Here is a 46,066-nt window from a genome sequence, read left to right as displayed (position 1 = left end):
GGGTAATGAGGTATGCGTGACAAGCACCAAAACATTGAGGAGCCGTGTGAAAAGAAATTTTCACGCACGGTTTTGAAGACCAGCGGGGTTGGTGACAGTCTCGCTGAGTTTAATTCTATTGGGTGGGCGTATGTCAATTCTGAAGGGAATCTCAAAGCCAAAGGTCAGATTCCATTGCAGATGGGATTGCCCTGGGGAAAGCAACAAGCCCAAATTGTTGATGCCTGTCTGCAACTAGCAATAGTGTCCCAGGAATTTGAATGTCCCGTAGTTTGTGAGGAACTTGATTTCTGGGCAAAAAAGCAGTCACTGGGAGAAAAGAGTAGAAAGTATGCTCGGATGCTATCGGGATGGGCATACAGCGAGTTCTACAAGCAACTGAGTTCTATTTTGTCGAATCGTGGCATTGAGTTAATTACAGTCAATCCAGCTTATTCAAGTATTATTGGCTTGGTAAAATACTTAAGAATCTATGGCTTAGCCAGCGACGAATCGGCTGCACTGGTAATTGCTCGTCGGGCTATGAATAAGAGTGAAAAAATACCTCGCTCCTTAACCGCCTATTTTGAAGTGAATTCTCAAAAGCACGTTTGGAGCGAGTGGAACCAACTGAATAAAAAGATCGAACGTTCCGCTGTAATATCGCGTCGTTGTGATTATTATAGCGTTTCTAACTGGAGTTTCTTGGTCAACCTCGACATCGAGGAAGCGCAAGCGCTAAGAAAGAACGCTTAAAGCTTATACCGTAGAGCTTACCTAGGTTTACCTAGGTTTTTATAAGCGGTGTTATCCCGAGGATAAAAATAAAGTACAACTCGCCGCCCTCGAAAATCTGCGAGGCCCACAAGTTGGCCGGCAGCGTCGGGCAGGCTGAAGACAGGGGCTACGTCACCAGGATTTAGTGTCATTTGTGGTATTTGTCAAGAGTTTTTAGAATATGTTCGCAAATAAAAAACATTGCGTCCCGATCGCGCGCGGATCAAGATCGACTTAAGAAACTCTCAGTCGAGGGACTGTTCTTGTCGATCGGTAATAGTGCCGGGTGTGATATAATCGTCATCGGTCTAAAATTGAGTATAACTAGACAACGTAAAAACTCGCACTCCTTTAGTTGAGTTCGCAGTCACACCGATCGGTGTTGCGGTTTAGGAAAGCTAAATTTGAACAAAACCTAACTACATTAAAGAGAATCGATCGAGTACGGTAGGATATACCGGAATTCACGATTGGGAGAAGACACCTCTAAAGCGACTGGAGCAATCCTGTCGTAAACAAGTGACTTTGCCCAAGCAAGAATCTCAGTAACAAACAAGTGCTGAGAATTTCAACCCGAAGAATCCCCGAGCCGAAAGCTTGGGGAATGTCAATGTTTATTAGTGAGGTCAGAATGGCTAAGCGCCGCAATCTCAAGAAAGAGAAGGCACAACGAAATCAAGCATACGCTCGCAAATTTCGCAAGCGGAGAAATCAAGATATGTTCTCCAACAAGAGAAGGCGATTTGACGGCGGCAACGGCGGCGGGATGGGCGCCATGAGCGGCGGCGGACGGGACAAAGATATGGCTGCTGCTGAAGAGTAATATAGTCAGGCTATCTGCCCAACTTAGAACCGAGAGTGCAAAACACGATCGTTCTAAGGAGAGATAGCCATCATGAATTTGCCCAAGAATTCAACGAGGATAGTTTAGGCGATCCGATCGCGCGCAGCAATCAGTGATTTTCTCACTTGTTCAAATCCGGTGCCACCGTAACTATTGCGAGCAGCAACCACTTGAGTCGGTGCGATCGCGCTATAAATGTCTGTATCAAAAGCTGGGTGCAAGTCTTTCCACTCCTCAAGTGTCAAATCTTTGAGGAGTTTGCCCCCCGACAGACAAGTTTTAACAACTTTGCCCACGAGGTTGTAAGATTCCCGGAAGGGAACGCCCTTAGCAGCCAAATAATCTGCTACGTCTGTAGCGTTAGAAAAGTCTTCTGTAACGGCAGCAGCAAGGCGATTGCTGTTAAACGCGATTCCTTCCCGCAGCAAAATCGTCATTGCTTCCAAGCAACCTTGTACAGTTTTGACGGTATCAAACAAAGCTTCTTTATCTTCTTGCAAATCTTTGTTGTAGGCCAAAGGCAATCCCTTCACTACTACAAGCAAGGCTTGCAAATGACCGAAAACCCGCCCCGCCTTGCCCCGCACCAACTCCGGCACGTCGGGATTTTTTTTCTGGGGCATGATGCTAGAGCCCGTAGCGCAGCTATCTTTGAGCGTAATAAATCCAAATTCGTGAGAAGACCACAAAATCATTTCTTCTGACAAGCGGCTCAGGTGTACCATAATCAAGCTGGCGGCTGCGAGAAATTCGATCGCAAAATCTCGATCGCTCACTCCATCTAAGCTATTAGCATAAACCTGGTCAAACTCCAAGAGTTCTGCGCTATAGTGTCGGTCTATCGGGAAAGTCGTCCCCGCCAGCGCGCCGCAACCCAAAGGCGAAATATTCACCCGCTTCGAGACATCGCCGAGGCGTTCCCAATCGCGATCGGACATTTCAAAATAAGCTAACAAGTAATGAGCCAAACTGATTGGCTGAGCGCGCTGCAAGTGCGTGTAACCGGGGATTAATGTTTCGACGTTAAGTTCTGCAATTTCGAGCAAAACCCCTTGAAATTCCCGCAATTGCTCGCGAATTTCTGCAATGCGATCGCGCAAATACAAACGAGTATCGGTGCCGGCTTGGTCATTTCGCGATCGGGCCGTGTGCAGCTTTTTGCCCGCATCCCCGACTATATCCGTCAGGCGCTTTTCTACAGCGAAGTGAACGTCTTCTGCATCAACTCCCGGCACAAAAAGACCTTGGCGGTATTCGCGGCGGATTTGTTCCAAACCATTGACTAGCTGTTCCCCTTCTGATGCGGAAATAATTCCAGTTTTGGCGAGCATTTTAGCATGGGCGATAGAACCCGTCAAGTCATACTCAATCAGTTCTATATCGAAACCAATACTAGCATTAAATCGGGCGATCGCTGGGTGCAGCGCCGACTCAAATCTTTGACTCCAAGTTTTCGGTTGTGTGGTCATTGCTGAATGTAAAACTCAATTATATCTCTCTTGCAGAACTCTCTAAAAACTGGTTCTTAGGAAGGAATGCAAGTCTTCCGGTTCCTAGGAAAGAATGTCAGTCCTCTGGTTCGCACTCAAGAATGCAAATTCTTCCTCCCAAATTTGGCCAGAAAAGACTAAGGTAATTACTACCAACTTTTTATACCTGTACAGAAACTAAAAAACTGAATTCTAGACTACAAAATTAGTGAACGAACCTGACTGTCAACGGAGTACCGTTAGACCACAGGCTTCTATTTCCCTTTGTGCAAGGGCTTTTTTGAGTGACGAAGCTCCCCCGCCACTTTGATGAATTAGACCAATCTTTTTGATCAGCTTAGCTGAGTTTTCATCTCGTTCCAAAGACTCGCCACATTGACAAGAATGACATCGTTCCGACAATTCTTTCGACACTTTATTGAGGCAATTCCAGCAATACTGAGAAGTTCCCTTTGGGTTAACCAATAAAACGTTTTTACCCAGCTTCCAAGCAACATACTTGAGAACGCTAGCGAATTGACCGTGAGCAGCATCAAGCATTGATTTGTTCAAGCCACTTTTAGCTGATTGACCGTTTGGCAAATAAACCAAATTACCATTGTTATCAATATCGGTTTTAGCTTTGGCACGTCTTGTCAAATTCTTGACACTCAGATCTTCAACCACCAAAACATCGCATTTACGAAACAGCTCGTGCGCTGTTTTGAATTGAAAATCAAGTCTTGCTCTAGCCACAAATTGATGCAGTCTAGAAATCTTACTCTTGATAACTTGCCAAGGCTTAGAGCCTTTGACTCTACTAGCTAGTTTCGCCTGAAGCCTTGCTAATTTCTCAGCGTATCTCCTCAAGAACCTAGGGTTTTCGACTCTTTCACCATTAGAAAGGTAAACGTAATTAGTAATTCCCAAGTCAATGCCAAGAGTGTTTTCGTCAGTCGGCTGAATTTCTGCAACCGTCACGGGAACCGCTTTGTCTTCTAGCGTCAGGGCAATATACCACCTATCTGCTTCTCTGATAACTGTCCCCGTCTTAACCGTGAATCCTGTTGGTATTGGGCGATGGAATACCATCGGTACTTGACCTATTTTGGCAAGGTTAACACAAATTATATTTTGCTCATCCTTGATGATATCTAAATTATCTAATTGAGGATAAGTAAAAGATTTGTAGTAGTCAAATCCTTTAAACTTGGGCTTGCCTCTACGATTGCCATTTTTGTCAGGCGTGGTGAAATTTGAAAAGGAAGTTTCCACTCTGTTAACCACATCCTGTAAAACCTGAGAATTCAAAGCTTTGTAATCAGGAAATAGCTTCTTAGTATTTTTCAGGTCAGCTAGTTGTATTGCCTGCCACTGTACATATCCGCCTTCAACATTCGAGAAAACGTCACCTTTCCTAGTCAAAGGATTGCCTGACTCATCCTTCTTTCTGCCATCCCTAGTTTGCACCCTGGTCAAAGGAATATTTTGATAAATCTCCTCAACGGAAACTATGGATGCAGTTAAGGGGCAGGCGTTAACAGGCGTTCTAGTGGACTCCCACCATCTAAATCTTTCACTCAATCGGTAGTTGTACTGACGGCGACAGAGTTCTAGATGAGCCACGATTGTTCCCAATTGGGCTTTTGTGGGTTTGAGGCGGTATTTGTACGTGAGTTGCATGGGAAACTTCCTTTTTTTTCGACCTTCCCACACCACAGTATAGTTAGTGTATCCCTGAAACGCAACACTTACCTTGAAAAAACATGAGAAACGACTTCGTGTCAAACGCCCGCTCAGTTTCAGACCTCAAAGCTCATGTGAATGAGTTTTACCGCAAAGATGTTTTGTGGAGCAGTTCATATTTCATTGCTTCCTGCGGAGGTGTTACTGTTTCTACACTTAGGAAGTATATTGAGAATCAGGATGGGTCCCGAAGATTGAGCTGTGGTAGTTGAGTTTAATTGTCGGGCTCCGTGCCTCCGACCGACGAGCCTTTCATCCCTGCGATAATTTATTCGGGGTACTTCGCGCAGCGCTCAGATACAATCCCCTCTAAATATACTGAGGTACTTCCCGGCTGCTAGTTAAAATCATGCTGCATCAGAAAGGAATAAAGTTCTGACTCCGAACCTTTGCAATCCCTTCCTGATGATTTGTTAGGAAATAACTCTAAGGAATAATCCCTTTAATGAACCAGCCAATGAAAATACCTATAAAAAAAGCTCCTATTTGACCTGTCGAGACAAAATTGTTCCAAGCTTTCTGGAAATTCGTAAATATCTCGTAGCTTTGACCCAATATCACAGGCGAACTCAAATGAGATTTCACAACTAACAAATGAACGGCGTCATGCCAATGAATCGAGCTGGTCAATCCAGCAATAATTTCCGGCATTAAATTAACTATCATGGTGATTTTCTCCTGTGGTCGGTGTTACCCTAAGTACAACCAGTGTCATGTCATCTTCATTGCGGTTGCCGATGCCGATAAACTGGTGAACGCGATCGAACAAATAATCCAGAATTTCCTCAGACTGCTGATAATTTTGACAAGCCCACTGAAAAGCCGCTGTCAAGTTATCCTCATCAAAGCGATCGCCTCTTTGATTAGCAGCATCAGTAAATCCGTCTGTGTAATAAATAATAGTATCACCAGGCTGCAATTGCACGTGGGCTTCTTGGTAGCGCGAATCAGCATCCAAGCCAATCAACATTCCCTCCAAAGTATCGAGCCGAACAATCGAATTAGTTGCAGCTTGCCACAGCAAAGGCGGGTGGTGAGCAGCATTACTGTAAGACAGAATGCGAGTTTTCGGATCGTACTCCGAATAAAACAGAGTCACAAAACGGTGAGAATTCTCCAAATCCGCGTGCATTACCCGGTTTAAATGTTGCAAAATTCTCGCAGGCGAATGGCGGTTCAAAACCTCCGCCCGCAGCATACCCCGCGTCATCGTCATCAACAGGCCAGCCGGTACCCCTTTGCCCATTACGTCGCCGATGACAATGCTCCAGCGACCCTTGTCGATTTTGGACTTGAGATTTTTAATCAGGGATGGGGGGTGTTCCCCCTCATTCTCCTTGCCGATCGGGTCATAGTCAGCGGGAATAAAATCATAATAATCACCGCCGACTCTGCTAGCAGTTTGGCAGCGGGCGGCCACATCAAGACCGGGAATTGTGGGACAACTGCGGGGTTGCAGCCGCAATTGAATTTCTGCCCCAATTTCTAACTCTCTGTCCAGGCGTTCTTTTTCGGCCAACTTCACCGTCAGTTCGTCTTTGCAAATTGCCACGGCGGTTTGATCCGCCACCAAACGAACTAATTTCTGCCTGCCGGGAGTCCAAATATATTGTGGGTCACTGCTAAAAACAAACAGCCGTCCGCGTTCCAAATTCTTGACTAAAATTGGCGCCCCAAACAAATGAACATCCGGGCCCAAATAACGGCCGACTTGCAAATCGAGACTAGAAGTTTGCCCGCTTGTTTGAGAAAAAGATTCACCAGCCGCGCCCGCACCTGCTGTAGCTTGCCTGGTGGCTATTTCCAGCGCTTTCCGCATATCTTGGCACTGCCGTCCTTCCTGACAGTGCAACTGCTGGAACCTGACTTGACCGTTGGGTTTGAACAGCACTAGGGCTCCCCCGTCGGCGTCGGTAACGCGAGTTGCCACCAAAGGCACCAACTCCAAAAATTGGTTGAGATTGTTAAAACTACGCAGGGCAAATCCCAGCGAGCCCAACATATCTTGAACGTTGTGCTGGTATCGGTGCAAGCGCGCTACCAGTTCTTTGAGGGCAAATACTGGCGTCGCGTCGGTGGAATTGCGACCCGTAGGGCGGTCAGCAGGTTGAGGTGAGGGGCGAGGCAAGGGCACAGCAGTCATTTTATATTGGTGATTTTCGATCTTAAAAGGAGATTGAGTGAGTGAGGAATTACGTACCACACGAACAGAAATCCGGTTATTTTTCGAGCAAGTAGTTTTGGCAGTATGCCATTGGTGCGAATTTAAGCCTGAAATCGTCAAGAAATCTCGTTTATAGCTGAGTCTAAATCCCCCTTAATAAGGGAGACTTTGAGCCCTTCTGAAACTACTTAATCAAGGTATGTAGTTGGGCTTTAGCCCTCTTTATCCATAGGCCTAAAGAGGGCTAAAGCCCAACTACGTACCTAATTTCGATGAGGATAATAAAACCACACTGTTTTTTAAGGGGGGCGCCCGGTGGCCGTCGGCGCAAGTCCTGCGATCGTAGTTTGAGGTTAAGGATTTGATATGTTGAAGCTCTGTATTCGCTTTCCCAAATCGGGACGGCTAGAGATACCTCATCAATCTAAAATCTAAAATCTAAAATCGAGTAGGGCTTCCACAAATTCGTAACTAGAAAACGGGCGCAAATCTTCGATGCTTTCCCCCACTCCAATAAACCGGATTGGCAGACCTAGCTGCTGCACTACTGCTAGGGCAACACCACCTTTAGCAGAACCGTCAAGTTTTGTCAATACTACTCCGCTTAATTTTGCCGATTCAGCGAATACTTCTGCCTGTCGCAAACCATTTTGACCTAGGGTGGCATCCAAGACCAGTAGAGATTCTACGGTAGCGCCGGGGGCTTTTTTGTCTACAATGCGACGGATTTTACTTAATTCGTCCATCAGATTTTTTTTGTTTTGCAGGCGGCCTGCGGTGTCTACGATCAACAATTCTGTGCCTCGGGCGCTGGCGGCGGCGATCGCATCAAACACTACAGCAGCAGGATCGGTATTTTTCCCCTCGTTGGCAATAATTTCGACACCGCTGCGGGATCCCCAAACTTTGACTTGTTCGACGGCGGCGGCGCGGAAAGTGTCGGCGGCGGCAATCAGGGTTTTGTAGCCTGATATTTGGGCGATGTGGGCAAGTTTGCCGATCGTCGTAGTTTTGCCCGCACCGTTAACTCCTACAATCAACCAAATGTTGAAAGTGTCTTTTTCCGGGGCAAAAGTCAGGCTGTAGGCGGGATTGCCGGCGGCGGTTTCGGCTGTCGGAGCGTCGAGAATGTCGCGCAGGATGCTTTTGAGAAAGGCTAGAGCCTGTTCTGGCGGCAAGACTTCTTTTGTAAGTCTTTCTTGGAGGCGGCTAATAATGATGTCGGTAGCGGCGACTCCGACATCGGCTTGTAGGAGCAAAGTCTCAATTTCGGCTACCGCGTCTTGATTGAGCGGGCCTTGACCGACGATCGCCTTTAGTCGATTAATTAAGCTGCGGCGGGTTCTTTCCAAACCTTTCCGCAGTTTTTGCAACCAACTGATTTCCTCGACGGATACTTGATCTGGCCGGCGCCCTTGACTGGCTAGGATTTCAGATGACCAGAGGAAGCCTTCGTCAAAGGCAAAACCGGGAATTTCTTCGATTATTGCGGCTCTTTCGGCGGCGGCTGCGATGACTTCTGGTTCCTCAAGGGCGGTTTCCTTGAGGCGCTCGATGCGATCCATGCGATCGGCTTGAGCTCGGGCCCAAAACGGCAGGGCTTCGGCTGTAGAGTCCTCAGGTGCGATCGATTCTGTGTCTGCGAGCTCAGTTGCAGGTTGGGCAATTGCTATATTTTCTGCTGTAACTTCTAATTTTTGAGTAACAGGTTGAGGCGCGATCGACTCGGGCAATGGTAGCAAAGGTTCGGGAATCTCTACTGAGCTAACTGCATCTGGTTTTAGACCATCCGTAGTTTCATTCTGCGGAGGTGGTGCAATTTCTGCAACTTCTGCAACAGTTGGTGCAACTTCTGCAACTTCTACAGCTTCTGTTTCGGCTGCTGGAACTTCCGCCGGTGCTGTCTCAGTAACTTCTGTTTCAGGTTTTTGCTGTTTTTGAATATTTTTGTAAGCAGCTTTGGCCCAATTGAGATAATCCTCAGCTACAGCGGGGGAAGTTTCCTCAACTGCTGCATCTGTTTGAGGCTCAACCGGTGCGGATTTTGCCGCCTCATCTTGGGGCTTTTCGGGGGGAGTTTCTGGTTCAGAAGATCCGCTTTCGCTGTACTGGCGACGAAACCAATTAAATACCATAGAAGTAAATGGGGAAATAGAGAATAGTTATCAGTCATTTAGCCATCAGTCCTTAGTTTAGAGCGGATTGTGGATTGTGGATTGCCGATCGCTAATGACTAATGACTGCTGACTAATGACTACTGACTTACAACTTCTGCATTGATTTTATCGACGACTCGGCGGAGGACTCCGTTGATGAACCGATGTCCTTCATCACCGCTGTAGCGTTTTGCGAGTTGGACGGCTTCGCTGACGCTGACTTGTTCAGCTAAGCCGAGATAGAGGATTTCGGCGATCGCGATTCTCATGATATCTCGATCGATCCTGGGCAGGCGATCGATTTGCCAGTCTACCAGGGCTTCCGAGAGCAACTCGTCAATTTGAACGCGGTTGGCACTGACTTTTGTCAGGATTTGCAAAGCATAGGTACGGACATCTTGCTGGTTAGCTAGCTGGATCAGTTCCGGAAACTCCATTGCTGAACCCAGACGGTTGATGGCGGTTTGGGTGAGTTCGAGTGCTTCCCGCACCATTGCTCTAGCACTTTGTATATCAGCGGCACGGATTTCGCTAGCCAGCAGTTTGTCGCTACCTCGCTGCACTTCGGAGGCTGCTGCTTCTAGGGATTCTTGAACTTCTGTAGTCAGGGTGCGGATGGCGGCGAGGAGAACATCTTGCAGTTTCTTAGCTTCTAAGAGTTCTGGATTCACCGGTAGTTGGCTGATGCCAAGGAGTGCGAGTTCGCGTGAGGTTTCGCGTGCTTTTTTCATATGTTTTAGATAGCAATTGGGAATTTAGGAATTTCAGAATTGTTGAGATTGCTAAGCGCTGGTTCAGAGCATAGACTTGGACTTTAGCAGAAAAACTCGCAAAAAAACCTGCCCTCAGTAACGATTGTTTCTGGGCAGGTTTTGGAAAAATATTATTTGCGATGGGGAAAGTTTACGCGTGATGAAAATGTAGACAAAGCGAACCAAAGGCTGTCGTCTAAGCTCTACAGGATGTCAATTGTATATTTCGCTGAGCATTATTAAAAATCCTCTCCCTCTCTCCCCCTCTCCCCCTCTCCCCTTCCAACACCCCACACAATCTATATTCAAAAAACCTTTGTCTAATCTTCTTCCACTGGTACAGGCTGGTATCTTGATTCGGACAGCAAGGGTTCGAGTGTTTTGCCGGGGGGGTTGTCGGCGGTGACTGCAACTGAGTTGCTGGGGTTGACGATGCCACCGGAGATCACCACTTTAAAGGCATCTTCGATCGACATTGACAAATTAACGACATCTGCTTCCGGGACTATAGCGTACCATCCGGTGGTGGGGTTGGGAGTGGTGGGGATGAAAATGCCGATCGGGCTTTCGCCGGAAAGATGAGACGGAATGTCGTTACTCTCGATCGTACCGGTCACAAATGCTAAAGTCCAGATTCCCCGCCGGGGATACTCTACCAACACCACCCGGCGAAATTTGTCATTAGATTTGAGGATAGTTCCCAGCAGTTGTTTCAAGGTTTTGTAAACCGAACCCGCTAGGGGAATGGCCTGTAACAGGCGTTCGCCAAAGTCTAGCAGCCACTTCCCGAAGATGTTGCGGGCCATCAAACCAATGACTAAAATGCTCAGCAGGGGTACAGCCAACCCTACTAAGAGATTTAGCAGGTTGACCAAAATCGGGTGGAGTCCGTCAAAAGGATTAATCTGCTTGGGAATTTTGGTAAGAAAATTGATCACCCAACTGGCGACGGTAATTGTCAGCCAGATGGTGGTAGCTAAGGGTATCACTACCAGCAGACCTGCGATCAGGTCATTTTTTAAGTCTTGTTTGATGCGTTGGAGCACGGCGGGTCAAATCTCCTCGTAACTGGCTGCAATCACCTGATTGACATCCACCCCGGCGTAAACGCGCGGGGATTTCCAAACCTCACGATTTAGGTTTCTGCTTCTGTCCCTTGCGGGGTTTCGCACCAGCCCGAACAGATTTACTCTGTTCAGGTCTTACAGTCGCTCCACAGACTGAAACGGCAAGCCCTGCCGCCAAAATGTTTTTTGCTGCATTGATATCTCGATCGTGGTGTGTCCCACAATTACGACAATCCCATGAACGGACATTCAATGGCATCTTTTGAGCAATATGTCCGCACTCAAAACACCGTTTTGAACTCGGAAACCATCGGTCAATCTTGACCAAGGTACGACCGTACCAATCGCACTTGTACTCAAGTTGCCTGACCAGTTCGCCCCAACTAGCGTCACTAATAGCAAGGGCAAGTTTCCGGTTTTTAACCATGTTTTTCACAGCCAAATCTTCTACGGCGATGGCTTGATTTTCACGCACCAACCTAGTTGTTAACTTGTGAAGATTATCTTTTCTTGTGTCAGCAATTTCTTGATGCACTCTTGCTACTTTACGCCGTGCTTTGTGCCGATTATTCGACCCTTTTTGTTTTCTACTTAAAGCTTTCTGCGCTCTTTTTAACTTGCGATATTTTGCCTGAAATCCTTTGGGATTGACAATCTTTTCGCCGTTGCTCAGTGCCACCAAGCTTGTAATTCCTAAGTCAATGCCAACTTGACTATTTGTTTTAACCAGTGCTTCAATTTCAACATCCACCAATAGGGAGATTGACCACCGACCAGACGGTGCAAGTTTCACCGTAATAGTTGATGGTCTTGCACCCTCTGGTAATGTTCGACTCCAGCGAATCGACAACGGTTGGGTACATTTTGCCAGAGTTACTTGTCCGTCTTTGAACTTAAATGCCGATTTGGTAAATTGTGCGCTACCACCGTTTCGTTTCTTCTTGAAGTTAGGATACTTTGCCTGCCCGTCAAAAAAGTTGGTGTAAGCAGTTTGCAAATGTCGCAAGCATTGCTGCAATGGTACTGAAGAAACAGCATTGAGAAAATCTAATTCTTCAGTTTTTTTCCACTCGGTTAACATTGAAGAAGTTTCAGCGTATCCTACCCGTTTTTGTTCTGTGTACCAAGCTTCGGTTCTTGCAGCTAAAGCACGGTTGTAGACCAAACGAGTACAACCTATAGTGCGTCGCAACAAAATTTCTTGTTCCGGCGTTGGGTAGAATCGATAGCTGAAGGCTTTTAGTGTCATGCTTACAGTGTAATACCTAAATTGTAAGATGTGCGTAATTTCTTGTCAAGTTTTGTAAAGCCGTCGAGCGAAGGACGGGTTTTAGACCCAAATTTTTGATAAAGCAACTGCACGGGCTGTACTGAAAGTTACTGTGGACGATCGTCTTCTCTGCTGCCAAACCCTACGCTTGCCGAGCGCGGAAGAGTTAGGGATCGGCGGTGCTATATCTATATTTTAAATAATTATTGCAGGCAAAGCGCCTGATTTTAATATATGCGGGCTGTGCAACACCCGAGCATATTGTATATTTTAAGACAATTTGCCTCGTAATTCAAAAATAGGCTCATATTGTTAAGGCTGCCGGAGTCGGGGTGTTTCCTGTAGAGGGCTTTTGGGCTGCTTCCACAATTGATAAATTTTTAGGATGGGGCGGGCTAGAACAATGCCAGTGGTGATTGTATCGCGATCGCGCCCGCTTCCATCGGACAATCTATTTTTTGAGAACTTGACAGAAGTGCGATCGAGAAAGGTGAGAGATTTTAGATTAAATGTTTCTCAAATGCCAGCTACTTCTTAAACTATTTGACTCCGTTAAAAAATGGATGCCGTGCCACGTAGACTCCTGATTGGAAGGTTAAAAAAATTACACCAAAGTTCCTAATCCCAAATTCAATTCTGCAAGTAAATCTTCAATCTAAAATCTCAAATCGATTGACTATTCTTTGAAAAACCGTAAAATATAGTCAAATTTATACCCGATCGCGGGAATCTCGCCAATAATAGCTTATGTTGAATACAGCCAGACTGTTTGAAGCAAAACCTCTTCAGGGAAATATTGCGGGTGTTTCAGCAGAAATACCAGACTTATTTGGCAGTAAGTTCGTTAGCGAAGCCCTCGTAGAGGATCGCCTAAATCGATTGACCCAAATTGCGATCGGGGATACGAATGTTTTATTTGATACCAGCTATGGTTTGACTCAAACATCCGATTTGGTTGCCGGTGCGACTGGTAGTGCGATCCTCTACGAGGGCTTCGCTAACGACCTTTTTGACCAAATCACCGACTTCCGGCTCCCGCACTCACCAGACGACAATCTTAAATGCGATCGCACTCTAACATCCCAGACCGATATCTCCACTCAACTTCAGAGAGACGAACTTACAGGGATGGATTTTGCTGTGGGTGATGCTGGTAGCGATCCAGAGCGATCGCAATCCCGAACTGCTGCGCTATTACCTTCAGAAAAATGGGCTTTCAATTTCCCAGATTATACCATCGACCACCAAGGTTTAAACAGCCTCAATATCAAAATTGGTTACGGCTTAAAACCCGGAATCACCAAAAATGAATATCCCGATTTTGTGCCAATCTACAAAAGTATTGATAACTTCCTACTTAACTACCCCAATGAAACGGACACCTGGGAAAATATTAACAAAAATCTGAGTCAAAAAGTGCTAGAGGAAAATCCGGCACTGACCGATGTTACCATCCAACTCGAAGTTTTGCCAACAAATAGATTGCCCTACGAACGAGCAACTACAGTTTTCCGAAGTCGTGTCGGTCAACTCAAAGAAAATGGCAACTTTTCCTTGAAAGACTACGCAATTAATCACCAAGGATTGAACAAGATCGATCTGGATGTTGATTATCAGTACAAACCGGGGATTTCCCCCAACGAATATCCCGATTCCGTGTCAATTATCAAGAGCATTGATAACTTTTTAAGCAAGTATCCCAACGAGACAGATTTCTGGGAAATTGTCAATAAAAGATTGACTCAAAACATCCTCAACGAATATTCTGGCTTAGCAGCAATTAAGATCGATTTGAACGTTTTGCCAAGCCAAACATTACCCTATAACCGCACCAGCAAAGTTACTCGCACTCAACCCAGCAATCCTCAAGGAACTTTCCTCGTTGGCAATACAAAAGGCAATAATGTGCTGCGGTTTGACGGCAATACGGGCAATCTTCTAGGCGAATTTATCCCATCGGGCAGCGGCGGTTTATTTAGTCCAGATACAATTCTTTTTGGCCCAGATGGCAACGGCGACGGTAAGCCGGACATTTACATTGCCAGTGGCGACAAGCCAGGAAATTCCGGACAACCGACAGCATCTGCCGTATTGCGATATGACGGAGTTAGTGGCGGATTTATTGACAAATTTGTCGGCGACAATCCGAACACTACTGCTGATGAAACTGGCGGATTGTCTCGGCCTTATGGTTTAGCTTTTGGTGCCGACGGTAATTTTTATGTCAGCAGTTTTTTGACCGATCAAATTCTTAGATACAACGGCAAAACAGGACAATTTATAGATGTATTTGCAACGGGCAAACAGCAAGCGGGAGGATTGAATGGGCCGAACAATTTACTGTTTGCTCCTGACGGCAATTTGTACGTGACAACGCAGGGGAGTGTTGCTCGTGATGGCAAAGCTGATTTTAGTGCAGGTTTCGCCAGCCAGGTGCTGCTTTACAACCCGCAAACTGGGCAGTCAAGTATCTTTGCTTCCCCCGATCCTTCGCCTCGGAGTCAGGGATTTGTGAGTCTTTTGGGCATGGCAATCGGGCCCGCTGACGGCGACCTTTACGTGAGCGATTTTGCTAACGATATCAGGCGCTACAATTTAAAAAGTGGGGATTTGGTCAAGGTTTTATCTACCAATTATACTGATACTTCCCCCAGTAGCAATTATGTAGGTGGTTTGGCATTTTCGCCGATCGGCAATTTGTTTGCAGTTGGCTTTGACAACCGCGCCAATGCTAACAATGTTGGTGCAGTTTTGCGGTACAATGGCAAAACTGGGGAACCGCTGCCAATATCGAGCAATCCTTTGTCTAGTAACAGTTCGATTTTTGTCCCTCCCGACAGCAAGTTACAGCGTCCGGTAGGAATTGCTTTCTTTCCTTCGGATGCTAAGCTGACCGAGAAGTGGAATTTTACAGCGGCAAATTACCCAATTAACCATCAAGGGTTAAACAACCTAAATCTTGATGTAAACTATCAGTACAAAGAGGGCATTCAAAATTATCAGTATCCCGATTTTGTGCCGATTTACAAGAGCGTTGATGATTTTTTAGTTAACTATTCTAACGAAACTGATTTTTGGGAAATTGTTAACAAAAATTTGACCGAAAAAGTGCTTGCCGAAAATCCAGCAATTTCTTCGGTGACGGTTGATTTGAATGTTTTGCCAACGAACCAATTGCCTTACGATCGCAGCAGTACCGTTACTCGCACTACAAATGGTAAATTAGGGGAAGCCTGGGATTTCAAGATTCCTAATTATTCGATCGCTCACCAGGGTTTGAATAACCTGAACATTGATGTCAAGTATCAGTACAAGCCAGGAATTACGCAGGCTGAATATCCCGACTTTGTGCCGATTTACAAAAGCATAGACAATTTTTTGGTTGATTATCCAAATGAAACGGATTTATGGGAGATTTTGAATAAGAATTTGACGCAAAAGCTGCTAGCACAAAATCCGGCTTTGGATTCGCTGGAAGTTAGTATCGAGGTTTTGCCGACTAACAGATTGCCTTACGAACGAGCTAGTATTGTGTCGCTGGCTTAGCGTCTAATTCAATACGGTTAACTTAACGATTTTTGACGAATTTCACTTCGCGATTTTCTAGGCAATACAGGCATTATTTGCCAGTTAGATTGTTCTTAAGTTAAGCGTATTGGCTTCAAATTGTTTTTTTTGTGGACAATTATTGACAGGGAATACATTCCTTGCTAAGGTGTGTGTAATTCAATAGGTTGCGTAGAAACGGAGTTTTTGTGCATCCAGAACGAACGCATTTAAATTGTCTGTTGTGGTCAAAAAACATTTTTTTGAAGAAACTGGGTTTATGAATTAAAGCGAGTTTGCAAAGATCTATCTTGGGATAGATGGGTCTGTTTCAGGCAATTGCTATAAAGCAGTCCAGGCTTTAGGTGGGTTAAAAACCCGGTTTCTGGGTTAAGATAGATCGCTCAAAGGATTTGAAATTTGAGATTTGAGATGGGTAATGACTTATTCTGTATGGGTTTGCAGTTTGCCTAAAGTTGCATTATTTTGTGAAACGGGTATCACAGATTTTGCGTAGAAATCGGGTTGTTCTGTGTTTGGAACTAAGAAAGATAGTTGTTTTGCGATCGAAAATCTGGATGCAGTCGCTTTCCTGGCGCAGAGGTTCCAGCAGTAAGCTGAGTATTTTTTATCTTTTCTTTAGAATGACGATGGAAATTAGGTAAATAATGGAACTATTCAAGGATTTTTGATTGCATTTTTCTGTAAATATATCAAGGAATTTTTGTGAAAACGCTCAATATCCTCTTAGTAGAGGACAGTCCCCTAGATGCCGAGCTGATTGAGGCATATCTCATGGATGGCGGTCTAGACTTTTGTTTGCTGTGCGTGGAAACTCGGGAAGATTTTGCCGTAGCGCTGGAAAAACACTGTGTTGATATTATTTTGGCAGATTATATGCTGCCTTGTTTTAACGGGATAGCAGCGCTGGAAATGGCCCGCACTACTTGTCCGGGAGTGCCGTTTATTTTTGTGTCGGCTACTTTGGGCGAGGAAGTGGCAATTGAGACTTTGAAAAGCGGGGCTACAGACTACGTTCTCAAACGGCGTTTGACGCGGTTGGTTCCGTCGATCGAGCGGGCCCTGCGGGAAGTTAAAGAACGGCTCGATCGCAAAGCAGCTCAAGCACAGCGTCAAGAAAGCGAAGCCAGGTTTCGGATGATGGCAGATACCGCGCCGGTGATGATTTGGATGTCGGATATCGATCGACTTGGCGATTACTTTAACAAAGTTTGGTTGGAGTTTACTGGTAAAACTTTGGCGCAAGAAATCGGCCTGGGTTGGATGGAAAGCTTGCACCCTGACGACTTGCCAAAATATATGGATGTTTACCGGAGAGCCTTCGACGCCCGCAGCGAGTACCGGATCGAGTACCGCTTGAGGCGCTATGACGGGGAGTACCGCTGGGTTGTGAGTACGGGGGTACCCCTGTACAGACCCGATCGCACTTTTGCCGGTTACATCGGTTCTTGTATCGATATTAGCGATCGCCAACAGGCAGAACAAGAACGCGTTATGGCTTTGTCCCGGGAACAAGCAGCTCGCAAGCAAGCAGAAGAAACAGCTCAAGCGCTACTATCGGCAAACGCTCGAATTACTAACATTCTCGAAAGCATTACCGACGCTTTTGTCGCCTTCGATTCAAGCTGGAAATTCACCTATATTAATCACAAAGCTCAAGAGATTTTTGGCAACTTACAAGCAGAACTGATCGGGAAAAATATTTGGGAAATATATCCCTGGATCGTGGATTTACCGTCTTACAAAATTGCCACCAAAGCATTAGCAGACAAGGTAACGGTCGAATATGAAGAATTCGTGCCATTATGGAATAAGTGGTTGAAAGTGCGTTTTTATCCTTCCGATTCTGGTTTCTCGGCTTACATCCAAGATGTGAGCGATCGCAAGCAATCAGAAGCAGCACTCAAAGCCAGTCAAGAAAAGCTGAGAATGTTGGCAGAATCTAACTTGATCGGGATTCTCTTCGGTGATGTTGACGGGGGTATCAGTGAGGCTAACGACGAATTTTTGCGCCTGGTTGGCTACACGCGGGAACAGTTGCAGCGCGGGGAACTCCGCTGGATTGACATTACACCGCCGGAGTACCTACCGCTGGACGAAATCGGCATCGCAGAGGCAAAGGCCGAGGGCGTTTGCAGTCCCTACGAAAAGGAATACATTCGGCCCGATGGCAGCCGGATTCCGGTGTTGGTGGGGTATATTTTGTTGGGGGAAAAGCGGCAAGAATCAGTGGCTTTTATTCTTGATTTGACGGTTCGCAAGGAGTTGGAAAAAGAACTGCACGATCGAGCCGAGGAATTGGCACGGGCGAACCGGATTAAAGACGAGTTTCTGGGAACTTTGTCCCACGAATTGCGGACGCCGTTGAATGCGATGCTGGGATGGGCGCAACTGCTGCGCCACCGCAAGTTTGATGAAAAAACGACTGTTAAGGCTCTCGAAACGATCGACCGCAATACGCGATCGCTGGGGACGCTAATTGAGGATTTGTTAGACGTGTCGCAGATTATGACCGGCCAACTGTCGCTGAATTTGCGGTGGGTAGATTTGATTTCGACTGTTGAAGGCGCTATCGATACTCTCGCCCCGGCGATTGGGGCAAAAAATATTGAAATTGTGACGGATTTCGACCAAACTGCGGGGCGGATGTTTGGCGATTCCGGCCGCTTGCAGCAGGTGGCGTGGAATTTGCTGTCGAATGCAATTAAGTTTACTCCTGACGGAGGACAGGTGAGGGTGGCGCTGCGTAAAATGGAGAAAACGAGTATCCCCGGACAATCCGCCTGTTATGAAAATTTGTCACCGCCTAGTGTGGAAATTGAAGTCAGCGACACGGGACAAGGGATTCGGGGAGAGTTTTTGCCGCACGTTTTTGAGCGCTTCAGCCAAGCTGACAGCTCTGCAACCCGATCGTACAACGGATTGGGTCTAGGTTTGGCTCTCGTGCGCCATTTTGTGGAAATGCACGGGGGAACAGTGCAAGTAGAATCGGCTGGCCAAGGACAAGGAGCGAGCTTTTTCGTTAGATTGCCAATTAAACAGCCAGAGGGCGACGGCGGATTTTCTGTTACCGGGGCTGGGGAGTTTTTGGTTCGAGAAACCCCGGCCAGATCCCCTATAGATCCGTCTTTTGTTAGCAGCAACCTTTCGGGAGTGCGGGTGTTGGTGGTTGATGGCGACGCCGATTCCTTGGATTTTGCGCGTACAGTGCTCGAAGATTGCGGAGCCGAGGTGGAGACGGCTGTCTCGGGAATGGAAGCCTTGGAAGCGATTTCTAGGCTGAATCCGGATGTGTTGGCGATCGATCTTAGGATACAAACCGCTGAAGGAGAGGCTCTGCTGCCGCAAGTGCGAGAGCAAATGGGGGACAGGGAAATTCCGGCGGTGGCTTTCACAGCTTACGGTAGGCTGGAGGAACGGGTGCGGGCGCTGCGACAGGGTTTTCAAATTCACCTACCCAAGCCTCTCGATCCTGCTGAGTTGGTGGCGGTGGTGGCAAGTTTGGTGTCGCGGGCGATCGATTTTTGATTGACTTGGCAAGGATGGAAATCCCCACTAAAAATTAGTTTTCTTCCATTCGGGCGATCGTATCATATTAACGATCGATGGCCAATGACCAATTAGATTAACCCAACCGTTAATGGCTCAATCCCCTTCGGCAATTTGGTTTGACACCCACTCGTTTATGCCTTCAGGGCCAATAACATAACGATAATGAGTAGAGCCTCTAATAATTACTTTGATTTTTTTGGGACTGATTTTTTCGCTTTCAATAGTTAGGGAGCCGTGACCTGTTTCTTGCCAAGCCTGTATCAGCAAGTTCTCGATTTTGGCAAATAGACTGCTGACTGAAGTTTCCCTGCTATCTGGTTTTCTTGACATATTAGATTGGTTGAGATACAAGTTGACAGACTCTCTCGCCACTAAGACGCGAGCTTCTCTATTTGAGCTATCGGCGCCACTTGTTCTTTTTTATGCAAATTCCCTATACTTTTTACAATACTTTACACAACTGGCGAACTGACGTAATTTATATGGTATCCGATCGATTAACCCCAATAAGTAAGGTTCGTAGTGCGGACTTCAGTCCGCGGCTTTTTGCGGACTGAAGTCCGCACTACAAACCATTTTTTTAGGGTAATGCACCGCAGATGATATGAGTCGTCTCTCGCTGGAGGAGGAGTGAAGTCCGAACGATCGAAGCAATTTAATGATAGTCGTGCCAAACCAGATTTCTGTCTCCGCCCAGGTAACAGCAATCAATCATAAATTACTATTACAGCTCATTTGTCAAGCCCCAAAAGTTAGATATTTAATTTAAGTCAAAGTATTTTTTTGATAGTGAGGTTAACAAACCATCGCCTCAAATGTCAAGCTCATCAACTGGGTGCGAGCTTTTAAAAGTACCGTGCCGGGGTAAATGCTTCTGAGACTCCCGTCTTTCCCACCGTGCAAGGATTTTTTTTCAATCTGTGATTTTTCCGCGCTCTCCGGTTCCAACTATCTACTAGATACCAATTGCACCCGGCCAGCATCCATTTCATCCATTAATAACTCTAAAGCCTCATAATCAATATCCGAGATGTAGCCCAAACGGGTCAGCTCGTTGTTGATTTCGTTTTCAATGTCAGGCGTCAACTGCTTAATGTAGAGGGCTTTTTCTACAAGTTGACGAATAGCATGAGTTGCTTGCATAGTATATCGGAGAACTCCGTACAGTTTTATTGTCATCTTAACAGTCGATGGAGTGAGTGATCCAAATCAGAACTAACCAGTGATTTCAATTACATTGCTCGGTTTAACCTAACAGCTAGGGTAAGGTCGATCGCAATCTTTACGATTGCCAACACTAAACCTCGTCGCACAAATAAAAAATAGTATAGTAGCTTACCTTTACTCCGTAAATCTTGCATAAACTTTTATAAAAAAGACTAAATAAATAAAGATTCAGTAAACCACTCAAAACTACCGGTCGGTTTTCCTCAGGTAGGGTTACGCTCGTAGGTGTCAAGTAGGTTTAGGCTTACGTCCGTCCAGTACGGTAGTTGAAAATACGTAGCAACCATAGGTTTGATATATGCAGACACTTCTTGTCCATAAACCAATTACGGTGATTCGACCCCTAGACCACCTAAATGCAGCCACAGCCGGAGAATTCACAGAGCAACTAACCACAACAATTTCAGCCCCTGGAGTAGTAGCGGTACTCGTAGATGTTGGCGCAGTAACATTTATTGACAGCGCGGGTTTGATGGCATTGATTTCCGGCCTCAAGCAGGCGAAAAAAATGGGACGCAGGTTTAGTCTGTGTTCAGTTACCGCCGGAATTAGAATGATTCTGGAACTCAGCCAACTCGATCGAGTTTTTGAGATATTTGAAAATGTCGAAAGCTTTGAAGCAGCAAACTCTTGTCTTGTGTAAACAAGCACTTCTAGAATCTACTCACCGGTGAAAACAAGTAAGCAAACACAGCAACTTCAGTTAAAGGCCTCCAAAGAGATAGGACTGCCGTTGGCGTATTGGCAGATTTTAAGGTAGGCTGCTTAAGAGTCGCAAGTATTTAGCGAGTCGAGCCGTGGCAGTAAAAGTCGAAGAATTACTTACAGCAGAAATCAATCAGCCTGCTCGTTATCTAGGAAACGAGTTGGGGGCTGTCCGCAAGCCTTGGGATGGGGCGTCTGTACGCTGGGTGCTCACATATCCAGAAGTGTATGAAGTTGGTGCTTCCAATCTGGGACACATCATCCTTTACAATATTTTGAATGCTGGGCCGAGACAGTTGTGCGATCGAGCTTATTTGCCGGCACCAGACTTAGCAGCAAAACTGCGATCGACCAAAACTCCCCTGTTTGCTGTAGAATCCAGGCGATCGCTCACAGAATTTGATATTCTCGGCTTCAGCCTCAGCTACGAACTCGGAGCAACAAACATTCTGGAAATGCTGGATTTAGCCGGCATTCCCCTAACTTGGAAAGAAAGAGCGACAAATGCCCAAAATGGTGGCGATTTGCCGCTAATTTTTGCTGGCGGACAAACCGCAACCTCCAATCCCGAACCCTACGCTGACTTTTTTGACTTCATCGCTTTGGGAGATGGAGAAGAATTGCTGCCAGAAATTGGCTTGATTTTGGCCGATGGCAAAACTAATAATTTGAGCCGAGAAGCTTTGTTGTTGGATTTAGCGCAAATTCCCGGCGTTTATGTCCCCCAATTCTACGATATGGCGGCAGATGGTTCTGTTCATCCCAACCGCCCGCAAGTCCCAGAAAAAATTCTGCGCCGCGTAGCAACTCCCATACCAGCTTATTCGATCGGGCTAGTACCCTACGTTGAAACAGTACACGACAGACTGACAGTCGAAATTCGCCGGGGATGCACCCGCGGCTGTCGCTTCTGTCAGCCGGGAATGCTGACTCGCCCCGCCCGCGATGTGGAACCGCAGCAAGTCGTAGAGGCGATAGAAGAAGGAATGAAAGCCACCGGGCACAGTGAGTTTTCCCTGCTTTCCCTGAGTTGTTCCGACTATCTGGCACTCCCGGCTGTGGGGATGGAAATCAAAAACCGCCTCAAAGACAAAAATATCTCTCTGTCTTTACCCAGTCAGCGGGTTGACAGATTTGACGATAATATTGCCGACATTCTCGGCGGCACGCGGCAAAGCGGTTTGACTTTTGCCCCGGAAGCCGGCACGCAGCGGATGCGCGACATCGTTAACAAAGGTTTGACGAATGAAGAATTGTTGCGGGGTGTCAAAACTGCGGTCGATCGCGGTTGGGATAAAATCAAGCTGTATTTTATGATCGGTTTGCCGGGAGAAACCGATTTTGATGTTCTGGGAATCGCCGAAACAGTCCGCTGGCTGCAAAGGGAATGCAGGCTTAATGGCCGGCGGCCGCTAAATTTTAACTTGACAATTTCTAATTTTACCCCCAAGCCTCACACTCCTTTTCAGTGGCATTCGGTTTCTACTGCCGAGTTTTCACGGAAGCAAAAATTGCTGAAGGGTGAATTCAAAGCGATGAGAAATATCAAGGTGAATTATACCGATGTGCGGATTTCGGCAATGGAGGATTTTGTAGGTAGGGGCGATAGGCGTTTGGGCGCTGTAGTCCGCCGTGCTTGGGAACTTGGCGCTGGTATGGATGCTTGGTGGGAAAGCTTAGATCAAGCATACAAGGCTTGGACAAGGGCGATCGATGAATCGGGACTTACCTGGAAATACCGCCAAGTCGAAAGTGGCGAATGGAATCTGTTTGAGAAGGAAGAAGGAAGTTCGGCAACGAGCACTGTACAAGATGTAACGGATAGAATGAAGAATGAAGAAGGAAGTTCGGCAACGAATTCTGTAACGGATGTAACGGATGTCAGTCCGATGGAAGTCGGAAGAAGGAAGAAGGAAGAAGGAAGAAGTACAAACTCCGCCACTCTCCCAATCTCCCAATCTCCCAATCCCCCAATCTCCCAATCCCCCAATCCCCCACTCTCCCCCTCCCACACTCTCCCCCTCTTTCTCGATCGACCTTTACCTTGGGATCACCTAGACACGGGGATCGACAAAAACTGGCTGAAAATTGACTTGCAAAAGGCTTTAGAAGCAGCGACGGTTCCTGACTGTTCCTTTGAAGGGTGTTCGCGGTGCGGGGTTTGCGGCACAGATTTCGGACACAATGTGGTTGTGGATGCCCTGCCAATTCCGGAGTTTGCTGGGGAATTCGTGCCGAATACAGAACGGAAACAGCGTTTTCGGGTTTGGTTTGGGAAGGTGGGCGATATGGCTTTGGTTGGTCATTTGGATTTGCTGCGATTGTTCGATCGAGTTGTCCGTAGGGCTGATTTACCGATTTCGTTTACTGGCGGCTTCCACCCAAATCCTCGGATTTCTGTCGCAAATGCTCTGCCTCTGGGCGTTACCAGCACTGGGGAAATTGCTGATTTTGAACTCACTGAGGCGATCGATCTTGAGATTTTTCGGGAAAAATTGGTGGCAACTCTGCCGGAAAATATTCCGATTTACAAAGTTGAGCCGATCGACCTCAAAGCTCCTTCTGCCAGTCAGTTGTTAGAAGCTGCGGAGTACGTCATTACTGTGGCTGCAACAGGCCTGTTGACCGAAAATGGCGAATCTGACCGGGATGATTCTACTGCTGTCTCCGTCGCAGATACTGCCAATTGGGAAGCTTGGGTGCAGGCGATCGCCGAAACAGAGGCTTTTTGGCGGGTGCACACTACTAAGTCGGGAAAGACGCGGGATGTCAATTTGCGCGATCGGCTGCACAAACTCGAACTTGTTGAGCAGAAACCAGAAAACAGCACCTCCGGTAAATCCGAAGGTACAGCCGTCTTGCGCTATACCGGCAGTTGTCGCAGCGACGGCAACTTGCTCAAGCCAGAACATCTGGTTTTTATGCTCGAACAAGTAAGCGAGCAACAAATTCAGCTTGTGCAGGTTCAACGCAGTCAGCTAATCCTGAGTTATTGTTAAGATAGGGAAGCTAAGAGTGGAATATTTCACCCGGGGTTCCCTATCGGGATGTATCGTTTTACGCTATAATTGCTTGTTATGGAAGCCGCAGCGGCTTGAGCGCTTTTGTCGCTCGTCGCTAAAAGTCAACCAGCAACGCGGGCTGGGTGCAAATTGCTTCTGTTCAAGACTTCAAGCCTTTTTGTAGATTCACGGGCTAAATCTAGCGCTAAACCCGCAGGAGCAGGGCCTGAACCAAATTGATGGATTAATTTCGATCGATCGAGTGGTTGTCGATCGTCGGCTTACTCAAAAATCTCATGGTTCAAGCCGCAGAGCGGGTATTCAACAATAGATGTTTTTGACCTCGATCGAAAACGGATACAAGCCCGGACTTAATTCGTGGAGAACCCCAAATTTTAGACCAAGGTTCAAGCTCCCAGATTCATCTGCGCTTGTAAATCTCAAATCTAAAATCTCAAATCTAAAATCGACTGACCAGGTTTTAGGGTTGGCAGGGGCGGAAGTTCCAGTCGAATGCCAAGAGTAGAATCTGTTGAGTGCGATCGCGCAAGAATTCAACAAAAGTCTAGGCGATTTAACTCCTACTTAACTTTCCCTCAAAACCAGCCCTCAACCACGCAAGCAGAGTTATCAGTTCGTAGTGTTAAGTTGTGTGTTCAGTTGTGTGTTAAGAAATTGGTGAGAGTGTCGCTGAATTTATTCCCTGAGTTCAAAGGAAGAGTTGCAAATGTTGAATTTTGAAGTATTGAGGAAAGCAATTCTCAACTTAAAACTCAATATTGCTAACTCGATAAAAACCTCCTTATTTCTATCTCTCAGATTTATCTGTCGAGCATAACTCATAACTCTCGATCGGGCGGGTTTAACTACTTTTTTATCTGTAACAGTGAACAGTGAACAGTGAACAGTGAACAGTTAAATTGCCTTCCACCCTCCACCAACTCACAGCTAATAACTCTTCAAGCTACTACTACTACTACTACTAATTACAGTTAAAGTCAGAGGCACTCAGAGGGCGTTAGTGTCTCTAACTTACTGACAGTTTTTTGAGGAAATTGAATGACAAAGCAGATAGTTATAGCAGAGCAGCATCGTATTGCTGCCGTTTTTTCAGAAGATCAAATCCAAGAACTCGTGGTAGCCACAGGCAGCCACCAAGTCAGTGACATTTACTTGGGAATTGTCGAAAATGTACTCCCTGGGATAGATGCGGCTTTCGTCAATATTGGCGATCCAGAACGCAACGGGTTCATGCACGTCACAGACCTCGGCCCGCTGCGGCTCAAAAGATCGGCAGGAGCAATTACAGAACTCTTGACCCCCCAGCAAAAAGTGCTGGTACAGGTGATGAAAGAACCGACGGGCAGCAAAGGCCCGCGGCTGACAGGCAACATTACCTTACCCGGGCGATATTTGGTACTGATGCCCTACGGCAGGGGAGTCAATCTTTCACGGCGCATCAAGTCGGAAGCCGAGCGCAACCGCCTCCGAGCCCTGGCTATTTTGGTGAAACCGGCCGGGATGGGGCTGCTGGTAAGAACCGAAGCCGAAGGCATGACTGAAGAAGCCATCATGGAAGATTTGGAAGTGCTGCAAAAGCAGTGGGAAGCTGTTCAACTTGAAGGTGGTTCGACGCGCGCGCCGGCATTGCTCAACCGCGATGACGATTTTATCCAGCGGGTGCTGCGAGATATGTTCAGCGGTGACGTGAACCGGATTGTGGTGGACTCGCAAAATGGGATTAAGCGGGTGAAGCAGCAGTTGATGAGCTGGAACGGCGGTAAACTTCCTGCGGGAGTTTTGATCGACCACCACCGAGAGCGCGCCTCGATTCTAGAATTTTTCCGCGTCAACGCTGCGATTCGAGAAGCTCTCAGACCGAGGGTAGATTTACCTTCTGGCGGTTATGTGATTATTGAGCCGACGGAAGCGCTGACGGTAATTGATGTTAACTCTGGCTCGTTTACTCGATCGGCAACAGCTCGCGAAACTGTACTCTGGACAAATTGCGAAGCAGCAACGGAAATTGCCAGACAGTTGCGACTGCGGAATATTGCCGGGGTGATTATTGTTGACTTTATTGACATGGAATCCCGCCGCGATCAGTTGCAGGTGCTGGAACATTTCAATAAAGCTCTCAAAGCTGACAAATCTCGACCCCAAATCGCTCAACTGTCGGAATTGGGACTGGTAGAACTCACCCGCAAACGCCAAGGTCAAAATATTTACGAGTTATTCGGCCACAGTTGCCCTACTTGCAGTGGGTTGGGTCATCTGGTACAACTCCCGGGCGAAGAGGACTTCGGCGCAGCGGTGCGGGAAGCAGCCGATCGCACTGTGACTTCCTCCAACCGACTGATGTTGAATTTGCCAGAAGGATTGGAACGCCGCAGCTTGGCGCCTGTAGCTGCTGCAACTGCTGCACCAGTGCGAGAAGAACGTTCCCCCGAACTCGCTCGGGCTGCTTGGGAACCTCAGAGCGAAAGTTTGGATTTTGTTGAGACCGGCGGCAACGCCTCGGCTTTGGACTTGCTCAACCATCCCAGCTATCAGGATTTGGGCAACGGAACCAGACGGCGCCGCCGCCGCCGGATTGGTGAAGAGCCTTTTGCTGTCACACCAGAGGAGGAACCGGTGCGTAGCAAGTTGCGGCTGCCGAATACTTCGAGTGCGCCCGTCGCGGAGACACGCTCCGAGTATCTGGCACCCCCCGGCATCCGCGCAGCTTCCGAGGGCTTCGGGCTGGTGAATATGTCAACTGTTGGCAGGCGCGAGGAATTCGATCGCGTGCGGCCAACTAAGTCTGAGCTGCTGAAGCCGATGGTGGAGCCTCCGGAGGTGATTTCGGTGGAAATGACGCCAGAGGAGCAGGATGTTTATGCTCTGATGGGGGTTTCTCCTTTGGTGCTAACGGATCGCAGCGTCAAAAATCCTAAAAATGCGATCGTTTCGGTGACACTCCCCGGAGCTGGGCCGAATAAGCCGCCTTTTGAGCAGCTCGAATTTGAATTTGAAGCGCCTGCGCCAGCACAGAATGTTGAGGAACAAAATTATTATTCAGAAATGTCGGTTGTTGAGCCGGTATTTGCTGAGGATGACGATGACGATGATGCTGATGATGAGGCTGAAATTTACGGCGCAAGTTCGATCGACGAAATCGATGATTTTGAGCCGATGGAGGAAGCCGACGATGTGATGGCTTTCTCGAATCAGCCGAATAAGCTATATGAGTCGATCGAATCCTATGAGCCGATCGAATCCTATGAGCCGATCGAATCCCACGAGCCGATCGAATCCCACGAGCCGATCGAATCCCACGAGCCGATCGAATCCCACGAGCCGATCGAATCGAGCGAACCCGAGGAGCCTGCGATCAACAGGCGCCGCCGCCGTCGCTCCTCTGCTGTTTTGGATGAGTGATTATGAAGGAAGAAGGAAGAGGGAAGAAGGAAGAAGGAACAAAGAAGAAGGAAGAGGGAAGAAGGAAGAAGGAACAAAGAAAAAGGAACAAAGAAGAAGTAGAAATTTTTACTCTCTTCCCATCTTTCCATCTCCCAATCTCCCCCTCTCCCTCTCCCCCTCTCCCCCTCTCCCCCTCCCCCTCTTTCCCTCGGATAATTGCAGGTGTAGATGAAGTAGGAAGAGGAGCTTTGTTCGGGCCAGTGGTGGCAGCCGCCTGCATTTTGCCCGACGAAGTTCTCGAAGAATTAGTAAGTTGCGGGGTGCGCGACAGCAAACAGTTGAGTGCCGCAGCCCGGAGTCGGTTAGCAGTCAAAATCAGGGCTGTGGCGGTTGACTGTCAAATTGGTGCAGCTTCGGTGCGGGAGATCGATCGCCTGAATATTTTGCAGGCTTCTTTGTTGGCAATGAAACGGGCGATTTTGAAATTAAATGTCGCGCCCGATTTGTGTTTGGTTGACGGCAATCAAAGAATACCCAATTTGTCGATCGACCAAGAGACGATGATTAAAGGTGATTCGCGATCGATTCAGATTGCCGCTGCTAGTATTGTCGCCAAAGTTTGGCGCGACGAATTAATCCTGCGGATGGCCGTCAAATATCCCGAATATGACTTGACAAACAACAAGGGATATGGTACAAAAAAACATAGATTGGGGTTAGAACGTTACGGTGTGTCTGTCTTTCATCGGACATCTTTTAGTCCCTGTCAAAAATCTTAAAATAGCACTAAAAAACCTAATTAATTTCAGCCAGAGCATCTAAAATTTGAACAGCCAAGAATTTTGGATTAATTGTTCTCGGCGCATAAACTCTACTCTGTAAGATGTGCAATATGCACCTTACCGCTTTATCATTTTCAGCCTCCGATAGCATCTACAGAATATTGATTTAACCTCTTCACCATGACTGATAATATGTTAAAAATTCCCGGCTATCACCTCACCGAGCAAATCTATAATGGCTCTAGAACCCAGGTTTATCGAGGAGTTTCTGAGTCAAACCAAAAAGTAATTATCAAACTGTTATGGAGTGAGTATCCCACTTTTAGCGAACTGATACAGTTTCGCAATCAGTACACGATCACCAAAAATCTTGACCTTCCGGGAATTGTCAAACCCATTGCACTCTTAAACTATCAGAATGCTTTTGCTCTGATTACCGAGGATATTGGAGGTATTTCCCTATCTGAGTATACTGTTAATTCAGAGCAATTGGATAATATCAAATCCAGTAAATCTGACATTTCCTCCCTCCAGAGTTCGCCTCTACCGCTAAATGAATTTTTGCCGATCGCAATTCAGATCGTCCAAGCCCTAGAAGGACTATATCACAACCGAATTATTCACAAAGACATCAAGCCCCAGAATATCATCATTAACCCGGAAACTAAAGAAGTTAAATTAATTGACTTCAGCATTTCATCTCTTTTACCCAGAGAAAACCAGGAAATCCAAAATCCAAACATCTTAGAAGGAACCCTAGCTTATATGTCCCCCGAACAAACGGGACGCATGAATCGGGGTATCGACTACCGTACCGACTTTTACTCGTTGGGAATTACATTTTACCAAATACTAACAGGGAAATTGCCCTTTGACTCTAACGATCCAATGGAGTTAGTCCACTGTCATATTGCCAGAATGCCAACTGAGCCAATCAATCTGGTTCCAGCTATCTCAGTGATGGTGAATAATATCATCATAAAACTGATGGCAAAAACTCCAGAATCACGCTATCAAAGTGCTGCTGGGCTGCGCTACGACTTAGAAAAATGCTCGCAGCAATGGCAAGAAAATGGGACTATTAGCGAGTTTGTATTGGCAAATCGGGATATTTGCGATCGCTTCGTCATTCCCGAAAAACTCTACGGTAGAGAAACTGAAGTTAAAGCCCTATTAGCAGCCTTCGATCGCATCAGCGAAGGTAATATCGAAATCATGCTAATCGCTGGCTTTTCTGGCATTGGCAAAACAGCCGTTGTCAACGAAGTTCACAAACCCATCGTCCGCCAACGGGGTTACTTCATCAAAGGAAAATTCGATCAATTTAACCGCAACAGTCCCTTCTCGTCGTGGGTGCAGGCATTCCAAAGTCTCATGCAGCAACTGCTCACCGAAAGCGCCACCGAAGTCCAAAAATGGCGAGCAAAAATCCTAGAGGCTTTGGGTGAAAACAGTCAAGTTATTATTGATGTCATCCCCGAATTAGAACACCTAATTGGTAAGCAGCCAGAAGTCCTCAAACTAGAAGGAGTCGCATCTCAAAATCGTTTTAATTTGCTATTTGGCAAGTTTATCCGAGTATTCGCCACCAAAGAACATCCTTTAGTAATTTTCTTGGATGATTTGCAGTGGGCAGACTCAGCTTCTTTGAAATTGATGCAGTTGCTGATGAGCGAAACAGATACCCGCTATCTGTTGTTAATGGGAGCATATCGAGACAACGAAGTATTTCCGGCTCACCCGCTAATGTTGACATTGGGTGAGATTAGGAAAGTAGAGGCTAATTCGTCAGCATCTTCTCTAGAAAAGCAGGATATCGATCCACCACTCCTGAAAGTCAATCAAATTACCTTAGCACCTCTCAACCTAACTTCCCTAAATTGCCTAATTGCCGATACTTTTTCTTGTCCAATAGAAAGAGCAATGCCTTTGACGGAATTGATTTTTGCCAAAACCAAAGGCAATCCCTTTTTTGCAACTAAATTTCTGCAATTTTTGCACAGCGATGGATTTATATCATTTGATTTCACCCCCGGGGCAAGGGGAGGTTGGCAGTGCGACATTGCCAAATTGAGGGCGCTTTCTTGGACTGATGATGTCGTCGAGTTTATGGCAATTCAGTTGCAGAAGTTGCCTGAAAATACTAAGCAAGCTTTAAAACTTGCAGCTTGTGTAGGTAATCAATTTGACTTAGCAACGCTAGCAATTGTCTCCAAAAAATCCGAGTCGGAAACAGCAGCCGATTTGTGGCTAGCACTGCAAGAAGGATTAGTTATTCCCACCAGTGAAGTATACAAATTTTTTCAGGAATCTGAATCAGTTGAAATTCTTCAAGGATCGGAGTTATCGGTTCCCTACAGATTTTTGCACGATCGAGTACAGCAAGCGGCATATTCTCTAATTCCCGAATCCCAGAAACAGTCCACCCACCTCGAAATCGGACAACTGTTGTTGAGGAATACGCCAGAAGCAGAACAAGAAGAGAAGATTTTTGATATTGTCAACCAATTAAATATCGGGGTGGAGTTAATTACCGATCGAATCAAACGAGATGAGCTTGCTCAATTAAATTTAATAGCTGGACGTAAAGCTAAATCTTCCACGGCTTACGCGGCTGCTGAAAAATATTTAACTTTAGGCATAGAACTCCTGGATGTTGAGTGTTGGCAGAATCATTACAACCTGAGTTTAGCACTTTACGAAGAAGCCACAGAGGCGATGTATCTGAATGGTGATTTTGAGCAAATGGAGCCATTGGCAGAAATAGTCCTGGAAAAGGCAAATACACTCTTAGATCAAATCAAAACTTATCAAGTTAAAATTCAAGCTTTGAAAGCGCAGAACCAACTCAAACAATCTTTGAATTTTGGGTTAGACATTCTCAAACTCTTGGGGATAGATCTACCTAAAGATCCAGAACTGACAGAAATTCCCTTGGCTTTTGAAAAGACGCAATTGGCTTTACAAGGAAAACCGATTCATGACTTAATTGATTTACCTGACATGAGTGACCCGCAAAAACTGGCAGCAACTCAGATGCTGTTACAACTCTGTCCTTCTGCTTACATGGTCACTCCAGTTTTGTTACCTCTCATTACTTTTAAACAAATTCAATTAGCCCTTAAATATGGTAATGCACCAACTCATACTCATGCCTATGCTAATTATGGACTCATTCTCTGCGGAGTCATGGGGGAGTTAGAATCGGGCTATCAATTTGGACAACTGGCACTAAATCTACTAGAGAAACTCGATGCTAAGCCTTTTAAATCTATGACAATGTTTGTAGAAGCTTGCTTTATCAAGCATTGGAAACAGCATATTACACAGACCTTAAAACCTTTTCTAGCTTCTTACTTTAGCGGTTTAGAGACAGGAGATTTAGAACACGCTTGCTATTCTGCCCACAGGTATTGCTACCATTTATTCTTTAGTGGATCGGTCGAGCTATCAAGCGTGAAACTAGAGATGGAAACTTACGGTGATGCGATCGACAAGATGAATCAGGATAGCATTCTTCAATTGCATCAAATTTACCATCAAGTTGTATTAAACTTACTGGAAAGGACGGATAATCCTTGCTTTTTAATCGGTTCAGCTTGTGATGAAGCTAAAATGTTACCGATTCATATTGCCAATAATTACAGAATAGCGTGTTACTATTTTTTCTTAAATAAGTTAATCCTTTGTTATCTTTTTTGTGACTACCACCAAGCGATCGAGCATTCTGCCGGAGCAGAAGAGTATTTAGATGCAGGAGTAGCTTCGATATTAGTGCCGATTTTTTATACCTACGATTCTCTCTCTAAGTTGGCGGTGTATCCAGATGTAGAGATTTCGGAACAACAACAATTCCTCGAAACTGTAATCGCCAATCAGGAGAAAATGCAAAAATGGGCGAATCATGCCCCGATGAATTATCTACATAAATTTTATCTAGTAGAGGCAGAACGGCATCGAGTTTTAGAGGAAAAATTAGAGGCGATCGAATTGTACGATCGCGCCATTTCCCTCGCCAAAGAAAACGGTTATCTCAACGAAGAAGCACTAGCCCAGGAACTCGCGGCTAAATTCTATCTCGCTTGGGGTAAAGATAAAGTTGGCACAGTTTACTTAACCGACGCCTACTACGCTTATGCGCGTTGGGGTGCAAAGGCAAAGGTTGAGGATCTAGAAAAACGGTATCCCCAATTGCTCGCCCCAATCCTGAACCAGAAAAAGAGCATTCATACAGACGAAACAATTGTGCTAATGAACTCTGGAACTATCTCATCCACGAGTTCCAGTGTTTCAGAAATCCTGGACTTCGGGACAATCATGAAAGCATCTCAAACACTTTCAGGAGAAATTCAGCTTGACAAATTGCTGTCAATTTTAATGCAAGTAGTGATGGAAAATGCCGGAGCAGAAACAGGCAATTTTATTTTGCAAAAAGCAGGTGATTTAGTAATTGAAGCTACCGGAACTAGCGGTGTTGCAGAAATAAAAGTTCTGGAGTCAATTCCTCTTGAAACTAGCAATAAGTTACCTCGAAGCATCATCAACTATGTTTTTAGGACTCAAGAATATGTCATTTTTAACGACTTGTTCGAGGAAATCAACCAACCAGAATCTCCCATTAAAAATATTAACGATCCATACATAAATCAGCACAAACCAAAATCAGTATTGTGTTTGCCTATTCAACATCAAGGAAAGGCGATCGGTATCCTTTACCTAGAAAACAACTTGACAGTCGGTGCATTTACTCCCGATCGATTAGCAGTTCTACAATTATTGTCTTCTCAAGCTGCCATCTCGATCGAAAATGCCCAACTCTATGCCAATTTAGAAGCAAAAGTAGAAGAACGCACCCAAGAACTCCAGCAGTCAGAAGCTCGTTTTCGACAACTTTACGAGCAATCCGCCGATGCAATTTTGCTTTTAGATGGAGATGTTTTTATCGACTGCAACCCCGCCACGGTCAAAATGATGCGTTGCAATGACAAAAAACAGCTTCTTTCCTTGCCGCCGGCTCAACTTTCTCCGGAGATTCAACCAGACGGTAGAAACTCTTTTGAAAAAGCCCAGGAAATCACAGCCATTGCTTTTTCGCGAGGTAGCTATCGCTTTGAATGGATGCACCGCCGCAGCGACGGAGAAGACTTTTGGGTGGAAGTATTGCTGACTGTAATTCCTGTAGATGGCAGGCAAATTCTGCATACGGTGTGGCGAGAAATTGGCGATCGCAAGCAGGCTGAAGCAGCTTTGTACCAGAAAAATCAAGAACTAAGCGATACTCTCCAACAGCTCGAAACCACCCAAGAAGAACTGATTCAATCAGAAAAAATGGCAGCTTTAGGACAACTTGTGGCGGGAGTTGCTCACGAAGTTAACACACCCTTGGGTGCAATTCGTTCTTCAGCGGGAAATGTGTCTAAGTTCTTGGATCAAACTCTCGAACATTTGCCAGCACTTTTTCAATCTTTATCTCCAGAAGAAGGGCAAAAATTTTCAGAATTACTTCAGCGATCTCTCCAACAAGAATCAACACTATCAACCAAAGAAGAACGCAAATTGAAGAGAGCTTTAAGAAGCGAACTGCAAGAATTAGAGATTGAGAATGCCGATACTGTTGCAGATATATTAGTTGTGATGGGGATCTACGATCGTATCGAAACTTGTCTCCTGCTACTCCAAAAACCGGATAGTTTGCACATCCTAGGAATCGCTTACAAACTATCTGAATTAAAAAGAGGCATCGCTACTATCAATACAGCTACAGATCGAGCATCAAAAGTTGTGTTTGCCTTAAAAACCTATGCCCGTTACGAACAGGCAGGCAATAAGACAACAGCCAGCATTGCTGAAGGGATCGAAACCATCTTAACTCTCTATCAAAATCTACTCAAACAAGGAGTTGAGGTAGTCAGAAACTATACCGAAATACCGCCGATACTATGCTATCCAGATGAACTAAATCAAGTGTGGACAAATCTCGTTCACAATGCTTTGCAAGCAATGGATAATCGTGGCACATTAACTATTGGATTGACGGAGCAATCCGATCAGGTAAAGATTAGCGTTACTGACAGTGGCAAAGGCATCCCTGAAGAGATCGAGGCAAAAATATTCGAGCCATTTTTTACTACTAAACCCGCAGGAGAAGGCAGCGGATTGGGACTGGACATTGTGAAGAAGATTGTCGAAAAACATCAAGGAAGGATTGAGGTAGAATCAATTCCAGGTGAAACTACATTTAATGTTTTTCTGCCGATCCTTAGAGTATAATTATGAAATGTACCAATATCAGGACTTAAGCATAAGCTGGTTTGCAAGACTATTAGTAGCGGTAAGGGGCGTAGTTCCCACCCTACCAACATAGTTATATCGCTAATAATAGAGGATAAAAAATAATGTCTAAGCCAGTTATTTTGTGTGTTGATGATGAGAGAATTGTGTTAAATAGTCTGAGAACGCAACTGTCAAGAGCATTCGGTAGTGATTACCTCTATGAAGGAGCGGAAGATGCGGATGAAGCTCTAGAGTTAATCGAAGAACTTAATGAGGAAGATATAAGTATTATTTTGATTATTTCTGATTGGCTAATGCCGGGAATTAAAGGAGATGAGCTGCTGATTCGGATTCACAAAAAATTCCCCAAAGTCATTAAAATTATGCTGACTGGTCAAGCTGACGAAGCAGCGATTAACCGAGCTAAGAACGAAGCGAATCTCCATTGCTGTTTGTCTAAACCTTGGTCGGAAGCCGAACTGTTGGAAACGATTAAATCTGGTTTAGCGCAACTATAGCCGAGTTGTTGAAAACTATTAAATCCGGTCGGTCTCAATTATGGCTCTACAAGTAATTGTCTGTGTTGATGATGAGAAAACTGTACTCCGAAGTCTGAAAGCAGAACTTCAAGAGGCAATCAGCAATGATTATATTATCGAAATTGCTGAAGGTGGGGAAGAAGCATTAGAATTAATCATGGAATTGCTAGACGATGGCTATGAAGTCCCGTTAATTATTTCCGACCATATTATGCCTGAAATGAATGGAGATGAGCTGTTAAGGCGAGTTCATATCATTTCACCCAAAACTCTGAAAATCATGCTCACAGGACAAGCAGATATTGAAGCGGTAGGAAATGCTATCAAAAATGCAAATTTATATCGTTATATCGCCAAGCCATGGCAGCAAGAAGACCTGAGTTTGACGGTAAAAGAAGCTGTCAATAGTTACCATCAAAACAAACTGTTGGCGGAACAAAATGCCCAACTCCAGCAAATGAATAGCGAGTTGGCAAAGTTAAACTTTGACCAAGCATTACTGATTGCCCAACTCAATGAAAACGAAAATCGCTTGACACAGTTTTTGGAAGCAATGCCAATTGGTGTGGGGGTGCTGGATGCTGAGGGCAAAGTTTACTATATCAATCAGAAAGCTAAAGAGATCTTTGGTAAGGGAGTGGTGCCGGATATAAATTCAGAACAATTGTCAGAGGTTTATCACACTTATCGAGCAGGCACGGATCTAGAATATCCTCCTGAAGACTTGCCAGTTGTGCGGGCGTTGAGAGGAGAAAATGCCGCCGCTGACGATGTAGAAGTCCACAACGGCGACAAAATTATTCCCTTAGAAATTTCGGCAACTCCTATCTACGATCGCACGGGAAAAATTACTTATGCTATTAATACCATCCTAGATATTACCGATCGCAAAAAAGCTGAAGCCGAGCGCAAAAATCTGATTACAGAACTTTTTCAAGTTAATTGCAATCTGGAACTGGCACTAGATACAGAAGTAAAAATTACTGAGGCGACAAGTCGCTTTGTACCAAATCAGTTTTTATCTTTTTTGGGATATGACAGTATTGTTGATGTTAAATTGGGAGATGCGGTAGAGTTGGAAATGTCGATTTTATTTTCTGACATTCGAGATTTCACTACTCTCTCTGAACAAATGACACCGAAAGATAATTTTAAATTTATAAATTCATATTTGAGTTATATGGAACCGCTGATTGTGGAAAATCACGGGTTTATTGATAAATATATTGGCGATGCAATTATGGCTTTGTTTAGCGAGGGCGCCGACAATGCTGTGAAAGCGGGAATTGCGATGCTGCATACTCTTGCTGAATACAATCAACATCGCGCTTCTATGGGCGATGTGCCGATTCAGATTGGGGTGGGAATTAATACTGGTTCTTTGATGTTGGGTACTGTTGGCGGGCGCAATCGGATGGACGGTACTGTGATTGGCGATGCGGTTAATTTGGCTGCTCGGATTGAAAGTTTGACGAAGAATTACGAGGTGCCGCTGTTAATTACTCAGCAGACTGTCGATGGTTTGAGAAATCCTGCTGATTATGGGATTCGCGTGATTGATAAGGTTCAGGTTAAGGGGAAGTCTGAATGGGTTACTGTTTATGAGGTTTTTGATGCAGATTTGCCGTTCGTGAAAGCGGGGAAGTTGGGTACTTTGCCAGTGTTTACTGAGGCTTTGTCTTTGTACAATATCTATAATTTTACGGAAGCGGCGGGGTTATTTGCTGATTGTTTGCGGGAAAATCCGGGGGATAGGGTGGCTCGAATTTATTTGGATAGGTGTCAGTAGTTAGTTGAGAGTTGAAAGTTGACAGTTGGCAGTGTAGACGCGATTTCCAATCGCCGGGATTTCTAAATTGGGATATAATCATTGGGATGTCATCGCATGGCAAATCAATCACCCGGCGGTTGAAACCGCGTCTACACAAACCAAACCCGCCTCCGCGGGTTAAGGATTTCAAACGATGATTTCTCATCTGGTGAATACCCTCTTCGTCCGCGGAGGCGGACATCGTTTGTGTAGTCGCGATTTCTAATCGCCGGGGCTTCTTACACACTAATTTGCTCGATCGGCATTTCGATGATAAATTCGGCTCCTTGGCCCTGTGCAGACACGCAAGTCAGCATCCCGCCGTGTTCTTGGAGGACTTTGTAGGAAATGGACAGGCCCAAACCGGTGCCTTTGCCTGCGGGTTTGGTGGTAAAAAAGGCCTCGAATAATTGCTGGCAAACTTTTTCGGGCATACCGGGGCCGTTGTCAGAAACCCGAATTACAGCATTGGAGTTTTGGACTTCCGTCTTAATTTTAATCTTGCTGCGGTTAGCTTTGGCTTCGAGAGCCGATCGCCCTGCGTTGTATTCCTCGATCGCGTCGATCGCATTTCCGATCAAATTCATAAACACCTGATTGATTTTACCGGAATAGCACTCAACTAAAGGCAAGTTGCCATATTCTTTAATTACGGCAATTTCGGGATAGTTGTCTCGGGCTCTCAGGCGGCTTTGCAGGATTAACAGCGTGCCTTCAATGCCTTCGTGTAGATTAACCTTGGTCATTTGAGAATCGTCTTTGCGAGAGAAATTTCTGAGCGATCGCACAATTTCCCGAATGCGATCGGCTCCAATCTGCATCGAAGAGATCGCTTTTGGCAAATCTTCTAAGAGAAAATCTAGCTCGATATCCTCAATTTTCTGTTGAATTGATGCCGGCGGCTGCGGGCAGTGTTCCTGATACATCTCGATCAAATTCAGCAAATCTTCGGTATAGTGACCTATGTGGACGAGATTGCCGCAAACGCTACTAACGGGATTGTTAATTTCGTGAGCAACACCGGCTACCATTTGACCGAGGGTAGACATTTTCTCGGTGTGAATTAATACTGCTTGAGTTTGCTGCAATTCCTGTAAAGTATATTCGAGCTGAAGTTTTTGCTGGGTTAACTCGGTTTGCGATCGCAGCAAAGCTTCCTCGCTGCGTTTTTGTTCGGAAATATCAGTAATTAACCCTTCCAAGGCGAGCAATTCGCCTGAGTCGGAATATACTCCCAAACCTTGCTCCCAAACCCATTTTAATTCGCCGTTTTTAGAAGTTATGCGGTAGTTTAACTGATATGGTCGATTTTCTCGCAGGGCAATTTCTACGGCATTACAGAAGATTTCGCGATCGTCCGGGTGAGTCAATTCCGAGAGAGAAACTTGCGGAGTGCCGATAAATTCTTCGGGAGAATAGCCGGATAATTGATAGCAGCCTTCGCTGACAAACTCCATACTGCGATCGGCATCGTTGCGAAAGCGGTAGGCCATCCCCGGCAAATTGCTCATTAGGGTAGACAAGGCGCGCTGGCTTTCCCGCAGGGCTTCTTCTGCGTGTTTGCGATCGGTAATATCTGTCATCACCACGAGCACGCAGAGTTCCCCCTCCAAATGAATCAATTCGGCTGACACCAAACACACCACCACCGATCCCGACTTCACCCGAAATTCGCATTCGGCGTTGCGAACAACACCCTGTACTTGCAGCAATTGCCTAAAATCAAGTCTGTTTTGAGGCTTTACCCAAATATTTAATCCCGCTACTGTATTGCAGGTCATTTCTTCTAAACTGTAACCAGTTATCGATAAAAAACTATCATTAGCTTCTATAAAACGACCCTCAGCAAAAGTAGTAATAGTCATTGGATCTGGACTCGATCGAAAAGCCTTAGAAAACTTTTCCTCCGACAAACTCAACCTTTTAATAGCTTCTTCCAACTGACTTGTCCGCTCTTTAACCCGGCATTCCAATACCTCGTTAGCCTGCTTCAGAGCAACCTCTGCCTCCACCCGATAAGTGATATCGCGCACCACGGCTTGCAGCCGCATTTTGCCGCCGATATCCATAGAAGTTAACAGCACTTCCGCCGGAAACTCTGAACCGTCCAAACGGCAGTGTACCCAGTCAAAACGACTATTTCCTGTTTCCATAGCCGTATTAATTCGCTCTAGAGAAAGACTCATAGAATCTTGCCCGTTCGGTTGCAGCCGCGGGCTAAATTCCGAAGGATGCTTGCCACAAAACTCCGATTCACTGCTGCATCCAAATAAAGTTAAAGTAGCCGGATTGCAATCTAAAAAACTCTTTTCGTCTAGCAGCATTACCGCATCTGTCGTCGATTCGTACAGAGTGCGAAACTTTTTTTCTGAAGCTTGCAAAGAAGCAATCAACTGCATTCTTTCTTCTCCAGCCTGCTTTTGCGTAGTAATGTCCTGCATTACTTGAGAAAAGCCCTGTAACTCTCCGCTTTCATCCCGCAAAGGAGTCACAATAATCTTCGCCCAAAATCGGGAGCCATTTTGGCGGAACCGGTAGCCTTCACTTTGATATCTACCTCTTTCGCTAGCTGTGATTAATTTTTCTTGGGGTTTGCCAATTGCAATATCTTCAGGCGTATAAAAGCATTCAGAATTTTTCCCAACTATTTCGCTAGATTCATACCCCAAAATTCTTTTGGCTCCCGAATTCCAGCTTGCTACATACCCCTTAGTATCTAGCATGAATATAGCATAATCTTTAACACCTTCAATTACCATTCGCAGGCGCTCTTCACTTTCTCTAAGCCTAGATTCGGCATTTTTGCGCTGGGTAATATCTTCGACAAAACCTTCGTAGTAGAGCAATTGACCGCCTGGGTTGCGGACTGCGCGGGCATTTTCCGCGATCCAAATTACTGTTCCATCTCTGCGATAAATCTGCGACTCAAAATCTGACACGATGCCTTTTGCTTGCAAAGCAGAAATAAAATCATTGCGGCGATCGGGATTGACGTAAAGCTGATCGCTAATATTAGTCAGACTGTCCATCAATTCTTCGGCAGAATTATATCCGTAGATGCGAGCCAAAGCTGGGTTAGCGCTGATGTAGCGACCGTCATGGGTTGTTTGGAAAATGCCGGAAACAGCATTTTCAAACATACTCTGATATTTTGCTTCCATTTGGTGCAGTGCCTCCTCTATATTCAGGCATTCTATCGTTTTATTTTCTAATTTACAGTCGTTCGTTTTGTTTGCTAATTTTTGGTGTGCCATTTTTGAATACCCTGGTGTGTTTTTGTGAAAGATTCAATATTGTTGAGTGTCTGTTAGTAGTATAGATGCTGGATCGCCAAGTCGATAAATCCACCGCCGAGCCGTGCGATCGTTGTTGTCAAGCCTTAATTGGTTGCAACACATATCAGGACACAACGCTGTGTTGTGTCCCTACAGAATATGTGTATTGGATCCAATCGAGAACGGCTAGAGTCTGAGATTCTCCGGACACTGCTGTATTTATTGACTTCATCTACTGCGCCGTTAGTTGTTAGTAGAGTTACGAAAGTTTAACCAGTCGGGTCTATTTTATTTTGAGCTACAAATGACTGTCAAAATCGGATTTGCCAATCAATCTGCTGAAAGTTGCGATCGTTCGATCCAAACTCGTCTGTTAAAAGCTTCCTGAATAAATGAGGAATAATTGTACATCCTGAAATTAGCTGCAAACTGTTTTTTCCAGTTTCGGCTGTGACTGTTTGGTGAATAGCTTGGAAGTACAGTACCAACTGCTGATTTTTTAGACGATCGCCCGATGGCGTCCCGCTTGCAGCCGGTGCTACGGCTAACTTGCTGCAAGTAATCCGCCACTCTAGCTGAATGGTTGCCACTAATGCTGCCAGTTATCATTGTAGGACTTACGTAAATGTCACATTAAAAGGTATGTTGTTGCGCTTGAGCGCTCTTAAAGAGGGTTCAATCGGAACACACGTACCTAAAAATTAACTCCTAGAAGAGTGCCAGTTGCGTCCAGGACTGCATTGATTTTTGCTGGCAGATTATATAGCTGACGGTCGATCGCTCTTTAGTAGATGAGGCCCTTGTCTAAAATTGTCACAATCCGAGGGAGCATTGTTGTATCAAAAAATTCATATTGAGTTAGTTTCTTGGAATAAATTCTGTAGCCATGCTGTCATTTCGGCAAAAATTTGGGTCAGGGCGCGCCAAATGTCGGCAGCAACTCTGGTAAAATCCCGATCGACACTCGGCCCATGCCCGACATCAAAAAGCCCACCCAGCAAACAATTCATCGTCGCTACATGACTGATTCTCCCGTACTTACAACAGCAGATATATCCGCAGCTTCAACTTTGACAGCGGACTCTCCCCTGTGGCCAGCCCTGCTGCAACAACTGTTAGACAGACAATCTCTCTCCCACGCCCAAGCCGCCGACTTAATGCAGGGATGGCTGGCAGAAGCCATACCCCCCGTGCTTTCAGGAGCCATTTTAGCAGCCCTCCAAGCCAAAGGCATCTCGGCCTCAGAATTAGCAGGAATGGCTCAGGTATTGCAGTCTCAGTCCCTGACGGGCGAGTCCCAGAGCATTGTCGATCGCCAATCTCCCATCTCGAATCTCAAATTAATTGATACTTGCGGCACCGGCGGCGATGGTGCGTCCACATTTAACATTTCCACTGCTGTAGCCTTTGTGGCTGCTGCGGGCAAAGTTCGAGTCGCCAAACACGGAAATCGATCGGCATCTAGCAAAGTCGGTTCGGCTGACGTGTTGGAAGCACTCGGAGTCAACCTGGGCGCCGATCCTGCGAAGGTAAAAGCCGCTGTGGACGAAGTAGGAATCACCTTTTTATTTGCGCCTGGGTGGCATCCCGCACTTAAGGCTGTAGCGTCGCTCCGCCGCACTTTGAAGGTGCGGACTGTTTTTAACCTTTTAGGGCCGCTCGTCAATCCTATGCGCCCTACAGGGCAGGTAATCGGGGTGTTCGATCCCAGTCTGGTATCAACTATTGCCCAAGCTTTGGGCGAGTTGGGAACTGAGTTGGCGATAGTCGTTCACGGCCGAGAAAAGTTGGATGAGGCGGGTTTGGGTGATGTGACGGATTTGGCGGTTTTGTCGGGCGGCCAGGTTGAACTGACGAGTTTACACCCGGAACAGGTAGGATTGACGCCAAGTGCGATCGGCTCATTGAAAGGCGGAAATGTTGAGGAAAACGCCGAGATTTTGCGGAATGTTTTGCAAGGCAAAGCTACAGCAGCACAAATGGATGTTGTTGCTTTGAATGCGTCTTTGGCTTTTCAGGTGGGAGGTGTAATTCCGATCGGTTCCCACGCAGCAGGAGTTACTTTGGCCAAGGAGATTTTATCGAGTGGTGAATCTTGGTTGAAGTTGCAGCAGTTGGTGGAGTTTTTGCGTTGAGTAAATAAGTTCCGCAGTGCGATCGATGTGTGAGATTTAACAGGTATTGAAGGATATTAGCAGGGTGCATCTCATGAATGAAAATATACTCTTAGGGGCTCTCGCATTTCGGCAGTAAATCTCTGATTATCACTCATAAATTATGTGCCGAAATGCTTCGCCCTTGCCAGAATGAGATGCACCCACCAGATGCAACCATCGGGAATTCTATCCATTACATCCGTCAAATCCCGCACATTGCTCTTTTTGGTAATCGAGAATTCTATCTGTTACATCCGTTAAATCCCGCACATTGCTCAGGGAGCATCCCGATTGTGCAAACATATCCGCAAGGGCGAAGCATTCGCGCCTGTATGTTATCGACTATAGGAGAGATTGTTAGCGCGAATGCTTCGCCCTACAAAAACGGGATGCTCTCCATTGCTCATTGCCGAACTTCCTTCTTCCTTCTTTCTTCTTCCTTCTTCCTTCACACTCGCGTGCGAAATTCAATCACATCTTGCTTAATAGTCACATCTTTATTACCAAAAAAATCGTGACCGAGCAGCCCAATTTCTAGTGCTGGGGAGATGGGTACAACTATATTATTAATCGCCAAACCGCCAGCTTCAATTGAAGTAAGACTGCCGAGAGAAAAAGTAGCCTCTCCGTTCGGAGTTTTTGCTTGCACGGTTCCTTTAGGAACTATCCCCAAAGCGGTAGCCATTGCTGGTGTAATGACGGTGCGACTGGCTCCCGAATCCACCATCATCTCAAACTTTTGTTTGCCGTTAAAGGTGACTTCTATGACTGGGATATTAGCTTCTCGGCGTTTAATTTTGACTAGAAACACTCCCGACTTGGTATCAGGCGAAGCAGGCGCAGCAGGCGCAGCAGGTGAAGCAGGTGAAGCAGGTGCAGTGGGTGGAGTTGATTCTTGAGGGGCAAAACCGCATACCGATCGACTCAAGCTGACAGTTTGGCCGCTGGAGTTCCGCATAAAGCATCCCTCGCTCTCTTGAGCTGTCGCTCGCGAAGAGTAGACGGCGGTATCAAGTAAAATTGAGCTGCTCAGAGAAATAACTGCTGTAAAAGCCAGTAAAGGTTTTCGCAGGTTTTGAGGGTTCGGCAGAGACTTCATTGAATTGGAAGATAAAGGTAAGGGAGATTGACCGATCGTAATTTGATGAAACAGTTTAGCTCGATCGTAACAACGACAACTGCCTTTTGGCATAGACAACCCTGGACTCCGGCACCAACACATTCTGCCTCGGCTGGCACAAATTCCAATAATATCTGTATATTGCCGGCTAGCATCAAATCCCAGGCAGTGGTAAGAATTAACCAAACGACTGTAATTAAGGATGCCATGTCACTTTCAACTGCACAACCCGCTCTCCTAGTCCTAGCTGACGGTACTGCTTACCGCGGCTGGTCTTTTGGCGCTGACGCCACCGTCGTCGGCGAGGTCGTATTCAACACGGGAATGACGGGCTATCAAGAAGTTTTGACCGATCCGAGCTATTGCGGTCAAATTGTCACTTTTACTTATCCAGAATTGGGCAATACCGGGGTAAATCTCGAAGATGAAGAATCTGCACGGCCGCAAATTCGAGGTGCGATCGCCCGTAACGTATGCAGCCGACCCAGCAACTGGCGCTGTTCGCAATCCCTGCAAGACTACCTAAAACAGTACGACATCCCAGGTATTTACGGCATCGATACCCGCGCCCTGACCCGCAAAATTCGCACCGTGGGAGCCATTAACGGCGGCATTTCGACGGTGATTCTCGACCAGGCCGAGCTTTTGGAGCAAGTTCAAGACGCCCCCAGCATGGCCGGGCTGAATCTGGTGAAGGAAGTAACCACCCGCGAGGTTTACGAGTGGTCTGAAGCCACAGATGCGGTATGGGAGTTCAGTCCGACAGTTAAGCCAAATAACGGCGAAATGTGGACGGTGGTAGCCCTAGACTTTGGAGTCAAGCGCAACATCCTGCGCCGTTTGGCGAGTTACGGCTGTCGGGTAATTGTTGTACCCGCCGACACGTCAGCCGAGGCAATTCTCAAATACAACCCGGATGGCATTTTTCTGTCCAACGGGCCTGGAGATCCTTCGGCGGTAACGGAAGGGATCGCGACGGCGAAAGCTTTGTTGAAGTCCGACAAACCTGTGTTCGGCATCTGTATGGGACACCAGATTCTGGGCATTTCCTTGGGTGCAGAAACTTTTAAACTGAAGTTCGGGCACCGGGGATTGAATCATCCGGCAGGTTTAACTCAGCAGATAGAAATTACCAGCCAAAATCACGGTTTTGCGATCGACCCTGATTCCCTAGTCCCGGAAGTAGAAATTACTCACCTCAACTTGAACGATCGCACCGTAGCCGGATTGAAGCACAAAACCTTGCCCCTGTTCTCAGTCCAGTACCACCCAGAAGCCAGTCCGGGCCCCCACGACGCTGACTATTTGTTCGATCGATTCGTTCAGTCAATGCGAGACAATCAGAAAGTACCAGCTTAGTCATTGGTCAATAGTCAATAGTCATCAGTCATCAGTCAAGAGTGCGAGGGTCCCCGCTCGCGAACCGCAGTCATTAGTGCGAGCGTCCCCGCTCGCGAACCGCAGTCATTAGTGCGAGCGTCCCGCTCGCGAACGCTATTAGTCATTACGAAACATGACCGATGACTGATGCCATGCCCCATCCCTCCGCTTCGCTTCGCCCAATTCCCCATGCCCCATGCCCCATCCCTCCGCTTCGCTTCGCCCAATTCCCCATGCCCCATGACCCATGCCCAATTCCCAATGACCGATGACTAATGACCAAAAAACTGTAGACAAAATACCAAAAAACTCGTATAATGAAGCCTCGACTTTAAGCCATACCTAGCTAGGAGGGTGTCATTCCTGAGTCATTGACCCTGACCGTTAGCCTCAGAGGCACTCGCGAAGTCAAGAATAACCATCAGTTATTTCGCTTGACTGGCCTGCTGGACGCTTTTTCTGAGGCCACTTTTCGGAAGGTACTAAGCAAATGTATTGACGAGGGCCCAAAACACGTAATTTTGGACTTGTCTCAGATAGATTTTGTGGATAGTTCAGGCTTGGGCGCACTTGTGCAACTTGTCAAGAAAGCCCAAACCATGGAAGGGACATTGCAAATTGTCTCAAATCCCCGCGTAACTCAGACTGTTAAACTGGTTCGCTTAGAGAAATTTTTGTCTTTGCAGCCTTCGGTTGATGAGGCGGTAAAAAACGTCAAGGATGCTTGACGCTACAGTGGGTTTAATTAGCTATCCGGCGATCGATGCTGGATAGCAAATTCTTATGATTGTGCTGCAATTGTTCAGCTCGCTTGTCTGTAGATATCGGTTTCTCACAGCGCACACTCCTGTGAAAGCTATAATTTCTCAAGTAACACAAGACGAAATAAGTAAGTGTAGAAAAGCCAAGCTCTGCCGAAGTTTTATGTGACATCCTCCCGACGCTGATGCTACGCATACAGTGCGGGCTTCCCAAGATCGCTCTTGGAATCTTCGAGCTTCATCGCCAGTTGTCTAGACACTGTTTCCAATGCCCCCGATACCTCGGCTCCA

General features: G+C 46.1%; 31 protein-coding genes. 16 read left to right on the top strand and 15 right to left on the bottom strand.

Annotated elements, in window-relative coordinates; genetic code table 11:
- The first annotated feature begins 12 nt into the window (after window positions 1–12).
- Window positions 13–735 (top strand): IS200/IS605 family accessory protein TnpB-related protein, encoded by a 723-nt coding sequence (locus tag QZW82_RS26820; RefSeq protein ID WP_366665095.1) that lies wholly within the window; start codon window positions 13–15, stop codon window positions 733–735.
- 17 nt (window positions 736–752) lie between these two features.
- On the opposite strand, the gene QZW82_RS26815 is transcribed toward QZW82_RS26820, so the two are convergent.
- Window positions 753–908 carry a redoxin domain-containing protein gene (locus tag QZW82_RS26815; RefSeq protein ID WP_293155525.1) on the bottom strand — a complete coding sequence of 52 codons (156 nt, stop codon included), beginning with the start codon at window positions 906–908 and terminating at the stop codon, window positions 753–755.
- 479 nt (window positions 909–1,387) lie between these two features.
- On the opposite strand from QZW82_RS26815, the gene QZW82_RS26810 reads away from it, so the two are divergent.
- Window positions 1,388–1,579 (top strand): hypothetical protein, encoded by a 192-nt coding sequence (locus QZW82_RS26810; protein WP_194066729.1) that lies wholly within the window; start codon window positions 1,388–1,390, stop codon window positions 1,577–1,579.
- A 104-nt stretch (window positions 1,580–1,683) separates the two neighbouring features.
- On the opposite strand, the gene argH is transcribed toward QZW82_RS26810, so the two are convergent.
- Together argH and QZW82_RS26800 are read right to left on the bottom strand one after the other, a co-directional pair.
- Window positions 1,684–3,069 carry an argininosuccinate lyase gene (gene argH / locus QZW82_RS26805; RefSeq protein ID WP_293155522.1) on the bottom strand — a complete coding sequence of 462 codons (1,386 nt, stop codon included), beginning with the start codon at window positions 3,067–3,069 and terminating at the stop codon, window positions 1,684–1,686.
- 246 nt (window positions 3,070–3,315) lie between these two features.
- A complete protein-coding gene (locus QZW82_RS26800) occupies window positions 3,316–4,752 on the bottom strand; it encodes a transposase (protein ID WP_293155519.1) in 1,437 nt (478 codons plus the stop codon).
- Between the two features lie 83 nt (window positions 4,753–4,835).
- Here QZW82_RS26800 and QZW82_RS26795 point away from each other — a divergent pair, with 83 nt between their 5' ends.
- Window positions 4,836–5,027, top strand: coding sequence for a transposase (locus QZW82_RS26795; protein ID WP_366665094.1), 192 nt, complete (start codon window positions 4,836–4,838; stop codon window positions 5,025–5,027).
- A gap of 214 nt (window positions 5,028–5,241) precedes the next feature.
- On the opposite strand, the gene QZW82_RS26790 is transcribed toward QZW82_RS26795, so the two are convergent.
- From QZW82_RS26790 to QZW82_RS26765, 6 genes are all read right to left on the bottom strand, one after another.
- Window positions 5,242–5,481, bottom strand: a complete 240-nt coding sequence (locus tag QZW82_RS26790) for a hypothetical protein (RefSeq protein WP_293155516.1) — start codon at window positions 5,479–5,481, stop codon at window positions 5,242–5,244.
- The gene (locus tag QZW82_RS26785; RefSeq protein ID WP_293155513.1) at window positions 5,471–6,958 is read right to left on the bottom strand and encodes a PP2C family protein-serine/threonine phosphatase; all 1,488 of its coding nucleotides are present in this window, start codon (window positions 6,956–6,958) and stop codon (window positions 5,471–5,473) included. The genes QZW82_RS26790 and QZW82_RS26785 overlap by 11 nt, the downstream gene beginning before the upstream one ends.
- Window positions 6,959–7,410: 452 nt before the next feature.
- On the bottom strand, window positions 7,411–9,114 hold the full coding sequence (gene ftsY, locus QZW82_RS26780) for a signal recognition particle-docking protein FtsY (protein WP_293155510.1): 1,704 nt from the start codon (window positions 9,112–9,114) through the stop codon (window positions 7,411–7,413).
- 119 nt (window positions 9,115–9,233) lie between these two features.
- Window positions 9,234–9,866 carry a transcription antitermination factor NusB gene (gene nusB, locus QZW82_RS26775; protein WP_293155507.1) on the bottom strand — a complete coding sequence of 211 codons (633 nt, stop codon included), beginning with the start codon at window positions 9,864–9,866 and terminating at the stop codon, window positions 9,234–9,236.
- A 341-nt stretch (window positions 9,867–10,207) separates the two neighbouring features.
- Window positions 10,208–10,933: a DUF502 domain-containing protein gene (locus tag QZW82_RS26770; RefSeq protein ID WP_293155504.1), complete on the bottom strand. Its 726-nt coding sequence runs from the start codon at window positions 10,931–10,933 to the stop codon at window positions 10,208–10,210.
- An 82-nt stretch (window positions 10,934–11,015) separates the two neighbouring features.
- A complete protein-coding gene (locus QZW82_RS26765) occupies window positions 11,016–12,203 on the bottom strand; it encodes an RNA-guided endonuclease TnpB family protein (protein ID WP_293155501.1) in 1,188 nt (395 codons plus the stop codon).
- Window positions 12,204–12,627: 424 nt separating this feature from the next.
- Here QZW82_RS26765 and QZW82_RS26760 point away from each other — a divergent pair, with 424 nt between their 5' ends.
- From QZW82_RS26760 to QZW82_RS26750, 3 genes are all read left to right on the top strand, one after another.
- Window positions 12,628–12,762, top strand: a complete 135-nt coding sequence (locus QZW82_RS26760) for a hypothetical protein (protein ID WP_293155498.1) — start codon at window positions 12,628–12,630, stop codon at window positions 12,760–12,762.
- A 209-nt stretch (window positions 12,763–12,971) separates the two neighbouring features.
- Window positions 12,972–15,770, top strand: coding sequence for an NHL repeat-containing protein (locus tag QZW82_RS26755; protein ID WP_293155495.1), 2,799 nt, complete (start codon window positions 12,972–12,974; stop codon window positions 15,768–15,770).
- 726 nt (window positions 15,771–16,496) lie between these two features.
- Window positions 16,497–19,319, top strand: coding sequence for a PAS domain S-box protein (locus tag QZW82_RS26750; RefSeq protein WP_293155492.1), 2,823 nt, complete (start codon window positions 16,497–16,499; stop codon window positions 19,317–19,319).
- Between the two features lie 117 nt (window positions 19,320–19,436).
- Here the strand turns inward: QZW82_RS26750 and QZW82_RS26745 are convergent, their stop codons facing one another.
- Together QZW82_RS26745 and QZW82_RS26740 are read right to left on the bottom strand one after the other, a co-directional pair.
- A complete protein-coding gene (locus QZW82_RS26745; RefSeq protein WP_293155489.1) occupies window positions 19,437–19,673 on the bottom strand; it encodes a hypothetical protein in 237 nt (78 codons plus the stop codon).
- 618 nt (window positions 19,674–20,291) lie between these two features.
- Window positions 20,292–20,486, bottom strand: a complete 195-nt coding sequence (locus QZW82_RS26740; RefSeq protein WP_293155487.1) for a hypothetical protein — start codon at window positions 20,484–20,486, stop codon at window positions 20,292–20,294.
- 382 nt (window positions 20,487–20,868) lie between these two features.
- Here QZW82_RS26740 and QZW82_RS26735 point away from each other — a divergent pair, with 382 nt between their 5' ends.
- The 7 genes from QZW82_RS26735 to QZW82_RS26705 all read left to right on the top strand — a co-directional run bounded on the left by QZW82_RS26735 (window position 20,869) and on the right by QZW82_RS26705 (window position 37,062).
- Complete coding sequence (locus QZW82_RS26735) at window positions 20,869–21,213, top strand: STAS domain-containing protein (RefSeq protein ID WP_293155482.1); 345 nt, start codon at window positions 20,869–20,871, stop codon at window positions 21,211–21,213.
- A 154-nt stretch (window positions 21,214–21,367) separates the two neighbouring features.
- The gene (locus QZW82_RS26730; protein WP_293155479.1) at window positions 21,368–24,274 is read left to right on the top strand and encodes a TIGR03960 family B12-binding radical SAM protein; all 2,907 of its coding nucleotides are present in this window, start codon (window positions 21,368–21,370) and stop codon (window positions 24,272–24,274) included.
- A gap of 1,062 nt (window positions 24,275–25,336) precedes the next feature.
- The gene (locus tag QZW82_RS26725) at window positions 25,337–27,697 is read left to right on the top strand and encodes an Rne/Rng family ribonuclease (RefSeq protein ID WP_293155476.1); all 2,361 of its coding nucleotides are present in this window, start codon (window positions 25,337–25,339) and stop codon (window positions 27,695–27,697) included.
- Between the two features lie 2 nt (window positions 27,698–27,699).
- Window positions 27,700–28,458, top strand: coding sequence for a ribonuclease HII (locus QZW82_RS26720; protein WP_293155474.1), 759 nt, complete (start codon window positions 27,700–27,702; stop codon window positions 28,456–28,458).
- Window positions 28,459–28,653: 195 nt separating this feature from the next.
- A complete protein-coding gene (locus QZW82_RS26715) occupies window positions 28,654–34,731 on the top strand; it encodes a trifunctional serine/threonine-protein kinase/ATP-binding protein/sensor histidine kinase (protein ID WP_293155472.1) in 6,078 nt (2,025 codons plus the stop codon).
- Between the two features lie 125 nt (window positions 34,732–34,856).
- Window positions 34,857–35,252: a response regulator gene (locus QZW82_RS26710; RefSeq protein ID WP_293155470.1), complete on the top strand. Its 396-nt coding sequence runs from the start codon at window positions 34,857–34,859 to the stop codon at window positions 35,250–35,252.
- Between the two features lie 40 nt (window positions 35,253–35,292).
- Window positions 35,293–37,062 (top strand): adenylate/guanylate cyclase domain-containing protein, encoded by a 1,770-nt coding sequence (locus tag QZW82_RS26705; protein ID WP_293155467.1) that lies wholly within the window; start codon window positions 35,293–35,295, stop codon window positions 37,060–37,062.
- Window positions 37,063–37,322: 260 nt separating this feature from the next.
- Here QZW82_RS26705 and QZW82_RS26700 read toward each other — a convergent pair whose 3' ends face one another.
- Complete coding sequence (locus QZW82_RS26700) at window positions 37,323–40,337, bottom strand: PAS domain S-box protein (protein ID WP_293155464.1); 3,015 nt, start codon at window positions 40,335–40,337, stop codon at window positions 37,323–37,325.
- A 332-nt stretch (window positions 40,338–40,669) separates the two neighbouring features.
- Window positions 40,670–40,948: a hypothetical protein gene (locus QZW82_RS26695; protein WP_293155461.1), complete on the bottom strand. Its 279-nt coding sequence runs from the start codon at window positions 40,946–40,948 to the stop codon at window positions 40,670–40,672.
- Window positions 40,949–41,377: 429 nt separating this feature from the next.
- Here QZW82_RS26695 and trpD point away from each other — a divergent pair, with 429 nt between their 5' ends.
- On the top strand, window positions 41,378–42,493 hold the full coding sequence (gene trpD / locus QZW82_RS26690) for an anthranilate phosphoribosyltransferase (protein ID WP_293155528.1): 1,116 nt from the start codon (window positions 41,378–41,380) through the stop codon (window positions 42,491–42,493).
- 469 nt (window positions 42,494–42,962) lie between these two features.
- On the opposite strand, the gene QZW82_RS26685 is transcribed toward trpD, so the two are convergent.
- Window positions 42,963–43,706 (bottom strand): retropepsin-like aspartic protease, encoded by a 744-nt coding sequence (locus tag QZW82_RS26685; protein WP_293155458.1) that lies wholly within the window; start codon window positions 43,704–43,706, stop codon window positions 42,963–42,965.
- Between the two features lie 135 nt (window positions 43,707–43,841).
- Here QZW82_RS26685 and carA point away from each other — a divergent pair, with 135 nt between their 5' ends.
- Window positions 43,842–44,993, top strand: a complete 1,152-nt coding sequence (gene carA / locus QZW82_RS26680; protein WP_293155456.1) for a glutamine-hydrolyzing carbamoyl-phosphate synthase small subunit — start codon at window positions 43,842–43,844, stop codon at window positions 44,991–44,993.
- A gap of 138 nt (window positions 44,994–45,131) precedes the next feature.
- On the opposite strand, the gene QZW82_RS26675 is transcribed toward carA, so the two are convergent.
- Window positions 45,132–45,311, bottom strand: coding sequence for a hypothetical protein (locus tag QZW82_RS26675; RefSeq protein WP_293155454.1), 180 nt, complete (start codon window positions 45,309–45,311; stop codon window positions 45,132–45,134).
- A gap of 74 nt (window positions 45,312–45,385) precedes the next feature.
- Between QZW82_RS26675 and QZW82_RS26670 the strand changes: the two genes are divergently transcribed.
- The gene (locus tag QZW82_RS26670) at window positions 45,386–45,742 is read left to right on the top strand and encodes an STAS domain-containing protein (RefSeq protein WP_293155451.1); all 357 of its coding nucleotides are present in this window, start codon (window positions 45,386–45,388) and stop codon (window positions 45,740–45,742) included.
- Window positions 45,743–46,066 lie beyond the last annotated feature (324 nt).

Source organism: Microcoleus sp. bin48.metabat.b7b8b9.023 (genome assembly GCF_013299185.1).
In the GTDB taxonomy this organism is placed as follows: domain Bacteria; phylum Cyanobacteriota; class Cyanobacteriia; order Cyanobacteriales; family Microcoleaceae; genus Microcoleus.
The sequence above is the reverse complement of the archived record's forward strand: the minus strand, read 5'-3'. Positions and strand labels throughout refer to the sequence as shown.

Coding starts and splice junctions, on each gene's coding strand:
- QZW82_RS26820 (WP_366665095.1), top strand. CDS start 13: ATGCGTGACAAGCACCAAAACATTGAGGAGCCGTGTGAAAAGAAATTT.
- QZW82_RS26815 (WP_293155525.1), bottom strand. CDS start 908: ATGACACTAAATCCTGGTGACGTAGCCCCTGTCTTCAGCCTGCCCGAC.
- QZW82_RS26810 (WP_194066729.1), top strand. CDS start 1,388: ATGGCTAAGCGCCGCAATCTCAAGAAAGAGAAGGCACAACGAAATCAA.
- argH (WP_293155522.1), bottom strand. CDS start 3,069: ATGACCACACAACCGAAAACTTGGAGTCAAAGATTTGAGTCGGCGCTG.
- QZW82_RS26800 (WP_293155519.1), bottom strand. CDS start 4,752: ATGCAACTCACGTACAAATACCGCCTCAAACCCACAAAAGCCCAATTG.
- QZW82_RS26795 (WP_366665094.1), top strand. CDS start 4,836: ATGAGAAACGACTTCGTGTCAAACGCCCGCTCAGTTTCAGACCTCAAA.
- QZW82_RS26790 (WP_293155516.1), bottom strand. CDS start 5,481: ATGATAGTTAATTTAATGCCGGAAATTATTGCTGGATTGACCAGCTCG.
- QZW82_RS26785 (WP_293155513.1), bottom strand. CDS start 6,958: ATGACTGCTGTGCCCTTGCCTCGCCCCTCACCTCAACCTGCTGACCGC.
- ftsY (WP_293155510.1), bottom strand. CDS start 9,114: ATGGTATTTAATTGGTTTCGTCGCCAGTACAGCGAAAGCGGATCTTCT.
- nusB (WP_293155507.1), bottom strand. CDS start 9,866: ATGAAAAAAGCACGCGAAACCTCACGCGAACTCGCACTCCTTGGCATC.
- QZW82_RS26765 (WP_293155501.1), bottom strand. CDS start 12,203: ATGACACTAAAAGCCTTCAGCTATCGATTCTACCCAACGCCGGAACAA.
- QZW82_RS26760 (WP_293155498.1), top strand. CDS start 12,628: ATGCCAGTGGTGATTGTATCGCGATCGCGCCCGCTTCCATCGGACAAT.
- QZW82_RS26755 (WP_293155495.1), top strand. CDS start 12,972: ATGTTGAATACAGCCAGACTGTTTGAAGCAAAACCTCTTCAGGGAAAT.
- QZW82_RS26745 (WP_293155489.1), bottom strand. CDS start 19,673: ATGTCAAGAAAACCAGATAGCAGGGAAACTTCAGTCAGCAGTCTATTT.
- QZW82_RS26740 (WP_293155487.1), bottom strand. CDS start 20,486: ATGCAAGCAACTCATGCTATTCGTCAACTTGTAGAAAAAGCCCTCTAC.
- QZW82_RS26735 (WP_293155482.1), top strand. CDS start 20,869: ATGCAGACACTTCTTGTCCATAAACCAATTACGGTGATTCGACCCCTA.
- QZW82_RS26725 (WP_293155476.1), top strand. CDS start 25,337: ATGACAAAGCAGATAGTTATAGCAGAGCAGCATCGTATTGCTGCCGTT.
- QZW82_RS26720 (WP_293155474.1), top strand. CDS start 27,700: ATGAAGGAAGAAGGAAGAGGGAAGAAGGAAGAAGGAACAAAGAAGAAG.
- QZW82_RS26715 (WP_293155472.1), top strand. CDS start 28,654: ATGTTAAAAATTCCCGGCTATCACCTCACCGAGCAAATCTATAATGGC.
- QZW82_RS26710 (WP_293155470.1), top strand. CDS start 34,857: ATGTCTAAGCCAGTTATTTTGTGTGTTGATGATGAGAGAATTGTGTTA.
- QZW82_RS26705 (WP_293155467.1), top strand. CDS start 35,293: ATGGCTCTACAAGTAATTGTCTGTGTTGATGATGAGAAAACTGTACTC.
- QZW82_RS26700 (WP_293155464.1), bottom strand. CDS start 40,337: ATGGCACACCAAAAATTAGCAAACAAAACGAACGACTGTAAATTAGAA.
- trpD (WP_293155528.1), top strand. CDS start 41,378: ATGACTGATTCTCCCGTACTTACAACAGCAGATATATCCGCAGCTTCA.
- QZW82_RS26685 (WP_293155458.1), bottom strand. CDS start 43,706: ATGCCAAAAGGCAGTTGTCGTTGTTACGATCGAGCTAAACTGTTTCAT.
- carA (WP_293155456.1), top strand. CDS start 43,842: ATGTCACTTTCAACTGCACAACCCGCTCTCCTAGTCCTAGCTGACGGT.